Genomic DNA, 57,671 nt, shown 5'->3' with positions numbered 1-57,671 from the left:
CTATTATTCTGGAAGCCATAAAAGGTATTCGATACGATACTGTTTTACAAGACGGAACAGGAATTGGTATGGGATTAGCAACTGCGGTAAACCGTTTAAAAGACAGTAAAGCAAAAAGCCGCGTTATTATTTTATTGACAGACGGTGTAAACAACGCTGGTTTTATTGAACCTGAAACCGCAGCAGACATTGCCAAACAATACGGAATAAAAGTATACACCATTGGTCTTGGTACAAATGGAATGGCAGAATCCCCATACGCATACGCACCAAACGGAGGTTTTTTATTCAAAATGCAGAAAGTTGAAATCGATGAAAGATTAATGAAAAGTATTGCTCAAAAAACAGATGGAACGTATTTTAGAGCAACAAGCAATGATAAATTAGCCGAAATATACAATTCGATTAACAAATTAGAAACAACAGAAATACAGGAATTAAAATTCTACGATTACGATGAAAAATACAGAATCTTTGTTTTAGTCGCAGCATTTTTATTATTGTTAGAAGTTGGTTTAAGAAATACAGTTTACAGAAGCTTTATTTAATATTTTAGTCGCAGTCACGGTTTACAGTTAACAACTGAAAACTGCGGCTGAAAACTGCGGCTGAAAACTAGAATTAAAAAATGGAATTAGACGAAAAAAAATATTTATATCTCTTACTATTACTCCCAATTGTGGTGTGTATTTTCTTTTTCAATTTGTATTGGAAAAGAAAAAAACAACGTGAATTTGGTGATATCGAAATGGTAAAAAAACTGAGTCCCGAAACATCTGTTTTTAAACCAGTTTTAAAATTATCGATATTGCTTTTGGCTTTAGCATGCTTAATTATCGGGTTAGTAAATCCGAAAATTGGAACTAAAATGGAAACAGTAAAACGTGAAGGTATTGATATCGTTTTTGCTGTCGACGTTTCTAAAAGTATGCTGGCAGAAGACGTTGCGCCAAGCCGTTTAGATAAAAGCAAGCAATTAGTTTCTCAGATCATCAATTCATTAGGAAATGACAGAATTGGAATTGTAGCCTATGCAGGAAGTGCATTCCCGGTTTTACCAATCACATCTGATTACAGCGTTGCCAAAATGTTTCTGCAGAGTATGAGTCCTGATATGGTTTCATCACAAGGAACCTCTCTTGATGAAGCTATTAGATTGTCTGCTACATATTTTGATGAAAAAAGCAAAACAAGTAAACTTTTGATTTTAATTTCTGATGGTGAAGATCATTCTGAAGGCGCTTCTGCTGCGGCCGAAGAAGCTAACAAAATTGGAATGAAAATCATTACCGTGGGTGTTGGAACAGAAAAAGGAGGAACTATTCCTTTAAAAGAAAATGGAGTTGTAAAAAATTACCAGAAAGATCAGGATGGGCAAACGGTAATTACAAAACTAAATCAGGAAGGTTTAAAAACTATTGCAAAAGCCACAAAAGGCGGTTATGTTTACGGCGGGAATACAAAAGAGGTTTTGGAGTATATTAAAAATGCCTTAAATAATATTCAGAAAACCGAATTTGAATCGACACAAATGGCCGATTTTCAATCGCAGTTTCAATGGTTCATCGGTTTTGGATTCTTGTTGTTATTTATAGACATTTTCCTTTTAGAAAGAAAAACAAACTGGATTAAAGAGTTGAATTTATTCAACGAAAAGAAATAAAGATTCCTTTTTAAAATCGGAACAAAAAATAAAAAAATTAGAATGAAAAATTTACTTCTTTATATTTTACTAACGCTTTCTTTTGCAGCTGCTGCTCAGGAAAAAGACAAGACATTGCCTGATGCCAATGAAGAATATAAGCAGAATAAATTTACTGAAGCAGAGGCCAATTATAGAATTTCGGCGTCAAAATTTTCAAAACGCGCTGCCGGGTCTTACAATTTAGGAAACTCAATTTACAGACAAAACCAGCCTTCTGAAGCAAAATACGCTTACGCTAATGCCATAAAAAGAGCTAAAACAAGACCAGAAAAGCATAAAGCTTATCACAATCTTGGAAATGTTTTTATGAAAGAGAAAGATTATTCGCAGGCTGTTGAAGCATACAAAGAGGCTTTACGTAACGATCCAACCGATGATGAAACACGTTACAACTATGCGTATGCAAAACAAAAGCTAAAAGAAAATCCGCCTAAAAACGATAAAAACAAAGACAAGAATAAGGATAAGGACAAGGATAAAAACAAAGATAAAGACAAAGACAAGGACAAAAATAAAGACAAGGATAAGGACAAAGACAAGAAAGACGATAAAGGCGACAAAGACAAGGACAAAAAAGATGGCAAAAATGATCCTAAAAAAGATGACAAGTCTGACAATAAAGGAGAACCAAAACCAATGCCTGGAGGAATTTCAAAAGAACGTGTTCAGAACTTGTTAGATGCCGTAAACAACGAAGAAAAGAAAATTCAAGATAAAGTAAACGCTCAAAAAGTAAAACCTAATACTAAAAAACCAGAGAAAGACTGGTAAAATAAGTTGAATCGTTTAATCGTTATTAATTTGTTTATTTATTAAACAATTTGGCGAATAAACGATTTAGCAGTTAAACAAACAATGATCAAACATTAATGAAAAGATATCTAATTCTATTACTACTCGCTTTTCAAGGCCTTATGGCTCAAGTTCAATTTGAAGCCAAAGTAAGCAAAAACACGCTTGGACTTAACGAAAGACTCCGTATTGATTTTATTATGAATGTTGACGGAGATAATTTTGATCAGCCTGCATTTGAAGGTTTTAAACTTGTAGCCGGACCAAGCCAGCAAATCAGCCAGTCTTGGATTAACGGACGCAGCTCTTTTCAAAAAGTGTACTCTTATATTTTACAGCCTGAAAAAAAAGGAACTGTTATTATCAAACAAGCAGCAATAGAATATAACGGCCAGATTTATAAAACGTCTCCCATAAAAGTTACAGTTACGAATGCTGTAGCACAGGAACGAGATCCAAATGATTACAGACAGCAAGGCGGTGCATCTGGAAATGAATTACTACAATTAGTTGCAGAAGTCTCTAAAACAACTCCGTACGTAAACGAGCCTATTACAGTTGTTTACAAATTGTATTTTAATGAAATTGGTGTTACCGGATTTAGAGAACTTGCTAAACCTAAATACAATGATTTCTGGAATCAGAATATTGATATCAAACAATTGGTAATGGAAGAAGGCAGTTATCAGGGTCAGAGATGTCATTATGTAGTATTAAAGAAAACTATTCTGTATCCTCAAAAATCAGGAAGATTAACAATTGAACCTCTTTCATTGGATATTGGAGTACAGCTGCCAACAAACCGCCGTGATATGTTTGGCCAGATGATTATTGCCGAAGACAATAAAATTGTAACTACCGGAGCTAAAGGAATCAGTGTAAGACCGCTTCCTGAAACTGGCAAACCAGAAGGTTTTACAGGAGCAGTTGGTAAATTTAATTTTACAGTTACTCCGTCAAGAACAACATTAAAAAGCGGAGAAGGTTTAGATTTAATTGTGAGTGCTTCAGGAACAGGAAACATGAAATTGTTTACACTTCCAAAACCTGTTGTTCCAAATGCATTAGAAATGTATGATCCGGTTCATGATGAAAAAGTAACCACGTCATTGTCTGGAATGTCTGGAAAAATAACCGACAAATACACTATTATTCCGCAGTATAAAGGAAAATACGCCATTAAACCAATGACGTTCTCATATTTTGATTTGAGTACAAATTCATATAAAACCATAACTTCTCCAGAAATTATGGTCGATGTTTTAGACGGTCCGACTTTAGCAGAAGCAAACCCTTCTACTGCATCTAAAAATGTTATTACAAAAACAGAACAGTTTAAATATATTAAACCAAAAACAACTTTAGTAAGCATTGCTAAAAATGATTTTTATGGTTCAGATTTGTATTATGCTTTGTTATTCTTCCCATTTGCTATTATTCCGATCATCATTTTGGCTAAGAAGAAAAAAGAAGCGATTGATAGTGATGTAACTGGAAACAGAATCAGAATGAACAATAAACTTGCGAAGAAATATTTATCGCAGGCTAAAAAACAGCTTAACAACAAAGAAGCTTTTTATATTGCTCTGGAAAAAGCAATGCATAATTTCTTAAAAGCAAAACTGCATATTGAAACAACTGAAATGAGTAAAGATAATATTCGTGAATTGCTTTTATCAAGAAATGCAAACCCTGAAACGGTTCAAAATTTCATTAATTTGACTGAAAACTGTGAATTCGCACGTTATGCTCCGGCATCAAGCGCTTCGATTCAGCAGGATTATGATAAAGCGGTTTTAATTATTTCAGAATTAGAAAAGCAAATCGTTTAGTTTTTAACTTAAAAATCAAACCCGACAGGTTTTAAAAACCTGTCGGGTTTAACTAGATAATAATGAAAAATATACTATATCTCTTTTTATTAATCTCACAGGTTTTCTTTGCTCAGAGCAGCTTTGAAAAAGGAAATGCTTTGTACCAAAAGGGACAATATCAGGAAGCTGTTCAGGTTTATGAAGATATTATTAAAGAAAACAAACAGCAGTCAGCAGAGTTATATTTTAACCTGGCAAATAGTTATTACAAACTAAATAAGGTTGCTCCTTCTATCTATAATTATGAAAAAGCATTGGTACTAAAACCAAATGACCCTGAGACTTTGAATAACCTGAAATTTGCCAAAAAACTAACAATTGATGAAATTAAAGAAGTTCCAAAAGTAGGTTTTGCAAAACTGATTCAAAACTTTACCAGCATTTTTGATTACAATCAATGGGCAAAAATTTCTGTTGCTATTGCCTTTTTGTTTTTGCTTAGTTTTATTGGTTATTATTTTTCACAGCTTACCCTTACTAAAAGAATTTACTTTATTGCAATGTTCATTTTCTTAGTAGCAATATTATTAAGTGTTTCGGCCGGAATGTCTGAAAAAAACCATTTTGACAATGATCGTCCTGCCATTGTATTTTCTGAATTAAGCGAAGTTCGAAGCGAACCGCAAAAAGCAGGTTCTGCCATTATATTACTTCATGAAGGCGCAAAAGTCTATGTTATGGAAACCGTTGGAAAATGGAAAAAAATAGAATTAACAGACGGTCAGGAAGGCTGGATTGATGCTTCGACCATTAAGGAAGTAAAGTAAGCTTAAATCTCAATAAAAAAAATCCCAAATTCCAACTTATCAATTCTGGAATTTGGGATTTTCTTTTTTACATTGTTTTTAAAAAGTATAGATTTTTAAAGGCGTCACGCAATAATCCAGTTTTATATCAGATTCAAAAACGTCATCAATCTGATCAACCGATTCAAAGAAAGAAAGACCGATTTTTATGGTTTCGGGTTTACAATTGGCTAAGAATTTATCATAAAATCCTTTTCCGTAACCAATTCGGTTTCCAAAAACATCAAAAGCTAAAAGCGGTACAAAAACAACTTCTATATTTTCTGTTGGAACAGGAAGTCCGTTTACCGGCTCCGGAATATTGTATTCGTTTTTTTTGATTTTGGTATTATCCGTCAATAAAAAATGAGACATTTCTCTGGTTTCAAAATCACTTTTTGAAATCACAATTTCTTTATCTTTTCCAGAAAGTAAATGCAGAATAAACTCCGTATCGATTTCTTTTTGTTCCACAATAGGAAGAAAAACATGATAATAGGTTTTATCCCAAATAGGCATCTGAATCAAATTATTGGCTGTAGCCAGACTTTTTTCTTCGATATCACTTTCAGAAAGTGCTGCCCGAAGTTTTTTATAATGAAGTCGTAATTCTTTTTTATTCGTCGGCATTTACAGGAGAATTTTTAGATATATGATAAATTGCATCGCCTTCGTAAACAATTGGTGAATGATTGGCATTAATAACATATCCGTCATGCGGCGCTTTTACTTTCTGCTCAAACTTTCCAAACGGATCTGTAATTATAGCTAAGATAGTACCTTTGGTTACAAACTTACCCGCCATATTATAATCATGCAGCAAACCGGAGCATTTTGCACGCAGCCAAACTGAATATTTTATATAGATAGACGATTCTAAAGCTGGCTCTACAATATGTTTAAGATCCAGCATGTTTAAATAATTCAATAACCGCTTCGCTCCTTTCACTCCTTCATTGGCGACAGCATCATTTATATCAAGCGATTTTCCTCCTTCAAAAAGCAGCATTTTAATATTCGCTTTTTCGCAGGTATTTCTAAAAGAACCTCCAATATTTTTTGAATACAAAGTAAAAGGCGCATTAAAAATATCAGCCAGTAATTTCAACTCCATGTTATTTTCGGTAATTCGAATCTGCGGTACATTAAAACGGCTTGCGCCTCCGGCATGAAAATCGACTGCATAATCTATAATGGGTAAAATCTGTTCGACAATATGAAAGGCAAATCGGCTTGCCAAAGAACCTTTTTTACTTCCGGGAAAAACACGATTTAAATCGCGTCCGTCAGGAAACTCGCGGGATTTATTCACAAAGCCGTACATGTTGATAATTGGAATACAAATAATTGTTCCTCTCTGCGGACGGTTTATTTTTTTACTGATGATTTGTCGAACAACTTCTACACCGTTTATTTCGTCGCCGTGAATTCCTGCCGAAAATAAAACAACCGGACCTTCATGCTTTGAACGACGAACAATTACAGGAATATTGAGTTTTGTCGTAGTATGCAATCGCGCTATTTCGACATTTATGGTTTTATGTTCTCCCGGCAGAATCGACTCGCCAAAAATAACCAAGGGCTTACTATTTTTCATGCAGAATTATAAAATCTAAATATAGAAATTATTCTTTTGATTTCGTAAATTTGAAACTAAATCAATGTTAAGCTTTTTTCCAGAAAATCGGAATGGTTTTTGAAAACGCTAAACCTCTATCTTCAGAAATAAAACAGAATGTCAAAACCGTCCTTAGATCTTCAAATTCTCACCTTGCCGGATAATCCCGGCGTCTATCAATATTATGATAAAGACGGGAAAATTCTATATGTCGGCAAAGCCAAAAATTTAAAAAAAAGGGTTTCCTCCTATTTCAATAAAATTCACGATACAGCCAAAACAAATGTTTTAGTTAAAAAAATCGTGACTATAAAACATATCGTCGTTCCTACTGAAACTGACGCGCTTTTATTAGAAAATAATTTAATTAAAACATTACAGCCTAGATATAATGTTTTACTGCGTGATGATAAAAGCTACCCTTGGATTTGTATTAAAAAAGAACCTTTTTCGAGAATATTTTTAACACGAAGAATGGTAAAAGACGGATCTGAATATTTTGGTCCGTATACTAATTTCAAGATGGTTTATACCATTTTGGATTTAATAAAAGAATTGTATCCGTTACGAACCTGTAATTATGACTTGAGCCAGTCTAATATTGATTCCGGCAAATTTAAAGTTTGCCTTGAATATCATATTGGCAATTGCAAAGGTCCGTGCGAAGGTTTAGAACCTCTGGAAGAATACCAGAGACAAGTCAATGCGATCCGCGAAATTCTAAAAGGAAATTTCAAAGAAAGTTTAAAGGATTTTAAAAAACTGATGAACAATTATGCGCAGAATTTACAATTTGAAGAAGCGCAGAAAATCAAAGAAAAAATAGAAGTTCTCGAAAATTACCAGTCAAGATCGACAATTGTAAATCCGAAAATTACCAATATTGATGTATTTTCGATTGTATCTGATGAAAGTGCTGCGTATGTTAACTTTTTACAGATTTCTCATGGATCGATTATTCGTTCGCATACTTTAGAAATGAAGAAAAAGCTGGACGAAAGCGACGAAGAACTGCTGGAACTGGCGATTATTGAACTTCGTGAACGTTTCCAGTTGATGTCAAAAGAAATAATTGTTCCTTTTGAAATTGATTTGGGCGAAAACATTAAAACAACCGTTCCCCAGCTTGGAGATAAAAAGCAGATCCTGGATTTATCAATTCGAAATGCAAAATTCTACCGAATCGAACAATTAAAACAATTACAGATCGTAGATCCTGATCGTCACGTAAATCGAATTATGGCGCAAATGCAGAAAGATTTACGACTTCCGGTTGAACCTCGTCATATAGAATGTTTTGATAACTCGAATATTCAGGGAACAAATCCTGTTGCGGCCTGCGTAGTTTTTAAAGACGGAAAACCAAGCAAAAAAGATTACCGTCACTTTAATGTAAAAACAGTTGAAGGCCCTGACGATTTTGCTTCGATGACCGAAATTGTGTATCGCCGTTACAAAAGATTATTAGATGAAAATCAGCCTTTACCGCAATTAATTATTATCGATGGTGGAAAAGGACAATTATCATCGGCTTTAAAAAGTATTGACGAATTAGGTTTAAGAGGTAAAGTTGCGATTATTGGAATTGCAAAACGCCTTGAAGAACTTTTTTATCCCGGAGATTCGATTCCGCTTTATTTAGATAAAAAATCCGAAACCTTAAAAGTAATTCAACAATTACGAAACGAGGCACATAGATTTGGTATTACATTTCACCGAGACAAACGAAGCAAAGCTGCGCTTAATTCTTCGGTAGAAAGTATTCCCGGCATTGGCGAAAAAACCATGCTTACATTAATACAACATTTCAAAAGTGTTAAAAGATTGAAATTAGCGACAGAAAAAGAAATATCTGCCGTTGTCGGAGTATCAAAAGCAAAAAAAATTGTCGACTTTTACAAAACCAATTAGCAGATTTTTATGCGCCTAAATCAACATTCTAACGTAACTACCCGATCAAAAGGATTCTTTTTAAATTCTATTTGCATCGCGTCGTATGTATTTTTTATGCTGCTAATACTGTTTCCCGAAACTTCTTTTTCTCAGGAAATAAAAAAAGACAGCGTAAAAAGACCTAAAATTGGTTTGGTTTTAAGCGGTGGCGGCGCCAAAGGTTTTGCACATATTGGAGTTTTAAAAGTTTTGGAAGAAGCCGGAATCAAAATTGATTATATTGGCGGAACAAGTATGGGATCTGTAATTGGCGGACTTTATGCTTCTGGCTACAATGCATCTCAAATTGATTCTATTTTCAAAAAAACCAATTTCGACGACCTTATAAACGATTATATTCCGCGTTCATCTAAAAATTTCTATGGAAAGAAAAATGATGAATTATATGCAATAGTACTTCCTTTCAGTAATTTTAGAGTCGGCATTCCCGAAGCACTTTCAAAAGGAATGTACAACTACAATTTATTGAGCAGTTTAACGAGAAACGTTCGTCATGTACGTGATTTTAATAAACTGCCAACTCCATTTTTATGTATCGGAACTAATATTGAAACCGGCGAAGAAGTTTTGCTTAACAAAGGAAATCTTGTTCAGGCTATGATGGCCAGTGCTGCTTTTCCGTCTTTGTTTACTCCGGTAGAAATAGACGGCAATTTGTTAGTTGACGGTGGTGTTGTAAACAATTATCCTATAAAAGAAGTTCGAAATCTTGGCGCAGACATTATTATTGGTGTTGATGTTCAGGATGATTTAATGAAACGAAAAAATCTAAAAAACGCAACCCGAATCCTGGTTCAGATTACCAATCTGCAGTCTATAGATAAAATGAAAAACAAAATAAAAGATACGGATGTTTACATAAAACCTGACATTCGTGATTATGGCGTAATTTCATTTGACAAAGGCGAAGAAATCATCCGAAAAGGTGAGGAAGCAGCTTTTGCTGTTTACGAAAAAATCAAATCATTGGTAAATGAAGATAACTTTTATAAAAAACCAAAATTAAAAGTTGCTACAGATACACTTAAAATTGAAAAAATAAATTCTGATCCATTAGATAATTATACGAGAGAGTACATTCGAGGAAAACTTCGCTTTAAACCCGGAAGCACAATTACGTATGACGATCTTAAAACGGGAATCAATAATTTAAATGCAACTCAAAACTTTAGTACTATTTCTTATTGTCTTCAGCCAAACGGAGAGAAAGATGATTTGGATTTGGTTTTAAAAGAAAACCCTACTCAAACCTTTCTAAAACTAGGGCTTCATTATGACGGACTTTACAAAAGTGCTGTTTTATTAAACTTAACTCATAAAAAGACTTTCTTAAAAAATGATGTTACTTCGCTTGATATTATTTTGGGAGATAATTTTAGATACGATTTAAATTATTATGTCGAAAATGGCTTCAATATAAGTTTCGGTTTCCGTTCAAGATTAAATCAGTTTAATAGAAATGTTACAACGAGTTTGAGCGGTCTAATTGCAGAGAATCAAAATCTAAATTTGATTAATGTTGACTTCATGGATTTGAGCAATCAGGCTTATTTTCAAACCATTTTTGTGCAAAAGTTCTTAATGGGCGGTGGTTTAGAATATAAATATCTTAAGATAAATTCGCCAACACTTTCTAATGCCGAAAACATAATTGACAAAAGTAATTATTTCAGCGCCTTTGCTTATTTAAAGTACGATTCGTTAGATGATAAATATTATCCAGGTTCTGGTTTATATTTCTCTACAGACTTACAAACCTATTTAGCATCATCAGATTATACCGGGAAGTTTAAACCTTTTTCAATTGCCAAGGCCGAAATCGCTGTTGTAAGACCATTATTTAGAAAAGCAACAATAAAAATTGGAGCCGATGCAGGGTTTAATATTGGCAGTGACAGCGTTCCGTTTTTCGATTTTATACTGGGAGGTTATGGATATAATAAAATTAACAACTTTAATTATTTCTATGGATATGACTTTTTAAGTATTGCCGGAAATAGTTTTATAAAAGCTGACATTGCTTTAGACTACGAAATTTTAAAAAAGAACCATATTAGTCTTTCGGCTAATTTTGCCAATTTAGGAGATGATATTTTTTCTTCTGTTGACTGGGTTTCTATGCCAAAATATACAGGATATGCCGTTGGTTACGGTTTAGAAACCATTATTGGTCCAATCGAAATAAAACAATCCTGGTCTCCAGAAATGTCAAAAAGTTTTACGTGGTTTAGCATTGGGTTTCAATTTTAGTAGTATAACCGAGAATACTTCAATAAAATCTGTCTATTTTTTTTACTTCATAAAAATTATATCAAAAAAACTAAGTTATTTTATAGTTATAAATAATATAATTTTTATTTTTACTTCGAAAAAATTACGACATTTGTTATAATGAAAACAAATTGGACAGGTTTATTAGAGTATCTTCAATTCCTCATAAAGAGAAATCCTGAGTAATGGCTCTATCGAATTGAAATAATCAGTTAATTGAAAAATTAAACTGGTTATTTATCTCTGCAATTCAAATTTTCGAATTATCTAATTTATTAATTATCTAATTGAAAAGCCATGCCACTATATCATAAACTTGGGGATTTTCCTCAAAAGCGACACACTCAATTCGAAAAACCAAACGGCGGATTTTACTACGAACAGTTATTTGGAACCGAAGGTTTTCACGGACATTCGTCTCTGTCTTATCACGTACACAGACCAACGCAGGTTAAGGAAATTTTAAACTCATATTCGGTTGAACCTAAAATTGCAATCGGAAAAAATATAAAATCACTTCTTTTTAAAGGTTTTGAATTAAAACCTGAAAATGATTTTCTGGACAGCCGAAAAGCCATGTTAGTCAACAAAGACTGTATTATTGGTCTGGCTGCGCCGAAAGAATCGCTTCGAAATTATTTTTACAAAAATGCCGATGCCGATGAAATGCTTTTCATTCATAGAGGAAAAGGAAAATTAAGAACCATGTTAGGAAATATTCCGTTTGAATATGGCGATTACCTAATTATTCCGCGAGGTATTATTTATCAAATCGATTTCGAAACAGAAGATAACCGACTATTTTACGTAGAATCGTATTCTCCTTTTTATACTCCAAAACGTTATAAAAACCAATCTGGCCAGCATTTAGAACATTCTCCATTTTGCGAGCGTGATTTTATTCTGCCAAATGAATTGGAAACGTATGACGAAAAAGGTGATTTTCTAATCAAAATCAAAAAAGAAGGAATGATCCACGAAGTGGTTTATGCCACACATCCGTTTGACGTTGTAGGCTGGGACGGCTTCAATTTCCCATACGGATTTTCAATTCACAATTTCGAACCTATAACGGGGCGTGTTCACCAACCGCCTCCGGTACACCAGACTTTTGAAACAGCAGCTTTTGTTGTTTGTTCATTCTGCCCGAGACTTTACGATTATCATCCTAAAGCCATTCCGGCACCATACAATCACAGCAATATAGATTCTGACGAAGTACTATATTATGTTGATGGTGATTTTATGAGCCGTAATAATATTGAGCAAGGGCATATCACTTTACACCCAAAAGGAATTCCACACGGACCAGCGCCTGGCGCAATGGAACGCAGTATTGGTCACAAAGAAACTCAGGAATTAGCCGTAATGGTGGATACGTTCCGTCCACTTATGGTTACTGAAGAAGCTATGGGATTGGATGATGGTCAGTATTACAAATCTTGGGTTGAATAAATTCACTTTCGATCTAACCGCAAAGTTCGCAAGGATTTTACGCAAAGATCGCCATGAATAACTTAGCTCCCGATAACTATCGGGATTGCGATTTGCCTTTGCGTACTTTGCAGTTAAAAAAAATCAAATCTTAAAACAACACTTCGGCCAAATCAATTAAACGATTAACCGATTAAACAAATAAACATCATGTCAAAAGAAGTTAAATCAGTAGAATACGGATTAGAAAAAATATTTGAAGGAGCGCAAGACTTCCTTCCATTATTAGGAACAGATTATGTAGAATTTTATGTGGGAAATGCCAAACAAGCTGCACATTATTATAAATCTGCATTCGGATATCAATCATTGGCTTATGCCGGATTAGAAACTGGAGTAAAAGACAGAGCGTCTTATGTTTTGAAACAAGATAAAATTAGAATTGTTTTAACTACGCCATTAACAGCTGATTCTCCAATCAACGAACATTTAAAAAAACATGGCGACGGAGTAAAAGTTGCAGCACTTTGGGTTGAAGATGCTACAAAATCTTATGAAGAAACTATGAAACGCGGTGCGCGTTCTTTCATGGAACCAACTGTTGAAGAAGATGAATTTGGTCAGGTGGTTCGTTCTGGAATTTATACTTACGGAGAAACCGTTCATATTTTTGTAGAAAGAAAAAACTATAATGGCGTTTTCTTACCAGGTTACAGAGAATGGAAATCTGACTTTAATCCAGAATCAACCGGATTAAAATATATCGACCACATGGTTGGAAACGTAGGCTGGAACGAAATGAATACTTGGGTAAAATTCTACGAAGACGTTATGGGATTCGTGAATTTCTTATCTTTCGATGACAAACAAATTACTACAGAGTATTCTGCTTTGATGAGTAAAGTAATGTCAAACGGAAACGGAAGAATTAAATTCCCAATCAACGAACCGGCAGAAGGAAAGAAAAAATCGCAGATTGAAGAATATTTAGATTTTTATGGCGGACCTGGAATTCAGCACATCGCCATTGCTACAGATGATATTATTAAAACCGTATCGCAGCTAAGAGCCCGCGGTGTTGAATTTTTATCTGCTCCTCCTCATACCTATTATCAGGCAATCCCTGAGAGATTAGGTGTTCATATGGATATGATGAAAGAAGATTTAAACGAAATTGAAAAGCTGGCTATCATGGTCGATGCAGACGAAGATGGTTATCTTTTACAAATATTTACAAAACCGGTTCAGGACAGACCAACTTTATTCTTCGAAATTATTCAAAGAATGGGTGCAAAAGGATTTGGTGCAGGGAACTTTAAGGCTCTGTTTGAATCAATTGAAAGAGAACAGGAATTGAGAGGAACTTTGTAAAAATGCATTATTTTTACATTATGCAAAAAAAATCCCTATAAAATGATGATTTTTATGCAAATGTTATGTTAAACTTACTATTTGCTATTTTTTTTATCGACTTTGTATCTATCTTTGCACTCGCAAATCAAGAAGGGGTGGTTTCCTTCTGAATTGATATAAATTTCATAATTTATAGTTTTTTGGTTAGTTAATAGCATAAAAACTCAGTCTTCTTGACTGAGTTTTTTTGTTTTAGTACATTTGGAATAGAATTTGCATTTCTCTATCTTTATAATAGAATGTAAAAAATGTACTATGAAAAAGTTCGTCCTCATTATATTAATTCTCTCTACATTAAGTTTCGACACACAAAAGGAAGACGCTTTTAATACAGGAGAATATTTCAAATTTAGAATTCATTACGGAATTGTAAATGCCGGCTATGCTACTCTCGAAGTCAAAGATGCGACCATAAATAACAAAAAAGTGCATCATGCTGTAGGCAAAGGTTATACGACTGGTATGTCAAAATTTTTCTTTAAGGTTGAAGATCTTTATGAGAGTTATTTTGACAAAGAAACCGGAGAACCGTATCGTTTCGTTAGAAAAATTGACGAAGGGGGTTATACCAAAAATCAAGAAGGTTTTTTTAACCAAAATGAAAACAAAGTTTTAGTAAAAGATTACAAACGAAAAACTGAAAAAACGATCGTAATTACTGATAATGTGCAGGATATTGTATCGTCTTTTTACTTTTTAAGAAACCATCCGAATATAGACAAATTAAAATCGGGTGAAGCGATTACAATCGATATGTTTTTTGACGACGAAATCACAAAATTTAAGTTAAAATATGTAGGCCGTCAAGATATTACAACTAAATTTGGAACCGTTTCCTGCATGATTTTTAAGCCTCTTGTTCAAACCGGAAGGGTTTTTAAAGAAAAGGAAAGCTTAACACTCTGGATAACAGATGATGCAAACAAAGTTCCAATTAGAATTAAGGCAGATCTTGCTGTTGGATCTCTAAAAGCAGATCTCGATGAATATAAAGGACTTCAAAGTCCGCTTAAAGTAAAAAACAAATGAACCTAACTGATAATTCAGAATCAATTTTAAAAGAAATTGATCTTAAATTTCAAGCTATAAACCAAAAAACTGACGTTCAGTTAGAAGGACTGCTTTGGTCAAAACCAATCACTTATTGGGATTACATTCAAACAGATGCTCTTCTAAATTTACAAATACAACGCACCACACTTCCTGACGAAATGGTTTTTATCATGTACCATCAGGTAAATGAATTAATCTTTAAAATGATTTTGTGGGAAATTGACCAAATCGCCGACCAACAAAATATTCAGGTTGATTTTTTCAGCGAAAGACTTTCCAGAATTACTCGTTATTTTGATATGCTTACCAATTCGTTCAGCATTATGGAAAACGGAATGGAAGTAGACCAGTACATGAAATTTAGAAATACGCTTACTCCTGCAAGCGGATTTCAAAGCGCACAATATAGAATGATTGAATTTGCTTCTACTGATGTTATCAATTTAACAGACCGCAGATACAAAGCAAACTTTGACGAAAATACAGATCTTGAAACAAGTTTTGAACATTTATATTGGCAGGCCGCTGGAAAAGATTACCATACCGGCGAAAAATCATATTTGCTTAATGAGTTCGAAAAAAAATACAAAGACCAGTTTTTAAAACAAATTGCTACATTTAAACCAAAAAATATTTGGCAGAAATTTACTCAGTTACCAATTGAAGATCAGCAGAATCCTGAATTAATCAAAGCAATGCGCCACTACGATTACACAGTAAATATTACCTGGGTAATGCAGCATTTAAATACCGCCAGAAAATATATTTTAGAAAGCGGAAAAGGCAACGGTGAAGCAACTGGAGGAAGCGACTGGCAAAAATATATGCATCCAAAATACCAAAGACGCATCTTTTTTCCTAAATTGTGGACCGAAGAAGAATTGTCCAATTGGGGAAATGAAAATCCACTATAATTTCCTGCAAAAAATTTAAGAGTTTGAAAAAAGCATTCGTAATTATAATAGTATTATTTTCAATATTTTCATGTAAAAAAGCTGAAGAAAAAGTTGAAATTAAAATTACAAAACCAAAAACTAAAAAAGTAGAGTTTGGTTTTAATTACGCTGATTTTAATGTCGTTAATGATACTATTTCCAAAGGAGATTCTTTTGGATCCATTATGCAAAGTCAAAATATTGGCGACAAAAAAGTACACGATATTGTAGAACAGGTAAAAGATTCTTTTAATGTTAGATCGATTCGATACAACAAACCTTTTACATTACTGCGTTCAAAAAACAAAACAAACAATCTTCAGGTTTTTATTTACCAGCCAGATGCTTTAACTTATTATGTAATCGATTTACGAGACAGCATTGCAAAAGCGTATAAAAAAATAAAACCGGTTACCTTAAAAAGAAAAATTATTGGCGGTGTTTTAAAAAGTTCTCTATCTGAAACTTTAGGAAACGAAAGTGTCGAAACGGCTCTTGCCAGCAGAATCACAAAAGTATTTTCCTGGTCAATTGACTTCTTCAAACTTAAAAAAGGCGATCGTTACGGCTTAATTTTCACAGAACGTTTCATTAATGGAAAAACATATGACGGCGTTGAAGATCTTGAAGCTGCCTTTTTTGAATATAAAGGAAAAATCGTTTATGCATTTCCTTTTGAAAAAGATACCCTTTCTGGAAAAGTAGAATATTATGATGATGAAGGAAAAACATTGAAAAACTTTTTCTTAAAAACACCAATCAAGTTCAGCCGAATTACTTCACGATTCACGATGAACAGATTTCACCCAGTTCAACATACCTGGAAAGCTCACAAAGGAACTGATTATGCTGCTCCAACGGGAACACCAATTTCTACAACAGCATCCGGAGTTGTTGAAACAACAGGTTACACGGCTGGAAACGGAAACTTTGTAAAAGTAAAACACAACGGAACCTACTCTACTCAATATTTACACATGTCCCGAATTTTGGTAAAACGCGGACAAAGAGTAACTCAAGGACAAACTATTGGTTTGGTTGGAAGCACAGGTTTAGCTTCTGGTCCGCATGTTTGTTATCGTTTCTGGAAAAATGGAGTTCAGGTAGATGCGCTTCGATTAAACTTGCCAACAGGTGAATCTCTAACCGGAAATGATAAAACCCGTTTCTTTAAACAAATCGAACCTCTAAAAAGAGAATTGGATAGTATTGGTAATTTGTAAGAATAAATCCTTTATTTTTGCAAAAAAAATCATGATATACATAAATCTGAAAAGCGACATCATTATTCCTTTTAATAGAATAGGTGATAATGGCTGGGACGAAAAATCAAAATTGACAATTGAATCTTTAGCAGAAAATTGGAGTAACGAACTAAAAGCACCAATTTCAATAGAAGAAATCGAAAATTTAGAAAAACGTTTAGGAAGCAGTCTCCCAAAGGGATTAAAAATTTTTTACAATACTTTCGGAATTGCCGATATAGGCGAAGAGCTACAAAATTTTGAAGATATTTTATGGCTAAAAGATATTTTTGAAGAAAATAGTCCTTACGGTCCCTACTTCTCAAACGAAGATAAAGTTTCACTACCTCACTTAATTACATTTGGTGACTATTTAGGAAACGGAAATATGTTTTGTTTTCATAGCGAAACAAAAGAAGTATATTATTACGATCATGATACCGGACCTTTAATAACAAAAATGTTTAACACAGTTGATGATTATATCAAAGGATGTTTAATTCTTGCTCAAACTGATCTTTTTGGTGAAGTCGGACAAGATCAAGTAGAGAAATGGACTGAAGAGATTGTAGAAGATTTATTCGGAACTGCCATTGTTAGAAAATGGCAATATTAAAAATCAATTTATTAAACCAAAAGTGATGAAAAACGCTCGGCTTAAAGCAATTTACAATGAAACTTTTTCAGATTTAAAACTATTTTACAGAGACACCAATTTACAGGAAAATTTAATTACAAATTATAAAGTCGGACAGATCATTCAGGAAAAAGGTTTTACTGATATGACTTCTATTGGCGGAGGTGTTTCGGGAAATTTCAGATATTTGATTGCCAGTGCACACGCAAAAGACTTATCAAAGTTCAATCCTGATTCGGCAAAAATTGGTCACTTTCTTTTAGACACTATTGCTTATTTTAAAGTATTAGATATTTATAAAATTGGCGACAAAACACAGGTTTTTCTTTTAAACATTCCAGACAATTCACTTTCTCTTTTCAAAAATTCATCTTCAAATCTCGAGGAAGAAATCACAGAAAAAGCACGAAAAAAATTCAATGATAAAAACGATGCTCCGTTAATTGCTGATCTGCAAACCGAAAACTGGAAAGAAAGAACCAAATCTCCTATTGGAATGAACGATAACGGTGAATTATTTTTTGACGATTCTAAAATTAAGACGGAGCCATTTAAAAAGATAGAAATCAATATCGCTGAGAAAACTATTAAAATTAATAAAAAGCCATGGTGGAAGATTTGGTAAAAGATTTTAAAAAGAGCATTCCTAAATTCAAATTCAATTAATGAAACAGTTTTTACTGATATTTTTCTGTACATTACTAACTGGATGTTCAAATCCGCGGATTTTTATTTTAGACGATACCCAAGAAAACAAATATTTTGTATCGGATTTTATAGATAATATTAAAGAAAATCAGATTGGCAAATCTCCTTTAATTGTTATAAATGGAATACCATTTAAATACGAAAAAAGTCAGGATACAATTTTATTACCTTTAAAAAAGTCTGAAATCAAAAGTTTAGAATTTTTGAATCAAAACAGCAGCCGTATAATGTATAATGAAAAAGAAAATGATGGAGCTGTCATAATAACAACTCGAACACAAGACTAACGGCATCATAAAACGTTTTCGTAACTAATTGTTATATAATCATCAACCGTTACCCTTTTAAAAGTTATTTCAGTATTTTTGTGTTTCTAAAAAAACAAAATCTTCAATAAAAAATACAAATGGCTTTAAACACAACAAACCCAACCGGGACTGAAGCGTGGAAAAATCTGCAAAACCACTATAATGCAATTCACGAAACCACAATTCAAGAATTGTTTCAACAAGATAATGCTCGTGCTGACAAATTCAACTTGCAATGGAATGACTTTTTAGTAGATTATTCTAAAAATAATATTAGTCAGGAAACAATTTCTCTTTTATTAGAATTAGCAAATTCTATTGGATTAAAAGATGCCGTTGCTCAATATTTTGGCGGAGCATTAATTAACCAGACTGAAAATCGTGCTGTTCTTCATACTGCTTTGCGTGCTCCGGAATCGGCAGTAATTAATGTTGATGGGGAAAACGTAATTCCGGAAGTTTATGAAGTAAAAAACAAAATCAAAAATTTCACGAACGAAGTTATTTCGGGAGAAAGAAAAGGTTTTACCGGAAAAGCTTTTACAGATATTGTAAATATTGGAATTGGAGGCTCAGATCTTGGACCAGTTATGGCCGTTGAAGCTTTACAATTTTACAAAAATCATTTAAAAACTCATTTCGTTTCAAATGTTGATGGCGATCACGTTAACGAAATAATTAAAAAGTTAAATCCCGAAACTACACTTTTCTTAATCGTTTCTAAAACTTTTACAACTCAGGAAACGTTATCAAATTCTGAAACTATCAAAGAATGGTTTTTGAAATCAGGTTCTCAGGAAGATATTGCAAAACACTTCGTGGCAGTTTCTACAAACATTCAAAAAGTAACTGAGTTTGGGATTAATCCAGACAATGTTTTCCCAATGTGGGATTGGGTTGGAGGAAGATTTTCTCTTTGGAGTGCAGTTGGATTAAGTATTGCTCTAGCAATTGGATTTGATAATTACAACCAATTATTAGTGGGAGCAAATGAAATGGACGAACATTTCAAATCGGCAGAATTTGACGAAAACATTCCGGTAATTTTAGCTTTATTAAGCGTTTGGTACAATAATTTCTTTGGTGCCGAAAGTGAAGCATTAATTCCGTACACACAATATTTATCAAAACTGGCTCCATATTTACAACAGGCAACTATGGAAAGTAACGGAAAAAGTGTTGGCCGTGACGGAAAACCGGTTAACTACCAAACTGGAACTATTATCTGGGGTGAACCTGGAACAAATTCACAGCATGCCTTTTTCCAATTGATTCACCAGGGAACAAAATTAATCCCAACGGATTTCATCGGATTTGTAAAACCATTGTACGGAAATGAAGATCATCACAATAAACTGATGTCGAACTTTTTTGCACAAACTGAGGCTTTAATGAACGGAAAAACTCCTGCACAAGTTCAGGCTGAGTTTGACAAACAAGAACTTTCTGCAGAAAAAGCTTCTTATTTATTACCATTTAAAGTTTTCACAGGAAACAAACCAACCAATACAATTTTGATTCAAAAACTTACTCCAAAAAGCTTAGGTTCTTTAATTGCATTGTATGAGCATAAAATATTTGTTCAGGGTGTAATTTGGAACATTTTTAGTTTTGATCAATGGGGAGTTGAGTTAGGGAAACAGTTAGCAAACTCAATTTTAGATGAGATAAATTCTAAAAATATTAAGAGTCATGACAGTTCAACTTCATTCTTATTGAATCACTTTTTAAAGAATAAATAAAATTGAACTAATAGTTTAATTTTGTAAAACACTGAAACGTCTTGATTTAACAAAAATTAAGGCGTTTTTTCGTATAGAACAAGCCAGAAAACATCCCTTTTTAACAAAAAAAGAAGGTTTTTCGCTACACCGCTATTTAAAACATTATCGATTTAACAAAATATAGATATTAAAATTCAACAAAACATCATTTTATTTAAAGAAAAAAGAAAAATTCATTTTAATACGCAGCACAAATTACAAAACTTATTTTTCTTAACATTTTGATAACATTATCTGATTTTATTGTTATAATTTTGCCAAAAACAATAAACTAAATAGCAACATGAAGAAAATGAAAAATTGGTTACTTACCGGACTATTTTTTATGATAGTTTCAACCGTATTTTCACAAGGAAAAGTTACTGGTACTATTACCGACGGTACAGGTTCATTACCAGGAGCAAACGTACAGATCAAAGGATCTTCTACGGCAACTTCAACAGATTTTGATGGTAAATTTACCCTCAACTCAACAACAAGTACAGGAGAAATTGTTATTTCTTACTTAGGCTACGAAAACAAAACTGTAAAATTTACAGTAAACGGCGGAACTGCAAACGTAGGAACTATTGCTTTATCATCTAATTCTAACGAATTAAGTGAAATCGTAGTAAAAAGTACAGTAGTTGATATCGCTAAAGACAGAAAAACTCCGGTTGCTGTTTCTACAATTAAAGCTGCAGAAATTAAAGAAAAATTAGGAACTCAGGAATTTCCTGAAATCTTAAGAAACACACCTTCTGTATACGTTACTAAATCAGGTGGTGGTTTTGGAGATGCAAGAATTAACATTCGTGGTTTCAACCAAAACAATATCGCTGTAATGATTAACGGTATGCCGGTTAACGACATGGAAAACGGTTCTGTTTACTGGAGTAACTGGGCAGGTTTATCAGATGTAACATCTGCTATGCAGGTTCAAAGAGGTTTAGGTTCTTCTAAATTAGCTACTCCATCTGTAGGGGGTACAATCAACATTGTTACTAAGTCTTCTGACATGAAAGAAGGAGGATCATTCTCTTCTGGATTTGGTAATGGAAGAAACTTCAAAATTCAAGGTTCTTACAACACAGGAAAATTAGAAAACGGTCTTTCTGCTTCTGTATTATTATCTCAAACAATGGGAGATGGATACATTCCTGGAACTCAATTTGAAGGATCAAACTATTTCATAGCTTTAGGTTATGGAACTAAAAATGACAAACACAACTTTCAACTTACTGTAACTGGTGCGCCGCAATGGCACAACCAAAGATCTACAGCTTCTACAATTGCAACTTACCAAAAATACGGTTCTCTTACTGAGCCAAACATCAAATACAACCCTGATACAGGATATTTGAATGGTGAGCAATATAACATCAGAAAAAACTACTACCACAAACCAGTAGCTTCTTTTAACTGGGATTATAACATTAATGAAACTACAAAACTTTCAAGTGTACTTTATGCGTCTATGGGTCGTGGAGCTGGTGCAAGTGCTACAGGTGGTATTGGAGGAAATGTTTACAACAGTTCAGTTTTCTTATTACCTAATGGAATGGTTGATTACGACAAAATCCAAGCATGGAATAATGGTACTGGAAGTGTTTTCTTTAACGGAGCAAACAGAACTAGAACACAAGTTGGAGGTGTATACCAAAATAGTTCTTCAACAGGTAGAACTGGAGCTGGAAATGCAGCTGATCCATATGTTTACAATACTACATCAGGTATTACACAAACTTCATCTATCAACTCTCATGACTGGTTTGGAGCTTTGATCAACTTAAACAAAAAATTATCTAGTACATTAACATTAGATTTTGGTATTGATGCTAGAACTTATACAGGATACCACTTTACAGTAGTTAATGATTTATTAGGTGGTGGTGAATTTTTTGACAATACTGTTGCAAGTTTAAGACCTGCAGGAAGACACCTTACATCAACTTACGCTACAAACGTACAATGGAATGTTTTTGACAAAAGAGATTATGACAAAATTTCATTCAACAGTACTGGAAAAGTTAGATGGTATGGAGCATTTACTCAGTTAGAGTACTCTAAAGACAATTTAACTGCATTCGTACAAGGTGCTATTTCTCAACAAGGTTTCAAAAGAGAAGATGATTTCGTATACTTGCCAACTGATCCATTAGCATCAACTAGCTACGAAAACATCTTAGGTGGAAATGCTAAAGCTGGAGCTAACTATAACATCAACGAAAAACATAATGTTTATGTTAATGCTGGATTCTACTCAAGACAACCATTCTTTAACTCAGTTTATCCAAACAACAGATCTACAGTAAACCCTAACCTTACTAACGAGAAAATTACTGGATTTGAAGCTGGATATGGTTTCCGTTCAAGATTCTTTAACGCTACAGTTAACCTTTACAACACAACTTGGAACGACAGATACTTAAAAGGTAACGCTCTTCCAGCTGGTGGAGGAATTGCTGCTAACACAACTTATACTGAGTTTACAGGTCTTAACGAGGTTCACTCTGGAATTGAGTTTGAAGGATCTTCTAACATTACTGACAGATTCAAAGTTAATGCTATGTTCTCTTACGGTATTTGGGAATACAAAGGAAACGCAAGCGTAAACGCTTACTACCAAGCAGACAATACTCCTGTTGCAGGATATACAGCTGCTACAGTATACATGGACAAAGTAAAAGTTGGTGATGCTGCACAAATGACAGCTTCTTTAGGAGCTTCTTACGAAGTTTTAACAAGAGTAACTGTTGATGCAAACTATAATTTTAATGATAAATTATATGCAGGATTAAGCCCGGTTACATTTACAAGTGCTGACAACAAAGGAGCTTTACAATTACCTTCTTACGGTTTATTTGATGCTGGTTTCTCATACAAAATGTTAACAGGTAAAAACAAAGACAAATCAGTTAACTTCAGATTAAACGTAAACAACTTATTTGATAAGATTTACATCGCTGAGTCTAGAACAAACATTTTTGCTGACGATAACGTAAGCTCTTCAAATGCTGCTTTAGGAACTTATGCTTCAAATAACAGATTATACAGAGGTGTAGCTGATGCTAACCAGGTATTCTTTGGATTTGGTAGAACTTGGAACTTTACATTACGTTACGATTTCTAAAATTTAGAATCTAAATAAATAATAAAAACGGCATTGACTTTTAAGTTTAATGCCGTTTTTTTATGGTCCTTTTTGCTATATTTGTTTTTAACAAAAAAACATAGTTTATGTATCATTTTTTACAAAAATTTCACTCCGGCTGGGCTTATTTAGCGTTACTGCTTTTAGTGTTTGCCGTTATAAATGCCATCATAGGTTTTACCTCTAAAAAAGAGTTTACAGCAAAAGACCGTAAAATTTCTTTGTTTGCCTTAATCGGGACACATACTCAGTTATTGGTTGGATTAATCCTTTATTTTGTTTCTCCTTTTGGAAAAGCTGCTTTTGGACAAATGTCAGATGCTGCATTACGATTAACCTCATTAGAACATCCGCTTATTAATTTAATTGCTATCGTTTTGATAACTATCGGATGGTCAAAACATAAAAAACTAATCAACAGCGAAGCTAAATTTAAAACTTTCGCTATTTTTTACGGATTAGGATTGATACTTATTTTAAGTAGAATTCCGTGGAACCTATGGTTCTAAAAAATACCAATTAAAAAGCCCTTGAAAATAGGGCTTTTTTTATCTCGGCATATTATTTGTACAAACTCCCCCAAGTCTGAAAAAAAATAAATCATGAGTAAAAAAAACATTCTTCTCAGCACATTAACAATAACTTTTTTAAGTTGTTTTACCTACGTTATAAGCCAGACCAAACCAGTAATTGAGCCTAAAAACCCTCCTCAGGATACTGTAAAAAACATCAGGCCGAACATTATTGCACTTCCAACGGATTCTGTTTTTACAGATAAAGGTTTAAAGTTAAAAGCCTACAAAAAAAACGCTCACGCCTCCTACTATGCTGACCGTTTTAATGGAAGAAAAACTGCCGATGGAAGTCGTTTTAACAACAACAAATATACTGCTGCACATAAAAAGCTCCCTTTTGGAACCAGAGTTAAAGTTACCAATGAAGCCAATGGGAAGTTTGTAATTGTAAAAATTACAGATCGAGGTCCGTTTGTAAAAACACGCGAAATAGACCTTTCAAAACGAGCTTTTATGGAAATCACCAAACATAAAGGTGCTGGTGCCATGAAAGTAACAATTGAAACTATAATCGAATAAAAAAAATCCCGCTAAAAGCGGGATTTTTTTATTTAAACCAATTTTTTCAAACTCATCGCAATTCCGGTATGAATTCCTTCATGGTAATTGTTAAAATCTAATGCATCCTGAACATTTTTAAGAGTAAATCCCATGCTGGTTGTATATTCATTATAATCAACAAAAAGTCCGCTTTGAAAATCATTTTTCGTTTTTTCAAATGTACTTAAAAGAAATGCCCTGATCTCGTTTACTTCTTCCTCAGAAACATCTCCTTCTGGTTTTGTTCCTTTTCGGTATTTTAATATAAAATCTTCCGAAACCATTGTTGGCAGTCCAGATAATTTATAAACTAAGGTTTGCTGCGCTGCAACACAATGCGCCACATTCCAAATTATATTATTATTAAATCCTTCCGGAATTTTGTTTAATTGCTCTAATGAATGATTATCTAAAATTTTCAATAGAATTTCTCTGATTGTTTGCTGCGTTTCAAAAACTGAACTCATAATTTTATTTTTTTATTAAAAATAGACAATTTTCAGTTTCAAATGAATTTTCTTTGTACTCTAACAAAATAGTAAAAAAATGAACAAAATATATTACTTAGCATCTTGCGATACCTGCAGAAAAATTATCAAAAGTCTTCCAAAAAACAATTTGGTTTTTCACGACATTAAACAAGATCCTATTACAGAAGCAGAATTAGAAGAAATGTACAAACTTTCAGGAAGTTACGAAGCGTTATTCAGTAAAAAAGCACAATTGTACAAATCAATGGGCTTAAAAGACAAAGCACTGACAGAGGCTGATTTTAAGAAATACATTTTAGAACATTATACTTTTTTAAGCCGTCCGGTTTTTATTATTGACGGTAAAATTTACATCGGCAACAGCCAAAAAAATGTGGCAGAAGTGATAAATGTTTTGAGCTAAAATGTCAATATTTTTTCTGTCAAACTGAAAACTATGACTGAACACTAATTTCCAATCAAATAGAGCAAACTTTTATTTATCTTTGCGCCTTTATACTCAATTATATGATACAATCTATGACAGGGTTTGGCAAAGCTTCTTTGCAATTGCCTACAAAAAAAATTACCGTTGAAGTAAAATCTTTAAACAGCAAAGGTTTAGATTTAAACGTAAGAATGCCGTCTGTTTACCGTGAAATGGAATTAGGTTTAAGAACTCAAATCTCAACTAAACTTGAAAGAGGTAAAATTGATTTTGCAATTTACATAGAGAGTACTGCCGAACAAACTTCAACAAAAGTAAATGTTCCTGTTGTGAAGAGTTATATCGCACAATTGAGAGAGGTTTATGCCGATGCCGATGAAACTGAATTAATGAAAATGGCTGTTCGTATGCCGGATACATTAAAAACAGAACGCGAAGAAATCGATGAAAATGACTGGGAGCAGATTCAGGTTATTATTGATGAAGCTTTACAAAACATTTTAAGTTTTAGAAAAGACGAAGGGGAATCTCTTGAAAAAGAATTTAATCTCCGAATTGGAAATATCCGCCAGTACATGAATGACGCTTTGGCTCTTGATCCAGAGCGTGTTCAGGCAATTAAAGATCGTTTGCAAACTGCAATTTCAGAATTACAGGTAAATGTTGATGAAAATCGTTTCGAGCAGGAATTAATCTATTATCTGGAAAAACTGGATATTACCGAAGAAAAAGTACGCTTAACCAATCATTTAGATTATTTCTTAGAAACTTTAAACGGAAATGAAGCAAATGGTCGTAAACTAGGTTTTATTACTCAGGAAATGGGCCGCGAAATCAATACTATGGGTTCAAAATCAAATCATGCCCAAATGCAGAAATTGGTCGTAATGATGAAAGATGAATTAGAGAAGATTAAAGAGCAAGTATTGAATGTTTTGTAATTGCTGTAAGCTGTAAGCAATAGGCTGTAAGCACAGAATACCGCACAAATATTAAAGCTTAAAGCATATTGCTTAAAGCCTAAAGCATAAATTAATGAACAAAGGAAAATTAATTGTTTTTTCGGCACCTTCAGGATCAGGAAAAACAACTATCGTAAAACATTTATTAGGTCAGGAAGATTTAAATCTTGAATTTTCGATTTCGGCAGCATCGCGTGCACCGCGTGGTGAAGAAGTACACGGAAAGGATTATTATTTTATTTCGCTGGAAGAATTCAAAAAACACATTAAAGCAGAGGATTTCTTGGAATGGGAAGAAGTTTACCGAGATAACTTTTACGGTACTTTAAAATCGGAGATTGAAAGAATCTGGGCTTTAGGAAAAAATGTCATTTTTGATATTGACGTGGTTGGCGGTCTTCGTATTAAACATAAATTTCCAGAAGAAACTTTAGCGGTTTTCGTAAAACCACCAAGTGTTGACGAATTAAAACGTCGATTAAAACAACGTTCTACAGAAAGTGAAGACAAAATCAATATGCGTATCGCAAAAGCTTCTGTAGAATTGGCAACAGCACCACAGTTTGACGCTATTATCAAAAACTATGATTTATCAGTTGCCCTTGAAGAAGCACATCAACTGGTAAAGGATTTTGTATCTAAGTAGTTATTTAGTCATTAGTTGTTAGTCCTTAGTCTGAAACACATCAAGCTAAAAATTTTACATGAGCGGTATTAAATCTTACAAAGAGTTATTCATTTGGCAAAAAGGAATTAAACTAGTTGTTCTTGTTTATAAACTTACTAAGAACTTTCCTAAAGAAGAAATATATGCCTTGACAAGTCAATTAAAAAGAGCCAGTGTATCTATTCCGTCGAATATTGCAGAAGGTTTTGGACGCCAAACTGACAAATCATTTAATCATTTTTTGAATATTTCCAGAGGTTCTTTAAATGAAATAGAAACACAATTAATTATTGCAAAAGAGTTAGAATTTATTTCTGACGAAAGCCTATTTAATGAAATTATGTTTTTAATTGAAGAAGAGAGCAAAATGATAAGTGCTTTCGCTAAAAATCTAAAAGACTAAGGACTAAGAACTAAGTACTATAATAAATGAAAATAGGTCTTTACTTCGGAACATACAATCCTATTCATGTTGGTCATTTGATCATTGCCAATCATATGGCCGAGTTTGCCGATTTAGATCAGATTTGGATGGTCGTTACACCACATAATCCGTTAAAAAAGAAATCGACTTTATTAGATGACCAGCAGCGCCTGCAAATGGTATATCTGGCAACAGAAGATTATTCGAAGATAAAACCGTCGGATATTGAATTTAAATTACCTCAGCCAAGTTATACCGTAATTACTCTGGAACATTTAAAAGAAAAATATCCAAACCATGAATTTTCTTTAATCATGGGAGAAGATAATTTGAAAACGCTTCACAAATGGAGGAACTATGAAGTAATTCTGGAAAACCATGATATTTATGTGTATCCTAGAATTTCTGATGAACCTGAAAACGTTGAATTAAAATCGCATCCAAAAATTCATGTCATTGACGCGCCGATTGTAGAGATTTCTTCGACTTTTATTCGAAACAGTATTAAAGAAGGCAAAAATATTCAGCCTCTACTTCCACCAAAGGTTTGGGAATATATTGATCATAATAATTTTTATAAGAAATAAATAATTTGAATTGCCTCCAGTTTTAACTGGAGTTTTTTATTTCACACAATCTTGTCATTTCGAGGAACGAGAAATCTTAGCAAGTAACTCCATACATTTAATCACCAATCGTTGTAGGGTTTCTAACGAAGATTTCTCGTTCCTCGAAATGACAAACAGAACATAAAAAACTCAAATCACAAAAAAAGCCTGAACTTACATTCAGGCTTTTTTTTTATAATTAAGCTTCAATACTTACTTCACTTTTTACTCTCGTTCTAATTTCACTCAGCGATTGATCAATCAAAAGTTTTCCATCTCTAAAAACTTCTTTCAATTCACCTTGTTTTTCTTCTTCCCAAGAAACATTATCACTTAAATGATACTTCCCGTCGATTAAATCAATTTTCATTAATCCTTTAGCCGATTTTTTAGTTCCGTCATCTGTAATTGGATCTTTGAAAATGGCTCTTCCCTCTCCGTTTACTTCTCCGTAAGTTGCTTTCATCGCAAATCCGAAAGTATCTCTGGTATTGTATTGATATGTAAAAGATCCAATTCCTAAAACCACATTTGTAGAAGCAAATCCTTTTTCTTTTAATCTTTCGCAAATTTGAGTTGCTCTTGCTACAGTAATACTATCTCCGTAAATTGCTCCAATTTGCGGTACCAATTCTTTGAATCCTTTAGCATTTGTTGTACCGCCAAAAACATCCCAAAGCAATTCGATAACTCCTTTTTTCTCTTGTTCTGTTTTTCCATTTGGATTTCCGCAGATAATATCAACCGGATCACCACTGTCAGGACGAATTACAACTTTACCTTCTCTAGAAACGATTTCTTCTTTTAATCTTGGAAGATAATCCGTTAGAACTTTCCATAAATCCCAAGTATCAGAAACGATAGAAACAATTCCTTTTGGATAAACTTCAGTAATTAATCTTTTGAAGGTTTCATACTCGCCTTCTGTAGTTCCCATACACATAACAGAATGTTCTGTTGCTGCTACTGAACCTGCAACCAACTCCTGATCTGAATTGGCTTTGTAATATTCTTCTAAGAAATCAATTGCAGGAATTGTGTCAGATCCTGTAAAACTCAATAAATGTCCTGCTGCAGAAGTTACAGAAGCTTCAATTCCGCCCATTCCTCTCATTGAGAAATCGTGCGCCTGCCAGTCAACAAATTCTGGAACAGAAGAAGTTTCTGCTGCATATTTGTCTAATACTTTTCTGTATTCTTTTGCAATGGTTGCTGAGTTACAAGGCAACCAGATTACAGCAGAAAGTAACGTTTCGAAATAATTTGTAAGCCAGAAAAATTCAGGAATTGTATTGTACATTGTAAACATTGGCACTCTTAACGGAACGCTTGCCCCTTCTGGCAATGCTTTAAAAACCATTGGAATATATCCTAAATCATGTAAATCTTCGATATGTTTTGTACCAACTTGGTTTTCGCCTAAATAATTATTGATTCTTCGAGCGTATTTTGCAACAACTTCTTCTTTTGATTTTTTAAAGAAATACTCTTCAAAGTCGTGAATAATATATTTTTTGATGAAATACTGAAGTCCAAAAAAGATAACTTCATCAACTTCTTCAATTCTTGATTTTCTTGGTGTCCAGTTAGAATATACTAAACTTGTTCCGTCTGGGTATTGTCTTCTGTGGTCAACTTTGTAACCATCGGTTAATAATAGTGGGTTCATATAATTTTCTATTTATATTTATCTAATAAGCGTTTTGCTAAATCTTTTATATCATTGGATCTGACTAAATTGTCAATCCATTTTTGCGGCATATTTTCAATTCCGTAATAAATTCCTGCCAATCCTCCTGCAATTGCACCAGTTGTATCTGTATCTTCTCCTAAGTTAACCGCTTTTAAAACCGTTTCTTCATAAGAATCTGAATTTAAAAAACACCAAAAACTGGCTTCTAAACTATGAAGAACATAACCCGATGCACGAATTTCATTTTCTGGATAAGTCCAAATATCATTCTTTAATACCTTTTCAAATAGTTGAATTTCTACAGGATTATATTTTTTATCTTTTAAAAATTCAGAAAGAACATTTTGCATTTCTTTATAAGCTTCGAATTTATCTTTATCTTTTAGAATCTCCAAACAATATACAACATAAATGAAACAAGCAAATACAGATCTAAAATGCGCGTGTGTTATTGACGAAACCTCTTTTACTTTTTTATAAATAACTTCAATATCATTCTCTTTTTGAAGATAAAAAACCAATGGCAAAATACGCATTAAGGAACCATTCCCGTTATCTTCTTCAAAAAAATTACCTGAATTTCTAGCCGATTCTCCTTTTACAACTCTTGCTAAAGAATGTTTCGTCGTTCCTCCAATGTCAAATACTTTATGATGCGCTCCCCAATATCCTTCCTGCATCCATTTTACAAAAGTCAAAGCCATATCTTCTATATCATAACCTTTGCACAAACTTTCGGCAGTACAAAAAGCCAATGAACTATCGTCGCTAAATGTTCCAGGCGGCTGATTCCAGGACATAAAACCCATCATATCAACAACTGGATTCTGTTTTAATTTTTCTCTGGATTTAAATTCAACCGGAACACCTAAAGCATCGCCAATGCCAACACCAAATAACCCAGATTCTATTCTATTTTTCATTTTATTTATTTCTTCCTTTCTCGTTAGGATAAAAGGTTTGCACGACATCACTCTGCCAGAATTCTTTTGATTCTATATCAATACATGAAAGTTTTCCGTAAAAACCTGCTCCGGTATCTATATTCCAAACATTGCATCCCTGCATCGGGATTTCAACATTATAATGCAATGTCGGTGTATGGCCGATATAAATCTCATTAAAAAGCAGTAATCGTTTTGGATATGAAAGTGAATCTTTCTGAATTCGTTTATCCATCGTCAAAGCCATTTCCCAAAGTGTCCTGTCCCAGGAATAATTGGTTTTGTAATGTTCTTTTTCCGGGCCGTGCATCGATGAAAAACCAGCGTGAATAAACAAATTGTTGTTTTCGTCTACAAAGTAATCTTTCATCTTGTTGAAGAATTCGAGATGCTTTTCTTTTTCTGAAAAATCTATATTAGCATAACTTTCTATAGTCGATTTTCCTCCATGCAAAAACCAAATATCATTTACGACATCATTTTCTAACCATTCCTGACACCAGGCATCATGATTCCCTTTTATAAAAATACACTCCTGTTTTTTAGATAATTCAATAAGAAAATCAATCAGTTGTTTTGATTCGCTCCAGCCGTCAACATAATCTCCGAGAAAAATAAATCGGTCATTTTCTGAATAATCTATTTTTTCCAATAACTGAATTAAAGCTTTTAATCCGCCATGAATGTCTCCAAAAACTAAGGTTCTTTTCATTTTTAAAATTCGATATACTTTGGCGGAACTTCATCTGTCAGCCAAACATTGTTTTCAGACAAATAAAATTTAAATCCGTCTCTGTACATAGCACCGCTTCTAACGGTTAAAATTTGCGGAACTCCTCTCCTGCTTCCCACTTTTACTGCGGTTTCTTTGTCTTTGGAAAGATGTACATGCTGACGGCTCATTTTTTTCAAACCTTCTTTCTGAATGCTTTCCATGAATTTTCCAACGGTTCCGTGATACAGATATTCCAGAGGTTCTGTTTCTGCTAAATTCAATTCAACCGAAATCGAATGTCCCTGACTTGCGCGAATTCTAGTTTTATCCTCGTTATAAGCGAAACGCTTTTTATCGTTATTTTCTACTACGTAATCTAAAAGTTCGGCATCGAGACGATTCCCTTTTTTAGTACATTTTTCTATTAATTCATTGACATCTGCCCAGCCGTTTTCGTCGAGTTTTAATCCGATTTTTTCTGGCGAATGTCTGAGCACCAAGCTTAAAAACTTGCTGACGCTCTTTGCTATATTTTCATTCATAATTAATATTTTTTCTACCTACGAAATGTTCCGATGGAACATTTACAAAAGGTTTTTGTAAATCTTGTAATTTTCATCATCGAAACAGACGAATATTACCTTTTCTATTTCATCTGACTTATCAAAATCTCTAACCGTTTTTACTGCAATTTCTGCTGCTTTATCTTTTGGAAAATGATAAATTCCAGTACTTATATTCGGAAAAGCAATAGATTTTATTCCTTTATGAATCGCCAGATTTAAACTATTTGTGTAACAGTCTGCTAATAATTTGGATTTTTCTTCTTTATCACCATTCCAAACCGGACCTACTGTATGAATAACATATTTTGAAGGTAAATTCCCGGCGGTTGTTATAACTGCTTCACCCGTTTTGCATCCGCCCTGCTTATTTCTAATTTGAATACATTCCTCTAAAATTGCTTTTCCTCCTCTTCTGTGAATAGCCCCATCAACTCCGCCTCCACCCAACAAAGAAGTATTTGCTGCATTTACAATCGCATCAACATTTATCTCTGTTATATCTGCTTTTAGAAGTTCTATTTTCATAATTTTTAATTATTTCAATTCATCTCTAACCTCCATTAAAGCAAAACCTAAAAGATTCAACCCTTTCCACTTTTCAGGATTTAAAGCATCTTTATGATCTCCTGCCATTCCAATTCCCCAGATTGGATCTACCGGACTTGCTTCTACTATAACTCGGTCATTTGTGTTTAGCAGAAAAGTTTTCAAATCAGAATTTTGATTGAATTTGTGATAGTTGCCTTCTTTTACAATTTCAAATCGGTTTTCTAACCAGATTTTATCATCGTAATTTCTCACTTTACGACCTAACTTTTTAGCTTCGGCAGGTGAATTGCATTGTATGATTTTTCCTAAAATTTCCTGATCGTTAAACAATTCGGCTTTCTTTGCCATCATCCAGTGTTCAGCCGTTTTATAGGTTACTTCATTTACTTTAAACGAACTTAACCACCACTGGCTGAAGCAGGTTTTAGTAATCGTTCCGTCTTTACTTGGCTGATGTCCCCAGAAAAATAAAAATTTACTTTCCGGAGCTATAGTATCTATATTGTATTTCATTTTTTCTGTTATTGGAACAAAGAAGTTATCTCCTTAAAATCTTTAGAATCTGGTGAAAATGATCCGTAAATGGTATTGAAATCTGTTGTCAGCTTTTCAAATTCATAATCCTTTTCTAACTGATCCATGCAGGTTACGACCAAATTTCTTTTTGCCATTGGACTGTAAGCGGCATCTAATTTTAAAGCGTAGTTCAACAAATCGTAATCCAGATCCCCAAATCTTAGATGCTTTTGATATTCGTTGAAAACACAGGTTTCTTCTTCGTTATTTTTTAATTGTATTTCTCTTTCATTTGGCATCCAGCCGTGACCGTGCCTTGTGGTGTAACTTCTGGTTGCATAATAAACTTCTACATCTTCAATTTTTAATTTATTACAAATTTCAACTGCATTTTTTGAAGTCGTATTTGCATAAGTAACATTCGGGAAAATACCGTGATCCATATCAAGGAGAATTCCCTGGCTTCCTTCAAAAATCAGATTATCGTATTTTAAAAGGAAAGTATAATCGACAATATTCCATTTCAATTTATCAACTGCTTCTAGATAAGCCTGAATTTCTTCATCGATTCCACTTTCATTTAAAAATCCATAATAGTACGCGATTTGGTTTAGTTTTTCTAAAAGCATTTCACGAGGCGCAATTAAATCTATGGCAAACAATTTATACGGACCTTCATTTCTTTTCATGGTTGAACCAATGCCTTTTCCACAGGTTCCGTGATCTATATTTCTGGTGTTTCCTCTGTTGTGCCAAACATCAAACGGAGTGGTAACTTTTGCTAATGGATGAATGTATAAATCCAGATTAGCGTTTTTTTCTTTTAATTCTTCTCTCTCATTGTACAAAAAGAGCGGATGAATCGTGCAATGTTCGCTGTAATAAGACGGAAGACCTCGAAGCGCACCGCTGGCAAAGCTGGAGTGAACGTGTTTTTTATCGCCAATCATAACCGTATGCGCGGCCTGTTGTCCTCCCGAAAACCGAATAACTATAGATTCAGGATTTTGTTTCGCCAGAAAATCTGTTGTTATTCCTTTTCCTTCATCACCAAATCCTAAACCTATAACTATTTGTGCTGTTTTCATTTTGTTCTTATTTATTTTAAACACATAGTAACATAGATTTTTGGAAACGTTATAAAGGCGTTTCACTTGTTTCAATTCACATAAGTACTATGTGTTAAAACTAGTTTCTTTTTGTTTTCTTTTATTCTCAAACAAAAACCTATGTTTCTATGTGTTTAAAAATTTAAAGCATTTGTATATTATCTAAACCTGTATCATTGGTATCAGAAACTGGAATTGTTCCTAAACCAGAACCAGAACTTTTATGTTTATCGCAGATGATCTTCTTGATTACATTTGGAATTTCTCTGTGATCTTCAATTGAAAGACAATTTTGTCCCAGTAATTCTTTCCATTCTACATCGGCGTTAATGGCTTGTCCTGAATGCAAGACACTAATATGATAAACATCGTATCTTTTTTGCGCTTCTGCCAATAATTCAAGATGTGTATAAGTCTGTTGTCCCTGACCCATAATTTCTTTTATTGCTGATGCTGGAAGTGTTTTTAAACCTGGTTCATCGCCTACTGTAAACAACAATCCTTTTTGTCCTCTTTTTTCGAATGCATCTGTTTTGGTATGAAATGCTGCAAAATACCAGGCTAAAAGATAACTTTCGCCAGCGTTTCCGCCTCCTCCGCCTTCAATGTAAGTTCTCGTTAACCACATATCCAGTTCTTCGTCACCAGATTCAAACTGACCAACCTGCAAAGGATATCTGTCGCATTCATGATCACCGATTCCTAAGAATAAAAGCGCCGGATCTGGAACACCTCCCTGAATAATCCCTCCCATTAATTTTGGAAGACCTTCTTTAATCAGTTCGTGCGGAATGTGTCCCATACTTCCTGTGACATCCAATCCTAAAATAATTGGAACTGTGTTTGGATGAACTTCTGAATCTCTCGCTTCTCTAAAAACAACTCCATTTGGATTCATTGATTCATGCGCTTTTCTTAACGCATTTTGTGTAAATATTTCACTAGCTGATTTGCTTGCATAACCTACTTTTTTTGCTCTGTCTTCACGAGCACCGAAATCATATCTTGTACCTCCCATGACTAAAATGTTTTACCAAATAAATACTCAAATCTCTTTTTTGTTACTTCAAACTGGATATTTAAATTTCTGATGGTCAGCGAAAGTTCCATATCTTTTTGTACAAAAGCTTCTGGCTGAAAATCGGCAAAGGTTAAACTGTTTTTATCCAGCGGACTAATATCGATCAATCCTTCTTGTTCTCTTTCGAGTCTTTTTATTTTTAATTCGATGTCTTCAACGCGACGTCTGTATATTAATTCAGAATCTTCGCCAATGGTTTTGGCTCTGTCTTCTCTAATTTGATCATTGTTTCTTCTTAAAGATTCAATAAATCTTGGTTTTAAATCATCACTCATAACTTTTTGGTTGTTTTGGTTTCAGGTTTAAAGTTTCAGGTTAAGCGCTTAACTTGAAATTTGGTTTTAACTTGAAACGGTTAATAGTATTTTTTTCAGGTTTCAGGTTTAAAGTTTCACGTTCCAAAAAGAAACTTGAAGCTTTTCAAACTAATTCAGCACGTCTTCAAACTGCTTAAAATTTGTTTTTTTATCAGAATTGTCAAATACTGCAAAAACTATTTTCTCAAAAGCACCTGAATATTTTTCTGCAATAATTTCTTTGAACAAATGCGCTACATCTTTGGGTTCATTTCTAAAAACACCACATCCCCAAGCCCCTAAAATCAATGTATCACTTTTTTGCTGTAAAGCAATTGCTAATACTTTATCCATTCTTTTTCTAAAAACGTCTTCTATTGCTGCTATTTCTTCTTTCCTGTTATGCTGCAGCATCGCGCCTTTGTTTGGTGCTGGAGCCGTAATCACATCTACAACAAATGGTTTTTCAAAATAATCTCCATTATCATCATTCCAAAACAAAACATTTGGACTATAAATCATGTAATCTGAATATAAAAACGAGGACTGATTTCTATTAAAATCATACATTGTTTTGTCTTTGATCTGCGTTTCATAAAGGCTTGAAGATCTCGCCAGGCTTTCTTCCTGAGCCGAAGCTCCACCTAAAAACCCGCCCCCCGGATTTTTTGCCGAAGCGAAATTCAAAACACAGATTTTACCATTTTCCTCCTCAACAATTGCTTCAATTGTAGAACAATTTTTGGTGATTATTTTTGTTTCAAACTTATTTTCAATTGGCGTTTTTAAGATTTCTTCCCAATCTTTTGGCGCAATTGTAAACGTATTTTTTATTGACTCTTCGAGTTCTTTTTTTACGTCAATCTTTTTTCCTTTGTATTCATAGAAACCATTCTTTATGATTTCTAAAGTTTTATTTGCTATTTCTACTCTATAATTTTTATTCATAATTCAAATTTTACCACCTCAACCCTTTGATCATCAAAATCTTTAAAAGAGTTCGTAGTAAATATTTTGTCAAAACAATCTAAAACATCAAAACCTTTATTAAAAATTCCGTGGCTAACGGCTAGGTATAATTTTCCGGCATTTTTCTTTTTTAATTCTTCGGCTAAGCCAACAAACGTTCCGCCGCCATCGCAGATATCATCTACAATTAAACAATCCATTCCCTGTAAATCATCTTCATACACTTTAAAACCAGATAATTTTCCTGTTTTTACGTCTCGGCTTTTACTGCATTCTACAACCTCAACACCGCCTAAAAATTCAGAAACTTTGTAGATTTTCTTCAAAGCACCTCCGTCTGGAGAAATCAATTTTACGTTTTGACCAATTTTATTCAAGACTTCTTTGATAAAAGCATAGTTTGGAATTACTGTACTGTTGTTTAACAAAGCCGGAGTCACTTCTGAGTGTGCATCAAAAACAAAAACTTTATTCAATTGCATCGCATTTATAATATCTGCATACACTTTTACAGAAAGCGGTTCGCCTGGAATCATAACTCGATCTTGTCTCGCTGCCGGGAAATACGGAATAAAGAGTTCAATGATTTTAACGTCCATTCTGCGTAACGCATCAACTGTAACACACAGTAAACCTAAATCGTTGAAAGAGTTTAGTCTATGTGTAATTGTCACTTTTCTGTTTGTATCAAAATCCGGGACGATTTTAATATGCGGTTCTCCGCCAGAAAATGTAAAACTTTGAAATTTGATTTCTTCCTGATTTTGGAAAGGAGCGAATTTTGGGTCGAGATTTAGTATCATAGTTTTTTAGTTTGCGTTAATTATACGCAAATGTAGAATTAAATTTTAAATAAACAATTTATTTTGTGTAAAAATTACGCAAACTTTATTTCGAAGTGAAAGCCGTTTTGAGTTAACTCATTATATTTCAATTTATTGAACTTAAAAAGTTTAGCCGGACGACCTGTTTTTATTGGTGAAAATTTTTCGGTTTCTTCTAGAATACCATAACTGAGTATTTTTTTTCTGAAGTTTCTGCGGTCAATTTCTTTTTCTAAAATAGTGCAATACAAGTTTTCAAGATCTGAAAACAAAAATTCTTCGGGAAGTAAATCGAAACCAATAGGTTCATAAGTCAATTTTGATTTCAGCCTGTCAATCGCTTTTTGAAGTATTATATTGTGATCGAAAGCTAAAGCAGGAATTTCATCTATTTTACACCATTGCACTCTTTCGGCATCAGTGCTGGCTTTAATATCTAAATTTGAAGCATCGACTAAAGCATAATACGCCACCGAAATAACACGGTTTCTTGAATCTCTGTAAATATCATCTCCAAAAGTGTACAACTGTTCCATAAAAGTCAGCTGTACGTTTGTTTCTTCGTGTAATTCGCGTATTACAGCATCGCTCAGCGATTCATCATTTTTAACTAAACCGCCCGGTAAAGCCCAATATTTTTCTGAAGTGCCAAATTGCTGTTCTATCAATAACACATATAAGTCATTGTTCTTGTATCCAAAAACAATCGCATCAACAGCAATTCTAATATTTTGTAATTTTTCCATAATCAAAAATCATATCAAACAAATATAACGAATGAGAGTCAGTTTTATAATTCATGCAGATACATTAAATTATAAAATTGACTCTCAGTAAATAATTTTTATTCTTTTTCTAGTTTATAGTAACACTTCGTTTAGGACTCGAAGTACATTCAGATCCATTTTTTTTAACTGTAACATCGGCTTTAGCTTCGTAGGTTCCTGCAGCATTATACATATGAGTAACTGTTGTTCCATCGCCGGTAGTTCCGTCACCAAATGTCCATTTTACAGAACTTAAAGTTCCCGTTCCTGTATATTCAACTGAATAATTCATCAATTTCGGATTATTTGCATCTGTCGAATTGTGAAGCTTAATATAAATTGATTCTCCAAGACAATCTACTACATCTTCTGCTTCGTTTTTACTGCAGGAATTAATCATAAAAAATAGTATAGTGAGTATTAAAACTGAGGCTGCTTTTTTCATAATCTGTATCTTTTAGAAATTAACATACTAAAGTTATCTTTTTTTCTACATTCAAAAAAATAATCAACTGATTTTCAACACTCAACAACCATATCCTTATAATCTATTTCCAAAAAACAGCTTTAATTCTTTTTCAATTATATCAAAAAACGATTTCACATTATTATTTTTAGGAGCCAGTAAATAGACAAATTCTTCGGGAACATGAAAACTGTTCCATACTAATTGCAGTTTATTTTCTTTGATATAATTTCTTGCATTACAATTCCAGGTCACCGCAACACCATCATTTTTTGAAAGCAGTCTCAGCATCTCAGATTCTGAAGGAATAATGTAATTTGGCACCATCGACGGCCTTTTTTTATTGAAAGCATGAAGCCAGAATACTTTTATGTGCGGAATTCGCGCATCATGACTGTACCATTTTTGGCCGTTAAGCCATTGCTCTATTTCGGTAAAATTATCTGCTTTTAATTTCTGGCGGAAATCGGTTATATCCAAACTTGCCGGAGCAACCATTATAAGTTTAATTTTTCCAACTATTTCATAAGTGGTATCAAAAGTATCGAACCTTTTGGTTGTAATGGCAAAATCCAGTTTTTTTGAATCTACTAATGCAAAAAGTTCGTCGTTTTCTGCAAAAGTAAAATCTATTAAATCAAACTTTGAAATTAAGAGATTTCCAACGCAGTCAAAAAGATGTTTTGAAATCCCGACAGAAATTAATCGGTTAGCATCTTCTGCTTTTGCCCGAAAGCCGGTTTCGACACTTTCAAGACGATCGAGCGCATCTATTATCAAATTATTCAGTAACTTAGCGTATTCGGTTGGCTCTACTCCTTTTGATTTCCGATTAAATAATTTATTCCCAACGTGAGCCTCAAGCATAGAAATTTGCTGACTAACCGCAGGCTGGCTCATAAATAACTCTTTTGCGGCTACCGAAAAATTACCATTTTTATATACAGCTTTAAAAGTTCTGTACCATTCTAGATTTACCATGACATAAATTTACTTATAACAAACATAGTTTATTTTATTTTTACTGATATCACTTAAGGCGTAAATTTGTTAAAAATTTAAAATTATGAAAAAAATAGCATTACTCGCAATAATTGCATTTACCGCTGTAAGCACATCTGCTGTGGCTCAAAAATCAAATAAAAAAGGTATGAAAAAAGTATTATTTGTTGTAACCAGTAATGATAAGCTGGGCAATACAGGAGAAAAAACAGGATTTTGGTCTGAAGAATTTGCAGCACCTTATTATGAATTGTTAGATCAGGGAGTAGAAATTACAATTGCTTCTCCGCTTGGGGGACAGCCTCCAATTGATCCAAAAAGCGCTGATCCGGCGTCGGCAACAGAAGACACTAAACGTTTTGATGCCGATAAGGTTTTACAGGAAAAATTAAAAAACACTTTAAAACTGTCAACTGTTAATCAAAAAGATTACGATGCTGTATTTTATCCAGGAGGACATGGTCCGCTTTGGGATTTAGTTGAAGACAAAAGTTCTATCGCTTTAATCGAAGCTTTTTATACGAACAAAAAACCGATAGCATTTGTTTGTCACGCACCAGCCGTTTTGAAAAACGTAAAAGTAAAAGGTGAATATTTAGTAAAAGGTAAAAAAGTAACCGGATTTACCAATGAAGAAGAAGAAGCGGTTGGCTTAACTAAAGTAGTTCCGTTTTTATTAGAAGATGCTTTAGCATCAAACGGAGCAATTTTTTCTAAAGGTCCAAACTGGCAGCCTTACGCAGTAGCAGACGGACTTTTAATTACCGGCCAAAATCCGGCATCATCTAAATTAGTAGCTGGAAAACTATTGCAGGAATTGAAATAAAAGTTACTAAGCTTCTAAGTAACTAAGGTTCTAAGGTTTTTCTTAGTTGCTTAAAAGCTTAATCTCTTATTTCATTACTATTAAAAAATTAAACAAACAACAATGCTAGACTGCAGATAAGTTCAAAGAAAAAAAACTTAGAACCTTAGCAGCTTAGTATCTTAGAAACTCAAAAAAAATGCTAAACTTTGAATTATACAATCCGACAAACTTAGTTTTCGGGAAAGGACAAATTGAAAAACTTTCGACTCTGGTTCCAAAAGATGCAAAAATTCTTTTGGCTTACGGCGGTGGAAGTATTTTTAAAAACGGAATTTACGATCAGGTAATTACGGCTTTAAAAGGCTTTAATATTGTGGAATTTGGCGGAATCGAACCAAACCCAAGATTTGAGACTTTAATGAAAGCGGTAGACGTTATTAAAGCTGAAAAAATCGACTTTATTTTGGCTGTCGGCGGCGGATCTGTGATTGATGGCGTGAAGTTTATTTCGGCAGCAGTAAACTTTGAAGGCAACCCAATTGATATTTTACAGAAACGTATTTTGATTAAAGAAAATGCGATGCCGTTTGGAACTGTATTAACGCTTCCGGCAACGGGAAGTGAAATGAACTCTGGATATGTAGTAACGATTGAAGCAACTCAGGAAAAATTATCTTCTGGCGGAAGTGCTTTGTTTCCTCAATTCTCAATTTGTGACCCAGCAGTTATAGCTTCTTTACCAAAAAGACAAATCGAAAATGGTGTTGTAGATGCTTATACACACGTTATGGAACAATACTTAACGTATCCGCATGATGCTTTTTTACAAGATAGAATTGCCGAAGGAATTTTACAGACTCTAATTGAAGTTGGTCCTGGAATTGTAAAAAATCCAACTGATTATACTTTGGCTTCAAACTTTATGTGGAGTTGTACAATGGCTTTAAATGGGTTAATTCAAAAAGGTGTTCCAAGTGACTGGGCAACTCACATGATTGGCCACGAATTGACAGCACTTTACGAAATTGATCATGCTAGAACTTTGGCGATAATTGGCCCAAGTTTGTACCATGTAATGTTTGAAACTAAAAAAGGCAAACTGGCACAATACGGAAGAAGAATATTCAACTTGACTGGTTCTGACGAAGAAGTAGCAAAAGAAGCCATCAACAAAACGGTTGAGTTTTTCCATACTATGGGAATGGACACAAAACTTTCACAATACACAGAAGATTACAGCAAAACAGCAGATTTTATCGTAAATCGTTTTGACGAAAGAGGCTGGAAAGGTCTTGGTGAAAATCAATTAGTGACTTTAGATAAGGTAAAATCTATTGTAGAACTTTCTTATTAGTCACAATATTCAGTCTCAGTTTGCGGTTTTTGCATATCACTGAAAACCGTTGACGGGTGACTGCAAACAAAAAAGGCGTTCTTATAAAAAATAGGAACGCCTTTTTAAAATACTAAAACAAAACTAACTAACTCAAATCTTTGTAAATTCATTAAAATTCTAATTTATAAAGACTTACAACGTAAGGTTTTGTGTTTTATTGTATGCAATTAAAATATTTTTATTTAAAATCTTCATTCATCTTCTTTTCCAAGGTTTTATTCAGATTTTCAACTTCTGTTTTGATATTTTTAAAATCGATATTCTTTTTTTCTTCCAAAATCTTTTCATCCAAAAACAATTTCAAATCATACAAATTGTTTTTGTTTTTCAGTATCAGAGTTCCAATTTCTGGCTTTTTTGCTTCGTTAATTCTCAAACCACCAATCATGCTGCCTTTTAGTTCGTTTCCAAATAATAGTTCAACATCTTTTTCGGAAGAAATTTTTGCAGCAATTGAATTGAAATTTTCCTGAATAGATTTATTATGATCCAGATAAGAAGTAAAAACTGTGCTGAAAATTTCAGAATCTCTTCTCTGCTCATCATTTCCTTTTATTGTTTTGAATAGTTTTGCCTCGATTTTATTGTTAGTTTCATAATATAAAACACTTCCGGTTTCTGATGGAGCTGTTTCATTAACTTCTACTGCTGAACTGGTAAGAAGTACTTTATCATTAATACTAAACTTGCCAATCGTTTTATTATTTACTTTTTCCAGAACAATTTTTCCTTTTACTTTTTTATTGAATTCTTCGAGTTCAATAGCATTATTTTTTAACTCAAAATGATATCGGTTAAAATAATGCATGGCAAAAATATCGAAGTCATAACTCTGCAGAATATTGTTTTTCCAGTACTTTGTAATAAACTGGCGCTCCAATTTTATGTATTCCGGGCCGTCAACTATTTTACCGTCTTTATAAGTCGATTTTATATCATAATTTGGGTATTGATACTTTTCGATATTTTCTAAATAATTGTTCGAATATTGGTATTTGATAACTCCGTTTTCATAATAATCAACATAGTTAAATTCATTAAAATCTGTAGCAAAATAACCCGAATAAGGTTTGTCATTTTTATAAATTCCAACATAAGAATCCTGTCTGTCCGAAGTAATCAAAAAAGACTGGTTAACAATTTTCGTTCTTTTTCCATTTTCAAAATAGATCGTTTTTAGAATATTGTTTTCCCCTTTTTTATCGTATTCACTTCTATAATAAATCTCTTCAGTTACTGCTCCTTTTTTATAAATTGTGCTTTTTTGAGCCTCGACTAAAGTTCCTTCATACGGCAGATCATTTTTATATTCCAGCTTTCCTGTTATTTCGCGATTATCGTAAAAAACAGTTTCTCCGTTTTTAATATCGTTTACCACAGTGTAAGTTCTAACCGGATCGTCGAGATAATAATTAAAGATTTTCTGAAGCCCATTTTTCTTGTATCCAGAAACGCTGATTAATTCGTTTTGTTCATTTTCAGTTTTAACGACAAAAGTTCCATTGAATGGTTTTCCATCTTTGTAAATTCCTTTTGCAACAATATTTCCAGATTCATCTTTCACAATTGCTTCTCCTTCTATCAATCCATTATTATAATTTTGATTGATAAATAAATCGCTCGCAAATCTTTCATCAAAATTACCTTCAAAAGGCTGTCCGTTTTTATAAATTCGTTTTGCTTTTATGCTTCCGTCTGAGTTGTATTCAACCTGATCGCCTTGTTCTTCTCCATCAGAATATTTTACAATTTTTAAAACTTTTCCGTTTGAAAAATATTGAATTTCCTCTCCGTTTTTCTGTCCGTTTTTATAATTGGTTTTAGATTTTAAAGCGACAGCAAATTTGTTTTGAAAGTAATAATTGTAGACAACTCCGTTTGAAATTTCACGTCCGTACTTTTCAAAATCATTTTCATTAATAGTCTGCAGAATTTTTCCCGACTTATCGTAATTTATCTGCTTAAATGGTTCTGTATTACCATTTGCAATATCGTACCATATTTCTTGCGCCAGCTGTTTTGAAGCCGTCCAAAATATCTTTTTCTTAATAATCTTTCTGTTTTTAGTCTTGTCTGTTTCATCACGAATAATCATTCCCTCGGTCATTCGAATTGGTTCTTCCCTATCGGCTGCATTATCCGCTTTGTTCAATCGGTAATCTTCCCAATTTAAAACTTCTTCAAAATCGCCACTTGCAGGTTTTCCACCGTCGTATTTTCCTTTCATCAACACACTGCCGTCTTCGTGATAAAGAATAGTTTCACCATCTTTTCTTCCATTTTTATACTGAATGGTTTTTAACTTTTGCCCGCTTGGATAATAATACGTCAAATTTGAAACAACAGAAAAGTTATAAAATTGATAAAAAGAAGAATCAAAGCCATTTTCATCAAGCCAAAGTACATCACCCACATAATTATCTTCATTATCCTGAAAAGAATATCCCTGAAACTGCGGTGTTTTATTGATGTAGAAATCTTCAACTAAAATTAGATTTCCTAATTTCTTTGAAGGCTGAATTCTGTAAAAAGAAGCATTTTCTTTAGTAGTAGTTTTCCAATTGGCATCGAAATAAAGTGGTTCCATATTTTGGGAGAAAGAAAATAGTGTCGTAAAAACAAAAATAAGGGTCAAAAATTTATTTATCATAATTGAACGAAATTTCTCAAAAATACTGTTTTTTGTATAAATTTAGTTTTTAAAGCTGAAATATAATCTGAAATTCAGCAGCTTTTAATTTAAAAGAGTACGAACCAAAAGGGCTTTGCCAAATTTCTTAAATCAGATTTTGCTTTATTAGCACATTATTAAGTACTTTTGTTTTAAATTAATAAAATAATGAGCGAAAAGTTAAAATTTGCAGTAATTGGAGGAGGAAGCTGGGCTACGGCAATTGCAAAAATGTTATGCGTTAATCTTTCTGAAATTGCGTGGTATATGCGTAATGAATCTGCAATTGAACATCTTCAAAAATACAAACACAATCCAAACTATTTAAGTTCTGTTGAATTTGACACCAATAAACTTAAACTGACCAGCAATATAAACGAAGCAATTGAATATGCAGATTACATTATTTTTGCGATTCCATCTGCTTTTCTTGATGCTGAATTAAAAAACATGACAGTTTCATTAGCTGATAAAATTATTTTTTCGGCTATTAAAGGTATTGTTCCTGAAACAAGTTTAATAGTTGGCGAGCATTTTCATATTCAATACGATATTCCGTATTACAACATTGGTGTTATTACTGGTCCATGCCACGCAGAAGAAGTTGCTCTTGAACGACTTTCGTATTTAACCATTGCCTGCGGTGATCCAGAAAAAGCTTCTATAGTAGCAAAATCACTTTCCGGAAATTACATTAAAGCCAAAATCTCTGATGATATTATTGGTACCGAATACGCTGCAATGCTGAAAAACATTTATTCAATCGCAGCCGGAATTGCACATGGATTAGGTTATGGAGATAATTTCCAGTCGGTTTTAATGAGTAATGCCATTCGCGAAATGAAGAAATTCATTCGTAAAGTTCATAAAATGAAACGTAACATTAATGATTCGGCTTATTTGGGCGATTTACTAGTTACAGGATATTCAGTTTTTTCAAGAAACAGAATGTTTGGAAATATGATAGGAAAAGGATACACTGTAAAAAGTGCCATGATGGAAATGAGTATGGTTGCCGAAGGGTATTATGCTACAAAAAGTGCTTATAAACTAAATCAGGGATATGGTGCTAAAACGCCAATTATTGATGCTGTTTATGCTGTTTTATACGAAGGAAAAGATGCAAAATCTGTATTTAGAAAATTGACTGAATCTTTAGATTAGTATTTTTTTTAAAAGACAAGAAGCAAGAAAAAAGAGCCAAACTGAATTTCAGTCTTGGCTCTTTTTTTATTGATAAGAAATCTTAAAAATAAAACTGAGTGAATAAAAACTACTCAATTAACAAGAAATATTTTATCTGAGAATACATCAAACCTACATCTTAAATAAAAAAAGTTAAGTTATTAGCCTTACAAAACATCACAAGAATTACTCAACTGTTTATCAACAAGATAACTTCATTATTTAAAACTTACAAATTGTTATTTTCTCACAATTTGACTTATACTCTATTTTACAATTCCTTTATTTTTCATTGCTTCGCAAAGAATTATCAATAGATTTGCATCATTATTTTTATTTGTTCTAAATTAAATATAGGTGCGCTACATTATAATTTTCTTACTGTTCACTCAAACAATTTTTTCTCAAAAAACCATTTCTGGTAAAGTTATGTCGAAAGAAACATCTACATCTTTATCTGGTGTTTTTGTTCGTGATACCAAAACAGAAAACTGGACGATTTCTGATAAAGATGGAAATTTCACCATTACGCTTCCTTACTTTCAGGATATTGAGCTAAATTTTTCGATACTTGGAAAAAAAGAAATTAATCAATCACTAAAAGACGGGCAGAACTCTATTACTGTTTATTTAGAAGATAATACGCTTCATCTTAAAGAAGTAATGGTTACAGCGAATAAAGAGCGTAAATATTCTGAATTAACTCTCGGAACAAATGCCATAAATAATGTTCAGGCTTTTTCTTTAGATGATGTTTTACAACAGCTTCCAGGACAAAAAACCGTAGATTTTACTTTAAATGAATATAAAAATATTGTTTTTCGTACGGCATCTGATGGTAATTCTTCAAAAGGCAGCAAAGCGTTTGGAACTTCATTTGTAATAAATGATATTCCAATTTCGAACAATGAAAATATGCAGGCACTTAGTCCAAATACACGTACTTTGGCCGGCAATGATTATGGCATTCGTAATAAAGTTTTTAATAACCCAAATGTCGGGGTCGATCTTAGGGAAATTCCAACTAATACTATTGAGGAGATAAAAGTCATTCAGGGAATTCCTTCTGCAAAATATGGGGATTTGACTTCAGGACTTGTTTTGATAACGACTAAAGTTGGAAACAGTCCGTACAGAGTTTCTGCTTCTATTAGAGATGCTACAAGTGAATTGAATTTAACCAAAGGCATTAAATTAGATTCAAGAAACTCCATGAATTTTGGAATTAACTATTTAGATTCTAAAGCAGACCCTAGAGACAATTTATTGAATTATCAGCGCATCAGCGGAAGTTTTGCCTGGAAAACTACAGATAAACTTTCTAAAATAAAAAATACCCTGAATTTATCCGTTAGATCAAACCTAGATGATGCAAAACATGATCCGGATAATATTACGGCAGATGTGGTTAAAAATGAAAAGCAGGGTTTTTCGATTTCTAACAACTTAATGTGGAAACCTTCAAACATTTGGCTGGATGGTATAAACATAAATAGCGGTTTCTCTTATGACAGGCAGTTTTCCAGAAAAGAAAGATGGATAAATCGATCTTTAACCGCTGCAACTGATTCTAAAGAAGAAGGAATTCATGAAGCTTTCGTTATTCCGTCTCAATATACCAGTATCAGCACAGTCGAAGGTATTCCAATTTCTACTTTTGTGAATCTTGAAACCACTAAAACCCTTACTACTACAACCAATTGGGTACACAGCATTTCATTCGGACTATCAGGAAGATCAAGTTCAAACAAAGGAGAAGGCAGAAAAAGCAGCGCAACGGGTTTAATAAATTTTTATGTTCTTGCTGAAGGAGGCGACAGCAAGCTGGGCTATAGAGACTATGATTTTAACAGAACCCGAACTGAAACTCAGTTTTCTGGTTATCTGGAGGACAGAGTATATAAAAAATTTGAAAAAGATAAAATCCTGAATATTGATTACGGAATTAGATATGAAAATCAGTCTGGTAACGTATCGTTACAGCCACGTATTAATTCCTCTTATTCTCTAAACAAAACTTTTAGAGTCCGCGGCGGGTTTGGATTATCGTCTAAAGCTCCTTCGCTTAATCAATTATATACTGGAGAACGCTACTTAGACCGATTATTGGGCAGCGGAATTTACAGTTATCCCGGTGTTTATCAAAAAGCATGGATTTTGACTGTAGTCAGCCCTGGTGATAACCTCAATTTAAAACCTTCTAAGTCATTAAAAACTGAAGGCGGAATTGATATAGATCTTCCTTTTGTCAATATAAATTTTACTGGATATTACAACAAACTGACGAATGGTTTTACAGGCCAGCAGGTTCCTGTTTCAAAAGAAATCCCACAAGCAAATGTCATTACAAACGGAACAGAAATTCCAACGTATGAGATTGTTGGCACAGCAAAACTGTATTACCTAACCAACAGCATTCAAAACAATACGAATTCTGAAGATATGGGTGTTGAAACGATAATAAATTTCCGCAAGATCAAAGCATTAAATCTGGATGTCAGCATGAATGCCTCTTATGTAAAGACTAATGATAATAGTAAGTCTATTAATTATTATGCTTCTACAAATTTGTTATCTGCAGAAAAATACGGCGTATTTCCCTCAATGCCAACAACAAACGAAAACTTTACAGCAAGTTTCAATTTTAGTTATCATATTCCCAAAGCAGGTTTATTGCTGTCCTTGAGAAGCGAGCATACTATATTGCGTACTTCTTACATTCCTACGAGTGAGTTTCCAAATGGTTATTTAGATGCAACATTGACTTACCACGAAATTCCGGTGGAAGAACGTAGTGATTTACAAAAATACGGTCACATTATTCGAACTATAAAAGGTACTCAAACCAAACTTGGGGATATGCTGCACAATTTTCATCTGCGTATTTCTAAAGATTTCTTAAACGGATTTAGTGTTTCGTTTTATTCTACGAATTTTTTAAATCTAAAACCTTATTACGACAAAGACAATTTAAGAACCATGTATGATATCGCAAACTTTTCGTTTGGAACCCGACTTAATTATCAATTTTAAATCTATATACTATGAAAAAAACGCTCTCTATTTTTATAATACTCTTTGGATTAATTATCCAGTCTTGCAGCAATGACGATAACGAAAGTGAAGCATTAAAACCTGTAGACTTTAGCGTTTCGCTTAAATACGATGCTGCTTTTAACAGTCAGGTTGTTAAAAAAGGAAGTGTTACTATTGTGAATACAGAAACTGCTAATAAATATACGGTTGAGTCTGACGAAAATGGTGTTGCCCTTTTTAAACAAATTTTACCGGGAACGTATTCTATTACGGCTACCAAAGTAATACAGTCTGCTGAATTTACGGAGACTTTTGGATATACGCCAACAGAAGCAGAAATTAATTTTAATGGAGCAGAAAGCAACGTTATTGTAAATGCTGCTTCTATTACTGCAAACGTAGAAATGAAAACTTCTAAAGTAGGTGATTTTGTAATTAAACAAATTTACTACGGTGGTTCTGATACTAAGAAAGGAGCGGTATTTAGAGATCAGTTTATCGAAATTTACAATAACTCAACTACGGTTCAGTATGCTGATGGTTTATACATGGCGCAGCTTACAGGATCTACTGCAACAACAGTAACAGCATACTCTTTGGCTAACGGTCAGTTTGACTGGAGCAAATCAGACGGAATGACTATTGGAAATACTGCAAATACAGATTTTGTTTACGGAATTAATATCATCAAAATACCAGGAAACGGCACACAATATCCTGTACAGCCGGGAGCAAGTATTGTTATTGCTCAAAACGCAATTAATCATAAAGCCAATTATGTAGATAATAATGGTAAAGCAGTTAGTATTGTAAGCCCTGAACTGACTGTAGATTTAAGTACGGCAGATTTCGAATCATTCTTAGGAACTTATTCAGGTGATCTTTATCAATACGACATCCAAAATCCTGCTGTTCCGGATGTAGAGATTGCTTATTGGGGAAATAGTAATAATGATATGATCTTAGATTCGAACGGAAGACAGGCTTATGTTATTTTTAAAATGGAGAATGCTGCATTCACTGCTTTAAAAACATACAAAAACCCTAAAGGAGATAAAAACTTATTCCTTCAAATTCCTAATTCAGTTATTATTGATGGTGTTGATACTACAAAAGATTTAGGATCTAATTTAATTCCTAAAAAACTGCAGCCACAAATTGATGGAGGAAATACTTATCTGCCTTCTGGAGCGTATTCTTCAAAATCAGTAATGAGAAAAACTAAAACTACAATTGCCGGAAGAATTGTTCTTCAGGACACTAATAACTCTACAAACGATTTTGTGGAAGTAACTGCAAATCCTAGAGGATTCAACTAAAAATTTTCTTTAATGAAAATCAATAAGATTAAAACAAATAACATTAAAAGTAATGCCTGGAAATACTGGGCATTACTCCTTTTGTTGTTTTCTTTCGTTTTTAATGTAAAGGCACAAGACACCATCAAAGTGCAAAACCACATTATTGATAATCAGATTAAAAATCAAGTTTTTAAATACCCTATTATTTATACAACTCCAAGTATTAAGGATTTTACTTTTACTGAAGTTTCTTATGAGCATCAGCAAAATGAATTTGCCCGAAAGCAGATTGCAAATGAGGTTAATACGTATCAATTTTCAGCACAGGGATATTTTACAACAAAATCTAAATGGAAGTTATTTGGCAATTTAACCATCAAAAAAATACTCGAAAAAAATCTGGGATTTGTAATTTCTGATGATCGTGCCGAAGAACAGGAAGTGATTACACCGCATTATTTTTATGTTCCCAGAAAAGCCAACTGGGACAATCAGGTTTATGCGTTAAACGGCGGTTTTTCTAAAGACATTACCAATCATTTATCTGTTGCTGTTAAAGCTAATTACGGTGCCGAAAAATACAGCAGGACTTTAGACCCAAGATCTCAAATTATCAACAGAAAACTGGGAGGAGAATTACAGCTTGGTTATCAAATCTCAAAAAATCATAAAGCATTTCTTCTAGGCAGTTATGCTGAAAACCAAAAAGATTTCAGTTATACGTATAATAATACCACTTTAAATTACGAAGCCTATCCTGAAACGTATCTTCGTTTTAATGCAGGTTATGGAAGAATTCTAAATTATTTTAAATCTATTGAAGACAGTTATTCTTACAACTATAAAGACCTTATAGACAAAGCAGGGTTAGGATATACTTTCTCAAATAAAAAAACAATTTTTACGGCTTTGTATTACAAGCAAAATTCAAACAATATTTTTTATCCTAGTTCTTATTCTCTTAAAGAATATGAAAGAATGAAAATAAAAACAAAAGCCAATCATGCTGAATTATTTGCTTTTCATAAATGGAAACAAAAAGAAATTCAGTCCACTTTACAGTTTGATCAAAGTGATGCCCGCAATTTTGACAAACAAAGCAATGGTTACAATTATACCAATTCATTAAGCAAAATCAATTGGACAGCGTCATTATCAAAAAAAACAGGTTCAAAAATTGATTATTTATTGGGTTTGAATATGCTTTATCAGCAAAACGAATACAATGATATTTTGGCCACAGCACATATTGAATTAAATTCGTTAAACACAGGAATTTACACCAGCAAGGATTTTGCTTTCAACAAAAGTAAATTAAATACTACCGTAAGTTTCAATATGTATTTCCCGCTTCCGTCAAAACTGGAATATTACGATACTTCGGGCGGCACAAATGCCCGTTTTTTTGACGAAGTGATTCTTTATGATTATGCCGTTAATACAACCCATTATTTTGCTCCTGCATTGCGTTTACAATACAGTTATCCAACAAAAAATAACAAAACAGTGGTTTTCTTTACCAATTTAAAAGAGAAAATCGCACTTAAAAAACAAACTGATTATCCAGTCAGCATTAATACCAACACCACCTATTGGGTTCAAATGGGTGTACAATTAAATTATTAAAAAATGAAAACAAAGTTAATCGGCATTGGGGCAATGGTAGTTTCACTCATCATGCTTTCTTATGCTAAGATTGAACCAAACCTATCCATATCTGAATTAAAAAAATTATACAGCAGCGGCGATTATCAAAAATGGCCTAAACCAGAAGTAGACTCTATTGTGTACGCACAAGGTTTTGAAGATATAGGGATTTTAGGCAAACCTGAATTTCCCAAAAACAATCCGTATACCGAAGAAAAAGCCGAATTGGGTAAAGTACTCTTCTTTGATCCTAGATTATCCAAATCAGGGCAGATTTCGTGTGCCAACTGCCACGATCCAGAATTGAACTGGGGCGATGCCAGAAGAGTTTCATACGGTGAAGGCAGACAGCAGGGAAACCGAAATGCTCCAAGTTTAATGAATATTGCGTATTCTAAAGTTTTCTTTTGGGATGGAAGAGCCGAAACTTTAGAAGATCAGGCAAGTTTTCCAATAAAAGATGCTAAAGAAATGAACTTTCATATCGACTTAGCAACAAAACGTTTAAACAAAATAAAAGGCTACAAACCGTATTTTAAAAAGGCTTTTGGAAAAGAAAAACTGACTCAGGAAGAAATTTTAAAAGCCATTGCAACATTCGAAAGAACTTTGATTACGCCAAAAAGCAAGTTTGACAGATTTATTGAAGGTGATTCTACACAATTGACAAACAAACAAGTCGAAGGTTTACATTTATTCCGTACAAAAGCAAGATGTATTAACTGTCACAACACAGCGAATTTTGCCGATAATAAATTCCATAATATTGGTTTAACGTATTACGGAAGAGAATATCAGGATTTAGGACGATATAACGTGACAGAAAAAGCAGAAAATGTTGGGGAATTTAAAACGCAATCTTTAAGAGGTGTCGCTCAAAATGCGCCTTATATGCACAATGGATTGTTTCCAAATTTACGAGGCATTTTAAATATTTACAACGCTGGAATGCCTCAGCCAAAACGAAAAGAAAATCAATTAAATGACACTTTGTTTCCAACGACTTCTAAACTCATTCAGAAATTAAATTTAAGCAAATCAGAATTAGATGCTCTAGAAGATTTTATTATGAGTTTATCAACTGGAGCTTATAGAATGCGTCCGCCTGTTTTACCACAGTAGTTAGTTTACAGTCGCAGTTTTCAGTTTTCAGTTTTCAGTTTTAAATACGCATACTTTACAGTTTTTAAAATAAAAAAAGTCTAAAATAAAATTTTAGACTTTTTTTATACGCCTCAAAAACTGAGACTGAGACTGTAAACTATGACAAAAACTACTTCACCATCACGCCTTCAACAAACAAAATCGGCACTTCTTCCGTTTTATTTTCGTCAAGCGAATTGGCTTTAAAAATAAACTTCTTATCGTACAAAGTATTTCCAATGAAGAAAGTCACCATAAATTCGTTATTAAGTGCTAAAAGGCTTTTCTCGACCAATTCTATTTTAACAACAGAAACCGAAGGAACCTCAACAAAAGCATGACGCAGAATTGACGTTTTTTTCATTTCGCCGTCAATCGTTCCAAAAGCTTTTGAAACTACCATAACGCTGTCTAAGTTAAAATCACTGTCATTAACTAAATAAGCGTACCATACTTTTTCCATAAAATCGTCGCTCCATTCCTGCACAGCAGCAAGAAATACATTTTCAACTTCTGGAATTATTATATCTTTTTTCATATGAGTCAAAAGTTTAAAAGTCGAAAGTCGAAAGCCACAAAGCAAAGACTTTATGACTTTCGACCTTAGACTTTCGACTTAAATTAAATATTTGCTTTAAACTGCTCTAAGAAACGAACATCATTTTCATAAAACATACGGATATCGCCAATTTGGTATAAAAGCATTGCAATACGCTCTACTCCCATTCCAAAAGCAAAACCGTTGTATTCATCTGGATTGATATCACAGTTTTTCAAAACGTTTGGATCTACCATTCCGCAGCCTCCAATTTCCAACCAGCCTGTTCCTTTTGTAATACGGTAATCAGTTTCTGTTTTTAGTCCCCAATAAATATCAATTTCAGCACTTGGTTCTGTAAATGGGAAATAAGACGGACGAAGACGGATCTTAGATTTTCCGAACATTTCTTTTGTGAAATATAACAATGTCTGTTTTAAATCGGCGAAAGAAACATCTTTGTCAATGTACAGTCCTTCTACTTGATGGAAAATACAGTGCGAACGAGATGAAATCGCTTCGTTACGGAAAACGCGTCCTGGAGAAATTGTACGAATTGGCGGTTTATGATTTTCCATATAACGCACCTGAACAGATGATGTATGCGTACGCAATAACACATCAGGATTAGTCTGAATGAAAAATGTATCCTGCATATCACGTGCCGGATGGTATTCTGGCAAGTTCAATGCGGTAAAGTTATGCCAGTCGTCTTCGATTTCCGGTCCTTCAGAAACGTTGAAGCCGATATTGGCAAAAATATCTATAATCTGATTTTTAACAATAGAAATTGGGTGGCGTGAACCAATAATTACTGGTTCTGCAGCACGTGTTAAATCACCAAAAACTCCTTTTGATTCTTCTTTGCTTTCCAGCTCTTCCTGAATCTGCTTTACTTTTTCTTCAGCAACAGCTTTTAAGGTATTGATTACTTGTCCAAAATCTTTTTTCTGGTCGTTTGGAATATTTTTAAACTCATTAAAAAGTTCTTTTAATAAACCCTTACTTCCTAAATATTTAATACGAAATTGTTCTAAAGATTCTTTATTTTTCTCATTAAAGGCTTTAGCTTCCTCTATATGCTGTTTTATCTTATCTATCATTTTCCTTCGATAATTGAGAGTACAAATTTAGTGTTTTTAGTTGAAAGTGTGCGGTCACAGCTGCAGTTTTAGGTTTTCCGTAAATTATTTTATCAGATTTAACTTTTCTTCAACTTGTTTAATCTTTACATGCCAATAATCTAAACCTTGCTGATTGGTTACTATTTCCTTTTTGTAATTAGGAGAGATACTGCTTAATTTATGCCAGTTTTTATTTAAATCCCGTTCTTTTTCCTCTTTTGTTGAAGGTTCAATTCTGGTTCGCCAAAAATCCATATTTTTAAGATATGTCTTTTTTATGCCTTCAAAATACTCGATTAATTTTTCTTTTGAATTTGGAATATACCCTGGTCCGCTGCAGCCACAGGAATGAAATGTAATACCAACAGAATATAAGCTTTTAAGATGTTCCCATTTTTTTACGTCGTCTTTCTTAGGCGATTCAAAATCAAGTCCCATGTTTGCCATTAATTCTCCACATTGCGGACATTTGGCTTCAAAAATCGATGTTTCTCCCTTTTTAATATCTCCCATTAATCTTCTTTTAAATGTTTTTCGACAATTAAAACAAGCATAATGAGGTTTATAGGATACCATTCCGTATCTACACATTTTCTTTAGTTTTTAGTCTTAGTTTTCAGTGACAGTTTCCAGTCTCAAAAGCTGAGGAACTGAGACTGCGACTGTAAACTAAAAAACTACTCAATCAATTTTCTTTCTAAAAAGTAATTCACGATTGCTTCTTTCATTAAAACCGATTGTTCACCAGCTTTTAACGGTGGGAGTTGTTCTTTTATTTTATAGTGCGGCCAGCCTTCGGCATCAAAAAAGTCAAATTCGTAATATCCGTATGGTTCTAACAATCGGCAGATGGCAATATGCATCAGATTTAATTTTTCATCTTTTTTGAATTCACGGTGTAGTTTTCCGAGTTCCTGAACTCCAATTAGGTAAATTATGGCATCCAAATCTAAGTCTTCGCCCTGCGAAAATTGATTGGAAAGTATATCGACGAGCTTTTCCCAGCGCTCTTTTAATTGTATATCTCTAGACATTGTATGATTTTAGATTGTTGATTTTAGATATTAGATTGTTTAAAAATTCAATTCTGAAGGGGCAGAATTACAATCTGAACTCTAAAATTTGATTTGCAAAGATACACAGTTCAAATTTCAATCATACCAAAAATAAAAAATATAGGATTTTAAAATATAATACTGAAAGTCTTCTTGTTTATTGATATTCAATAACCGTTTTTGAAATCACAAAATTATTTGCCTTTGCAATCTTTTTTATTTCAATTGGAAAATCATCAGCATTATATACTATTTCAAAATTATAATACACAGGAGTTTCAGTTGTAACAGGATAATAATATTCTTTTGACGTAACATTATTATTAGATATTCCGTCAAAGCCTTCGGTCTCCAAAACAAGTCGATAATATTTATTCATAAATTTCATCGGGTTGTTTTTATTTTCATAAAAATATTTGCTTTTAGAAATTGTTTCAGGGCCAAATAAAGATGATTTCTCTGTAATTTCCGTCGCATTTTTATTTTGATCAAAAGAATATATTGATTGTTTCTGAACTATAAAATTTCCACCCGTTAAGTAACCTGATTTTTGTAAATTAAGAATTCCATTTTTATACCAATATTCAGTTCTTTCATCTTGATTTATGCCTGATAAAGTATATTCTAAAAGATCTCCATCATAATAAAATGTTGTAAAACCAGTTGCAATCTCATTTTCAAAATAATTTACCTTACTGATTTTATCTCCGTTATATAAAAATTCAGATCTGTTTTTACCCGAAGCAACACTTTTTAAAACATTATTTTCGTATGAAAAATTTAATATTTGTGTTTCAGAATTGTTCGAAAAATAAATGGTTTCAGTTATTTTTTTTATCAGAATTGATTTTAGATCAACTGTATTATCTTTGTCCCCGTTGTCGTTTGAACAAGATGTAAATAATATAACAGCTAAAATTTTGATTAACAGGTTTTTTCTCATTATGGTGTTTTTTACAAAAATAGAAATATAATTCTTTTCATAACCTTGCCATGAGTTTTTTTGATATTATCGTTGCCACGCTTTTACTTTATAGTCTTTATAAAGGCATTAAAAACGGACTTTTTGTTGAAGTCGCTTCTTTTATTTCTTTGCTATTAGGAATTTATCTTGCCATAAAGTTTTCTTCATTAATGAGCGAAATGATTTCAAAACATGTTTCTTGGAATCCTACCAATATCCAGATTACGGCTTTTATTCTAACTTTTATTCTGGTTGTAATTGGCGTTTATTTTCTGGCAAAAATATTAACCGGAATTGCGGATTTTGCCATGTTGGGCTGGATGAACAAACTAGGAGGCGGATTTTTCAGGGTTCTAAAAACTATTCTTATTCTAAGTATATTTATTGCTTTGTTTGAGAAAATTAATTTCAATACTTTCGCCAAAAAGGAAACTTTAGATAATACTATTTTTTATAATCCGGTTAAAAAAGTCGCTGCTTTTGTATATCCGTCAATTGAAAAATGGTACGACACTTTTAAAAAAGAACATTCTGAAAAAGCAGAAGAAAAAGAGCAAGCTACAAACAAGGAATAATGCATTTTGTCAGGCTGAGCGAAGTCGAAGCCTCTCGTTTACAAATCAATAAACCCGACAGGTTTTAAAACCTGTCGGTTGTTATTAAAAAGCCTCAGCGAGGCTATATATTTATAGATATTAAACCGTCATAATGTAAAGAGCTCCAGCGGGCTGAAATATTTGAATTGTAAATAATTTATATGTCGCTCCGCTGGAGCTTTATATTGTAAATATCTATTGTATTCTATTAATATTTCGCTTCTCCGAAGCTCTCCTAAAACACAAAACCCGTCAGTTTTTAAAACTCGTCGGGTTTATTATTAAAAAGCCTCAGCGAGGCGATATATTTATAGATATTAAACCGTCAGAATGTAAAGAGCTCCAGCGGGCTGAAATATTTGAATTGTA

55 protein-coding genes (1 of these 55 running past the window's edge) are annotated in these 57,671 nt (G+C 33.3%); 32 read left to right on the top strand and 23 right to left on the bottom strand.

The annotated features are described in order from the left end of the window. From ACTJIW_RS16735 to ACTJIW_RS16715, 5 genes are all read left to right on the top strand, one after another. Window positions 1-548 carry the 3' portion of a vWA domain-containing protein gene (locus ACTJIW_RS16735; RefSeq protein WP_073410358.1) on the top strand. It extends 457 nt beyond the left edge of the window, so 548 of the gene's 1,005 nt are visible here — the last part of the coding sequence; its start codon lies off the left edge, out of view; its stop codon occupies window positions 546-548. An 80-nt stretch (window positions 549-628) separates the two neighbouring features. After that, the gene (locus ACTJIW_RS16730) at window positions 629-1,663 is read left to right on the top strand and encodes a VWA domain-containing protein (protein ID WP_012022809.1); all 1,035 of its coding nucleotides are present in this window, start codon (window positions 629-631) and stop codon (window positions 1,661-1,663) included. A gap of 42 nt (window positions 1,664-1,705) precedes the next feature. Next, window positions 1,706-2,476: a tetratricopeptide repeat protein gene (locus ACTJIW_RS16725; RefSeq protein ID WP_440716180.1), complete on the top strand. Its 771-nt coding sequence runs from the start codon at window positions 1,706-1,708 to the stop codon at window positions 2,474-2,476. A 98-nt stretch (window positions 2,477-2,574) separates the two neighbouring features. Beyond that, window positions 2,575-4,329, top strand: coding sequence for a BatD family protein (locus tag ACTJIW_RS16720; RefSeq protein WP_440716181.1), 1,755 nt, complete (start codon window positions 2,575-2,577; stop codon window positions 4,327-4,329). A 62-nt stretch (window positions 4,330-4,391) separates the two neighbouring features. Continuing rightward, window positions 4,392-5,138 carry a tetratricopeptide repeat protein gene (locus ACTJIW_RS16715; RefSeq protein ID WP_073410354.1) on the top strand — a complete coding sequence of 249 codons (747 nt, stop codon included), beginning with the start codon at window positions 4,392-4,394 and terminating at the stop codon, window positions 5,136-5,138. 78 nt (window positions 5,139-5,216) lie between these two features. On the opposite strand, the gene ACTJIW_RS16710 is transcribed toward ACTJIW_RS16715, so the two are convergent. After that, window positions 5,217-5,786, bottom strand: a complete 570-nt coding sequence (locus ACTJIW_RS16710; protein WP_440716182.1) for a 5-formyltetrahydrofolate cyclo-ligase — start codon at window positions 5,784-5,786, stop codon at window positions 5,217-5,219. After that, window positions 5,773-6,753 (bottom strand): succinylglutamate desuccinylase/aspartoacylase family protein, encoded by a 981-nt coding sequence (locus tag ACTJIW_RS16705; protein ID WP_440716183.1) that lies wholly within the window; start codon window positions 6,751-6,753, stop codon window positions 5,773-5,775. The genes ACTJIW_RS16710 and ACTJIW_RS16705 overlap by 14 nt, the downstream gene beginning before the upstream one ends. Before the next feature lie 138 nt (window positions 6,754-6,891). Here ACTJIW_RS16705 and uvrC point away from each other — a divergent pair, with 138 nt between their 5' ends. The 14 genes from uvrC (at window position 6,892) to ACTJIW_RS16635 (ending at window position 24,741) form a co-directional block, all read left to right on the top strand. Continuing rightward, complete coding sequence (uvrC, locus tag ACTJIW_RS16700) at window positions 6,892-8,685, top strand: excinuclease ABC subunit UvrC (RefSeq protein WP_073410351.1); 1,794 nt, start codon at window positions 6,892-6,894, stop codon at window positions 8,683-8,685. A 9-nt stretch (window positions 8,686-8,694) separates the two neighbouring features. After that, window positions 8,695-10,977, top strand: a complete 2,283-nt coding sequence (locus tag ACTJIW_RS16695) for a patatin-like phospholipase family protein (protein WP_274251669.1) — start codon at window positions 8,695-8,697, stop codon at window positions 10,975-10,977. A 318-nt stretch (window positions 10,978-11,295) separates the two neighbouring features. After that, entirely contained in the window at window positions 11,296-12,453 is a 1,158-nt protein-coding gene (locus tag ACTJIW_RS16690) for a homogentisate 1,2-dioxygenase (RefSeq protein ID WP_440716184.1), read from the top strand. A 189-nt stretch (window positions 12,454-12,642) separates the two neighbouring features. Then, window positions 12,643-13,803 (top strand): 4-hydroxyphenylpyruvate dioxygenase, encoded by a 1,161-nt coding sequence (gene hppD, locus ACTJIW_RS16685; protein WP_073410348.1) that lies wholly within the window; start codon window positions 12,643-12,645, stop codon window positions 13,801-13,803. Window positions 13,804-14,100: 297 nt separating this feature from the next. Further along, window positions 14,101-14,874, top strand: coding sequence for a DUF3108 domain-containing protein (locus ACTJIW_RS16680; RefSeq protein ID WP_440716185.1), 774 nt, complete (start codon window positions 14,101-14,103; stop codon window positions 14,872-14,874). Further along, window positions 14,871-15,812: a tryptophan 2,3-dioxygenase family protein gene (locus ACTJIW_RS16675; RefSeq protein WP_012022820.1), complete on the top strand. Its 942-nt coding sequence runs from the start codon at window positions 14,871-14,873 to the stop codon at window positions 15,810-15,812. Before ACTJIW_RS16680 ends, ACTJIW_RS16675 begins: the two co-directional genes overlap by 4 nt. A gap of 23 nt (window positions 15,813-15,835) precedes the next feature. After that, on the top strand, window positions 15,836-17,056 hold the full coding sequence (locus tag ACTJIW_RS16670; RefSeq protein ID WP_073410345.1) for a M23 family metallopeptidase: 1,221 nt from the start codon (window positions 15,836-15,838) through the stop codon (window positions 17,054-17,056). 31 nt (window positions 17,057-17,087) lie between these two features. After that, on the top strand, window positions 17,088-17,693 hold the full coding sequence (locus ACTJIW_RS16665; RefSeq protein ID WP_440716186.1) for an SMI1/KNR4 family protein: 606 nt from the start codon (window positions 17,088-17,090) through the stop codon (window positions 17,691-17,693). 25 nt (window positions 17,694-17,718) lie between these two features. Then, a complete protein-coding gene (locus ACTJIW_RS16660) occupies window positions 17,719-18,339 on the top strand; it encodes a hypothetical protein (protein WP_440716187.1) in 621 nt (206 codons plus the stop codon). A 40-nt stretch (window positions 18,340-18,379) separates the two neighbouring features. Then, window positions 18,380-18,709: a hypothetical protein gene (locus ACTJIW_RS16655; protein WP_440716188.1), complete on the top strand. Its 330-nt coding sequence runs from the start codon at window positions 18,380-18,382 to the stop codon at window positions 18,707-18,709. Window positions 18,710-18,828: 119 nt separating this feature from the next. Next, window positions 18,829-20,472, top strand: a complete 1,644-nt coding sequence (pgi, locus tag ACTJIW_RS16650; RefSeq protein ID WP_440716189.1) for a glucose-6-phosphate isomerase — start codon at window positions 18,829-18,831, stop codon at window positions 20,470-20,472. Window positions 20,473-20,797: 325 nt separating this feature from the next. Then, the gene (locus tag ACTJIW_RS16645; RefSeq protein ID WP_440716190.1) at window positions 20,798-23,626 is read left to right on the top strand and encodes a TonB-dependent receptor; all 2,829 of its coding nucleotides are present in this window, start codon (window positions 20,798-20,800) and stop codon (window positions 23,624-23,626) included. A 107-nt stretch (window positions 23,627-23,733) separates the two neighbouring features. Then, window positions 23,734-24,156: a hypothetical protein gene (locus ACTJIW_RS16640; protein ID WP_440716191.1), complete on the top strand. Its 423-nt coding sequence runs from the start codon at window positions 23,734-23,736 to the stop codon at window positions 24,154-24,156. Window positions 24,157-24,246: 90 nt separating this feature from the next. Beyond that, on the top strand, window positions 24,247-24,741 hold the full coding sequence (locus tag ACTJIW_RS16635) for a septal ring lytic transglycosylase RlpA family protein (RefSeq protein WP_440716230.1): 495 nt from the start codon (window positions 24,247-24,249) through the stop codon (window positions 24,739-24,741). Between the two features lie 32 nt (window positions 24,742-24,773). On the opposite strand, the gene ACTJIW_RS16630 is transcribed toward ACTJIW_RS16635, so the two are convergent. Next, complete coding sequence (locus ACTJIW_RS16630; protein ID WP_121359896.1) at window positions 24,774-25,229, bottom strand: DinB family protein; 456 nt, start codon at window positions 25,227-25,229, stop codon at window positions 24,774-24,776. A 79-nt stretch (window positions 25,230-25,308) separates the two neighbouring features. Between ACTJIW_RS16630 and ACTJIW_RS16625 the strand changes: the two genes are divergently transcribed. From ACTJIW_RS16625 to nadD, 5 genes are all read left to right on the top strand, one after another. Next, on the top strand, window positions 25,309-25,656 hold the full coding sequence (locus ACTJIW_RS16625) for an arsenate reductase family protein (RefSeq protein ID WP_012022829.1): 348 nt from the start codon (window positions 25,309-25,311) through the stop codon (window positions 25,654-25,656). Between the two features lie 104 nt (window positions 25,657-25,760). Then, on the top strand, window positions 25,761-26,621 hold the full coding sequence (locus ACTJIW_RS16620; RefSeq protein ID WP_440716192.1) for a YicC/YloC family endoribonuclease: 861 nt from the start codon (window positions 25,761-25,763) through the stop codon (window positions 26,619-26,621). A 94-nt stretch (window positions 26,622-26,715) separates the two neighbouring features. After that, entirely contained in the window at window positions 26,716-27,288 is a 573-nt protein-coding gene (gene gmk / locus ACTJIW_RS16615; protein WP_012022831.1) for a guanylate kinase, read from the top strand. A gap of 58 nt (window positions 27,289-27,346) precedes the next feature. Beyond that, window positions 27,347-27,712 (top strand): four helix bundle protein, encoded by a 366-nt coding sequence (locus ACTJIW_RS16610; protein WP_012022832.1) that lies wholly within the window; start codon window positions 27,347-27,349, stop codon window positions 27,710-27,712. A gap of 26 nt (window positions 27,713-27,738) precedes the next feature. After that, a complete protein-coding gene (gene nadD / locus ACTJIW_RS16605; protein ID WP_073410336.1) occupies window positions 27,739-28,320 on the top strand; it encodes a nicotinate (nicotinamide) nucleotide adenylyltransferase in 582 nt (193 codons plus the stop codon). A 220-nt stretch (window positions 28,321-28,540) separates the two neighbouring features. Here nadD and ACTJIW_RS16600 read toward each other — a convergent pair whose 3' ends face one another. The 14 genes from ACTJIW_RS16600 to ACTJIW_RS16535 all read right to left on the bottom strand — a co-directional run bounded on the left by ACTJIW_RS16600 (window position 28,541) and on the right by ACTJIW_RS16535 (window position 39,817). Beyond that, window positions 28,541-30,010, bottom strand: coding sequence for a nicotinate phosphoribosyltransferase (locus ACTJIW_RS16600; protein ID WP_440716193.1), 1,470 nt, complete (start codon window positions 30,008-30,010; stop codon window positions 28,541-28,543). An 8-nt stretch (window positions 30,011-30,018) separates the two neighbouring features. Beyond that, on the bottom strand, window positions 30,019-30,957 hold the full coding sequence (locus tag ACTJIW_RS16595; protein ID WP_440716194.1) for an ADP-ribosylglycohydrolase family protein: 939 nt from the start codon (window positions 30,955-30,957) through the stop codon (window positions 30,019-30,021). A 1-nt stretch (window position 30,958) separates the two neighbouring features. After that, complete coding sequence (locus ACTJIW_RS16590; RefSeq protein WP_440716195.1) at window positions 30,959-31,690, bottom strand: metallophosphoesterase family protein; 732 nt, start codon at window positions 31,688-31,690, stop codon at window positions 30,959-30,961. Window positions 31,691-31,692: 2 nt separating this feature from the next. Continuing rightward, on the bottom strand, window positions 31,693-32,235 hold the full coding sequence (locus tag ACTJIW_RS16585; protein WP_440716196.1) for an RNA 2'-phosphotransferase: 543 nt from the start codon (window positions 32,233-32,235) through the stop codon (window positions 31,693-31,695). Window positions 32,236-32,277: 42 nt separating this feature from the next. Then, window positions 32,278-32,784 (bottom strand): O-acetyl-ADP-ribose deacetylase, encoded by a 507-nt coding sequence (locus tag ACTJIW_RS16580; RefSeq protein WP_440716197.1) that lies wholly within the window; start codon window positions 32,782-32,784, stop codon window positions 32,278-32,280. 9 nt (window positions 32,785-32,793) lie between these two features. Further along, window positions 32,794-33,321: an NADAR family protein gene (locus ACTJIW_RS16575; protein WP_440716198.1), complete on the bottom strand. Its 528-nt coding sequence runs from the start codon at window positions 33,319-33,321 to the stop codon at window positions 32,794-32,796. 8 nt (window positions 33,322-33,329) lie between these two features. Continuing rightward, entirely contained in the window at window positions 33,330-34,412 is a 1,083-nt protein-coding gene (locus ACTJIW_RS16570; protein ID WP_440716199.1) for an adenylosuccinate synthetase, read from the bottom strand. 163 nt (window positions 34,413-34,575) lie between these two features. Next, window positions 34,576-35,451 carry a hypothetical protein gene (locus ACTJIW_RS16565; RefSeq protein WP_149206009.1) on the bottom strand — a complete coding sequence of 292 codons (876 nt, stop codon included), beginning with the start codon at window positions 35,449-35,451 and terminating at the stop codon, window positions 34,576-34,578. Window positions 35,452-35,453: 2 nt separating this feature from the next. Next, window positions 35,454-35,789: a hypothetical protein gene (locus ACTJIW_RS16560; RefSeq protein ID WP_012022842.1), complete on the bottom strand. Its 336-nt coding sequence runs from the start codon at window positions 35,787-35,789 to the stop codon at window positions 35,454-35,456. A 150-nt stretch (window positions 35,790-35,939) separates the two neighbouring features. Next, window positions 35,940-36,758: a TIGR02452 family protein gene (locus tag ACTJIW_RS16555; protein WP_440716200.1), complete on the bottom strand. Its 819-nt coding sequence runs from the start codon at window positions 36,756-36,758 to the stop codon at window positions 35,940-35,942. Then, window positions 36,755-37,582: a ribose-phosphate diphosphokinase gene (gene prs, locus ACTJIW_RS16550; RefSeq protein WP_440716201.1), complete on the bottom strand. Its 828-nt coding sequence runs from the start codon at window positions 37,580-37,582 to the stop codon at window positions 36,755-36,757. Before prs ends, ACTJIW_RS16555 begins: the two co-directional genes overlap by 4 nt. A 74-nt stretch (window positions 37,583-37,656) precedes the next feature. After that, window positions 37,657-38,349: an NUDIX hydrolase gene (locus tag ACTJIW_RS16545; protein WP_012022845.1), complete on the bottom strand. Its 693-nt coding sequence runs from the start codon at window positions 38,347-38,349 to the stop codon at window positions 37,657-37,659. 109 nt (window positions 38,350-38,458) lie between these two features. Next, a complete protein-coding gene (locus ACTJIW_RS16540) occupies window positions 38,459-38,815 on the bottom strand; it encodes a PKD domain-containing protein (protein ID WP_440716202.1) in 357 nt (118 codons plus the stop codon). Window positions 38,816-38,911: 96 nt separating this feature from the next. Continuing rightward, on the bottom strand, window positions 38,912-39,817 hold the full coding sequence (locus ACTJIW_RS16535) for a LysR family transcriptional regulator (RefSeq protein ID WP_012022847.1): 906 nt from the start codon (window positions 39,815-39,817) through the stop codon (window positions 38,912-38,914). A gap of 85 nt (window positions 39,818-39,902) precedes the next feature. Between ACTJIW_RS16535 and ACTJIW_RS16530 the strand changes: the two genes are divergently transcribed. Next, entirely contained in the window at window positions 39,903-40,664 is a 762-nt protein-coding gene (locus ACTJIW_RS16530; protein WP_440716203.1) for a type 1 glutamine amidotransferase domain-containing protein, read from the top strand. A gap of 178 nt (window positions 40,665-40,842) precedes the next feature. Next, complete coding sequence (locus tag ACTJIW_RS16525; protein ID WP_121359878.1) at window positions 40,843-42,000, top strand: iron-containing alcohol dehydrogenase; 1,158 nt, start codon at window positions 40,843-40,845, stop codon at window positions 41,998-42,000. A 220-nt stretch (window positions 42,001-42,220) separates the two neighbouring features. On the opposite strand, the gene ACTJIW_RS16520 is transcribed toward ACTJIW_RS16525, so the two are convergent. After that, complete coding sequence (locus ACTJIW_RS16520) at window positions 42,221-44,629, bottom strand: hypothetical protein (RefSeq protein ID WP_440716204.1); 2,409 nt, start codon at window positions 44,627-44,629, stop codon at window positions 42,221-42,223. A 252-nt stretch (window positions 44,630-44,881) separates the two neighbouring features. On the opposite strand from ACTJIW_RS16520, the gene ACTJIW_RS16515 reads away from it, so the two are divergent. From ACTJIW_RS16515 to ACTJIW_RS16495, 5 genes are all read left to right on the top strand, one after another. Then, complete coding sequence (locus ACTJIW_RS16515; RefSeq protein ID WP_012022850.1) at window positions 44,882-45,877, top strand: NAD(P)H-dependent glycerol-3-phosphate dehydrogenase; 996 nt, start codon at window positions 44,882-44,884, stop codon at window positions 45,875-45,877. A gap of 378 nt (window positions 45,878-46,255) precedes the next feature. Beyond that, complete coding sequence (locus ACTJIW_RS16510; RefSeq protein ID WP_440716205.1) at window positions 46,256-48,931, top strand: TonB-dependent receptor; 2,676 nt, start codon at window positions 46,256-46,258, stop codon at window positions 48,929-48,931. 11 nt (window positions 48,932-48,942) lie between these two features. Then, window positions 48,943-50,253, top strand: coding sequence for a DUF4876 domain-containing protein (locus ACTJIW_RS16505; protein WP_440716206.1), 1,311 nt, complete (start codon window positions 48,943-48,945; stop codon window positions 50,251-50,253). A gap of 12 nt (window positions 50,254-50,265) precedes the next feature. Next, window positions 50,266-51,861, top strand: coding sequence for a DUF6850 family outer membrane beta-barrel protein (locus ACTJIW_RS16500; protein ID WP_440716207.1), 1,596 nt, complete (start codon window positions 50,266-50,268; stop codon window positions 51,859-51,861). 3 nt (window positions 51,862-51,864) lie between these two features. Beyond that, entirely contained in the window at window positions 51,865-53,004 is a 1,140-nt protein-coding gene (locus ACTJIW_RS16495; protein WP_440716208.1) for a cytochrome-c peroxidase, read from the top strand. A 151-nt stretch (window positions 53,005-53,155) separates the two neighbouring features. Here the strand turns inward: ACTJIW_RS16495 and ACTJIW_RS16490 are convergent, their stop codons facing one another. The 5 genes from ACTJIW_RS16490 to ACTJIW_RS16470 form a co-directional block, all read right to left on the bottom strand. Continuing rightward, entirely contained in the window at window positions 53,156-53,563 is a 408-nt protein-coding gene (locus ACTJIW_RS16490; protein ID WP_012022855.1) for a hypothetical protein, read from the bottom strand. A gap of 83 nt (window positions 53,564-53,646) precedes the next feature. Next, a complete protein-coding gene (gene pheS, locus ACTJIW_RS16485) occupies window positions 53,647-54,666 on the bottom strand; it encodes a phenylalanine--tRNA ligase subunit alpha (RefSeq protein ID WP_012022856.1) in 1,020 nt (339 codons plus the stop codon). 84 nt (window positions 54,667-54,750) lie between these two features. Next, window positions 54,751-55,200 (bottom strand): hypothetical protein, encoded by a 450-nt coding sequence (locus tag ACTJIW_RS16480; protein WP_440716209.1) that lies wholly within the window; start codon window positions 55,198-55,200, stop codon window positions 54,751-54,753. A gap of 164 nt (window positions 55,201-55,364) precedes the next feature. Continuing rightward, the gene (locus ACTJIW_RS16475; protein WP_012022858.1) at window positions 55,365-55,721 is read right to left on the bottom strand and encodes a hypothetical protein; all 357 of its coding nucleotides are present in this window, start codon (window positions 55,719-55,721) and stop codon (window positions 55,365-55,367) included. Between the two features lie 178 nt (window positions 55,722-55,899). Further along, the gene (locus ACTJIW_RS16470) at window positions 55,900-56,685 is read right to left on the bottom strand and encodes a hypothetical protein (protein ID WP_440716210.1); all 786 of its coding nucleotides are present in this window, start codon (window positions 56,683-56,685) and stop codon (window positions 55,900-55,902) included. A gap of 50 nt (window positions 56,686-56,735) precedes the next feature. Between ACTJIW_RS16470 and ACTJIW_RS16465 the strand changes: the two genes are divergently transcribed. Next, window positions 56,736-57,281 (top strand): CvpA family protein, encoded by a 546-nt coding sequence (locus ACTJIW_RS16465; protein WP_440716211.1) that lies wholly within the window; start codon window positions 56,736-56,738, stop codon window positions 57,279-57,281. Window positions 57,282-57,671: the final 390 nt, after the last annotated feature.

It is taken from the genome of Flavobacterium sp. 22659, assembly GCF_052044235.1.
GTDB classification, from domain to species: Bacteria; Bacteroidota; Bacteroidia; order Flavobacteriales; family Flavobacteriaceae; genus Flavobacterium; species Flavobacterium johnsoniae.
This window is presented reverse-complemented; position numbering and strand designations above follow the sequence as displayed.

What these genes read in the sequence shown, in the direction of transcription:
- ACTJIW_RS16730 (WP_012022809.1), top strand. Translation starts at nt 629, where the DNA reads ATGGAATTAGACGAAAAAAAATATTTATATCTCTTACTATTACTCCCA.
- ACTJIW_RS16725 (WP_440716180.1), top strand. Translation starts at nt 1,706, where the DNA reads ATGAAAAATTTACTTCTTTATATTTTACTAACGCTTTCTTTTGCAGCT.
- ACTJIW_RS16720 (WP_440716181.1), top strand. Translation starts at nt 2,575, where the DNA reads ATGAAAAGATATCTAATTCTATTACTACTCGCTTTTCAAGGCCTTATG.
- ACTJIW_RS16715 (WP_073410354.1), top strand. Translation starts at nt 4,392, where the DNA reads ATGAAAAATATACTATATCTCTTTTTATTAATCTCACAGGTTTTCTTT.
- ACTJIW_RS16710 (WP_440716182.1), bottom strand. Translation starts at nt 5,786, where the DNA reads ATGCCGACGAATAAAAAAGAATTACGACTTCATTATAAAAAACTTCGG.
- ACTJIW_RS16705 (WP_440716183.1), bottom strand. Translation starts at nt 6,753, where the DNA reads ATGAAAAATAGTAAGCCCTTGGTTATTTTTGGCGAGTCGATTCTGCCG.
- uvrC (WP_073410351.1), top strand. Translation starts at nt 6,892, where the DNA reads ATGTCAAAACCGTCCTTAGATCTTCAAATTCTCACCTTGCCGGATAAT.
- ACTJIW_RS16695 (WP_274251669.1), top strand. Translation starts at nt 8,695, where the DNA reads ATGCGCCTAAATCAACATTCTAACGTAACTACCCGATCAAAAGGATTC.
- ACTJIW_RS16690 (WP_440716184.1), top strand. Translation starts at nt 11,296, where the DNA reads ATGCCACTATATCATAAACTTGGGGATTTTCCTCAAAAGCGACACACT.
- hppD (WP_073410348.1), top strand. Translation starts at nt 12,643, where the DNA reads ATGTCAAAAGAAGTTAAATCAGTAGAATACGGATTAGAAAAAATATTT.
- ACTJIW_RS16680 (WP_440716185.1), top strand. Translation starts at nt 14,101, where the DNA reads ATGAAAAAGTTCGTCCTCATTATATTAATTCTCTCTACATTAAGTTTC.
- ACTJIW_RS16675 (WP_012022820.1), top strand. Translation starts at nt 14,871, where the DNA reads ATGAACCTAACTGATAATTCAGAATCAATTTTAAAAGAAATTGATCTT.
- ACTJIW_RS16665 (WP_440716186.1), top strand. Translation starts at nt 17,088, where the DNA reads ATGATATACATAAATCTGAAAAGCGACATCATTATTCCTTTTAATAGA.
- ACTJIW_RS16660 (WP_440716187.1), top strand. Translation starts at nt 17,719, where the DNA reads ATGAAAAACGCTCGGCTTAAAGCAATTTACAATGAAACTTTTTCAGAT.
- ACTJIW_RS16655 (WP_440716188.1), top strand. Translation starts at nt 18,380, where the DNA reads ATGAAACAGTTTTTACTGATATTTTTCTGTACATTACTAACTGGATGT.
- pgi (WP_440716189.1), top strand. Translation starts at nt 18,829, where the DNA reads ATGGCTTTAAACACAACAAACCCAACCGGGACTGAAGCGTGGAAAAAT.
- ACTJIW_RS16645 (WP_440716190.1), top strand. Translation starts at nt 20,798, where the DNA reads ATGAAGAAAATGAAAAATTGGTTACTTACCGGACTATTTTTTATGATA.
- ACTJIW_RS16640 (WP_440716191.1), top strand. Translation starts at nt 23,734, where the DNA reads ATGTATCATTTTTTACAAAAATTTCACTCCGGCTGGGCTTATTTAGCG.
- ACTJIW_RS16630 (WP_121359896.1), bottom strand. Translation starts at nt 25,229, where the DNA reads ATGAGTTCAGTTTTTGAAACGCAGCAAACAATCAGAGAAATTCTATTG.
- ACTJIW_RS16625 (WP_012022829.1), top strand. Translation starts at nt 25,309, where the DNA reads ATGAACAAAATATATTACTTAGCATCTTGCGATACCTGCAGAAAAATT.
- ACTJIW_RS16620 (WP_440716192.1), top strand. Translation starts at nt 25,761, where the DNA reads ATGATACAATCTATGACAGGGTTTGGCAAAGCTTCTTTGCAATTGCCT.
- gmk (WP_012022831.1), top strand. Translation starts at nt 26,716, where the DNA reads ATGAACAAAGGAAAATTAATTGTTTTTTCGGCACCTTCAGGATCAGGA.
- ACTJIW_RS16610 (WP_012022832.1), top strand. Translation starts at nt 27,347, where the DNA reads ATGAGCGGTATTAAATCTTACAAAGAGTTATTCATTTGGCAAAAAGGA.
- nadD (WP_073410336.1), top strand. Translation starts at nt 27,739, where the DNA reads ATGAAAATAGGTCTTTACTTCGGAACATACAATCCTATTCATGTTGGT.
- ACTJIW_RS16600 (WP_440716193.1), bottom strand. Translation starts at nt 30,010, where the DNA reads ATGAACCCACTATTATTAACCGATGGTTACAAAGTTGACCACAGAAGA.
- ACTJIW_RS16595 (WP_440716194.1), bottom strand. Translation starts at nt 30,957, where the DNA reads ATGAAAAATAGAATAGAATCTGGGTTATTTGGTGTTGGCATTGGCGAT.
- ACTJIW_RS16590 (WP_440716195.1), bottom strand. Translation starts at nt 31,690, where the DNA reads ATGAAAAGAACCTTAGTTTTTGGAGACATTCATGGCGGATTAAAAGCT.
- ACTJIW_RS16585 (WP_440716196.1), bottom strand. Translation starts at nt 32,235, where the DNA reads ATGAATGAAAATATAGCAAAGAGCGTCAGCAAGTTTTTAAGCTTGGTG.
- ACTJIW_RS16580 (WP_440716197.1), bottom strand. Translation starts at nt 32,784, where the DNA reads ATGAAAATAGAACTTCTAAAAGCAGATATAACAGAGATAAATGTTGAT.
- ACTJIW_RS16575 (WP_440716198.1), bottom strand. Translation starts at nt 33,321, where the DNA reads ATGAAATACAATATAGATACTATAGCTCCGGAAAGTAAATTTTTATTT.
- ACTJIW_RS16570 (WP_440716199.1), bottom strand. Translation starts at nt 34,412, where the DNA reads ATGAAAACAGCACAAATAGTTATAGGTTTAGGATTTGGTGATGAAGGA.
- ACTJIW_RS16565 (WP_149206009.1), bottom strand. Translation starts at nt 35,451, where the DNA reads ATGGGAGGTACAAGATATGATTTCGGTGCTCGTGAAGACAGAGCAAAA.
- ACTJIW_RS16560 (WP_012022842.1), bottom strand. Translation starts at nt 35,789, where the DNA reads ATGAGTGATGATTTAAAACCAAGATTTATTGAATCTTTAAGAAGAAAC.
- ACTJIW_RS16555 (WP_440716200.1), bottom strand. Translation starts at nt 36,758, where the DNA reads ATGAATAAAAATTATAGAGTAGAAATAGCAAATAAAACTTTAGAAATC.
- prs (WP_440716201.1), bottom strand. Translation starts at nt 37,582, where the DNA reads ATGATACTAAATCTCGACCCAAAATTCGCTCCTTTCCAAAATCAGGAA.
- ACTJIW_RS16545 (WP_012022845.1), bottom strand. Translation starts at nt 38,349, where the DNA reads ATGGAAAAATTACAAAATATTAGAATTGCTGTTGATGCGATTGTTTTT.
- ACTJIW_RS16540 (WP_440716202.1), bottom strand. Translation starts at nt 38,815, where the DNA reads ATGAAAAAAGCAGCCTCAGTTTTAATACTCACTATACTATTTTTTATG.
- ACTJIW_RS16535 (WP_012022847.1), bottom strand. Translation starts at nt 39,817, where the DNA reads ATGGTAAATCTAGAATGGTACAGAACTTTTAAAGCTGTATATAAAAAT.
- ACTJIW_RS16530 (WP_440716203.1), top strand. Translation starts at nt 39,903, where the DNA reads ATGAAAAAAATAGCATTACTCGCAATAATTGCATTTACCGCTGTAAGC.
- ACTJIW_RS16525 (WP_121359878.1), top strand. Translation starts at nt 40,843, where the DNA reads ATGCTAAACTTTGAATTATACAATCCGACAAACTTAGTTTTCGGGAAA.
- ACTJIW_RS16520 (WP_440716204.1), bottom strand. Translation starts at nt 44,629, where the DNA reads ATGGAACCACTTTATTTCGATGCCAATTGGAAAACTACTACTAAAGAA.
- ACTJIW_RS16515 (WP_012022850.1), top strand. Translation starts at nt 44,882, where the DNA reads ATGAGCGAAAAGTTAAAATTTGCAGTAATTGGAGGAGGAAGCTGGGCT.
- ACTJIW_RS16505 (WP_440716206.1), top strand. Translation starts at nt 48,943, where the DNA reads ATGAAAAAAACGCTCTCTATTTTTATAATACTCTTTGGATTAATTATC.
- ACTJIW_RS16500 (WP_440716207.1), top strand. Translation starts at nt 50,266, where the DNA reads ATGAAAATCAATAAGATTAAAACAAATAACATTAAAAGTAATGCCTGG.
- ACTJIW_RS16495 (WP_440716208.1), top strand. Translation starts at nt 51,865, where the DNA reads ATGAAAACAAAGTTAATCGGCATTGGGGCAATGGTAGTTTCACTCATC.
- ACTJIW_RS16490 (WP_012022855.1), bottom strand. Translation starts at nt 53,563, where the DNA reads ATGAAAAAAGATATAATAATTCCAGAAGTTGAAAATGTATTTCTTGCT.
- pheS (WP_012022856.1), bottom strand. Translation starts at nt 54,666, where the DNA reads ATGATAGATAAGATAAAACAGCATATAGAGGAAGCTAAAGCCTTTAAT.
- ACTJIW_RS16480 (WP_440716209.1), bottom strand. Translation starts at nt 55,200, where the DNA reads ATGGGAGATATTAAAAAGGGAGAAACATCGATTTTTGAAGCCAAATGT.
- ACTJIW_RS16475 (WP_012022858.1), bottom strand. Translation starts at nt 55,721, where the DNA reads ATGTCTAGAGATATACAATTAAAAGAGCGCTGGGAAAAGCTCGTCGAT.
- ACTJIW_RS16470 (WP_440716210.1), bottom strand. Translation starts at nt 56,685, where the DNA reads ATGAGAAAAAACCTGTTAATCAAAATTTTAGCTGTTATATTATTTACA.
- ACTJIW_RS16465 (WP_440716211.1), top strand. Translation starts at nt 56,736, where the DNA reads ATGAGTTTTTTTGATATTATCGTTGCCACGCTTTTACTTTATAGTCTT.